55 protein-coding genes (1 of these 55 running past the window's edge) are annotated in these 57,671 nt (G+C 42.1%); 41 read left to right on the plus strand and 14 right to left on the minus strand.

All coding sequences use genetic code 11. From position 1 onward, the window contains the following. Nucleotides 1-88: 88 nt before the first annotated feature. The 4 genes from EKM80_RS00005 to EKM80_RS00020 form a co-directional block, all read right to left on the minus strand. A complete protein-coding gene (locus EKM80_RS00005) occupies nt 89-1,729 on the minus strand; it encodes a hypothetical protein (protein ID WP_125551042.1) in 1,641 nt (546 codons plus the stop codon). Nucleotides 1,730-1,919: 190 nt separating this feature from the next. Continuing rightward, nucleotides 1,920-2,603, minus strand: coding sequence for an NADPH-dependent F420 reductase (locus tag EKM80_RS00010; protein WP_125551043.1), 684 nt, complete (start codon nt 2,601-2,603; stop codon nt 1,920-1,922). Then, entirely contained in the window at nt 2,600-3,655 is a 1,056-nt protein-coding gene (locus EKM80_RS00015; RefSeq protein WP_125551044.1) for an LLM class flavin-dependent oxidoreductase, read from the minus strand. Before EKM80_RS00015 ends, EKM80_RS00010 begins: the two co-directional genes overlap by 4 nt. Before the next feature lie 173 nt (nt 3,656-3,828). Beyond that, entirely contained in the window at nt 3,829-4,854 is a 1,026-nt protein-coding gene (locus EKM80_RS00020; RefSeq protein ID WP_125551045.1) for an IS30 family transposase, read from the minus strand. A 614-nt stretch (nt 4,855-5,468) separates the two neighbouring features. On the opposite strand from EKM80_RS00020, the gene EKM80_RS00025 reads away from it, so the two are divergent. From EKM80_RS00025 to asd, 10 genes are all read left to right on the plus strand, one after another. Further along, a complete protein-coding gene (locus EKM80_RS00025; protein WP_125551046.1) occupies nt 5,469-6,647 on the plus strand; it encodes an NAD(P) transhydrogenase subunit alpha in 1,179 nt (392 codons plus the stop codon). Nucleotide 6,648: 1 nt separating this feature from the next. After that, nucleotides 6,649-6,969, plus strand: a complete 321-nt coding sequence (locus EKM80_RS00030; RefSeq protein WP_125551047.1) for an NAD(P) transhydrogenase subunit alpha — start codon at nt 6,649-6,651, stop codon at nt 6,967-6,969. Further along, on the plus strand, nt 6,969-8,384 hold the full coding sequence (locus tag EKM80_RS00035) for an NAD(P)(+) transhydrogenase (Re/Si-specific) subunit beta (RefSeq protein WP_125551186.1): 1,416 nt from the start codon (nt 6,969-6,971) through the stop codon (nt 8,382-8,384). The genes EKM80_RS00030 and EKM80_RS00035 overlap by 1 nt, the downstream gene beginning before the upstream one ends. A 218-nt stretch (nt 8,385-8,602) precedes the next feature. After that, a complete protein-coding gene (locus EKM80_RS00040; protein WP_125551048.1) occupies nt 8,603-9,598 on the plus strand; it encodes an aldo/keto reductase in 996 nt (331 codons plus the stop codon). A gap of 126 nt (nt 9,599-9,724) precedes the next feature. Beyond that, nucleotides 9,725-10,321, plus strand: a complete 597-nt coding sequence (locus tag EKM80_RS00045) for an NAD(P)H-binding protein (protein WP_318531425.1) — start codon at nt 9,725-9,727, stop codon at nt 10,319-10,321. A 271-nt stretch (nt 10,322-10,592) separates the two neighbouring features. Continuing rightward, entirely contained in the window at nt 10,593-11,069 is a 477-nt protein-coding gene (locus EKM80_RS00050; protein ID WP_125551049.1) for a flavodoxin, read from the plus strand. Nucleotides 11,070-11,087: 18 nt separating this feature from the next. After that, a complete protein-coding gene (spx, locus tag EKM80_RS00055; protein WP_125551050.1) occupies nt 11,088-11,489 on the plus strand; it encodes a transcriptional regulator Spx in 402 nt (133 codons plus the stop codon). Nucleotides 11,490-11,509: 20 nt separating this feature from the next. Next, on the plus strand, nt 11,510-12,553 hold the full coding sequence (locus EKM80_RS00060) for a zinc-dependent alcohol dehydrogenase family protein (RefSeq protein ID WP_125551051.1): 1,044 nt from the start codon (nt 11,510-11,512) through the stop codon (nt 12,551-12,553). Nucleotides 12,554-13,000: 447 nt separating this feature from the next. After that, entirely contained in the window at nt 13,001-13,852 is an 852-nt protein-coding gene (gene nudC, locus EKM80_RS00065; RefSeq protein WP_125551052.1) for an NAD(+) diphosphatase, read from the plus strand. Between the two features lie 218 nt (nt 13,853-14,070). Next, complete coding sequence (gene asd, locus EKM80_RS00070) at nt 14,071-15,162, plus strand: aspartate-semialdehyde dehydrogenase (protein ID WP_125551053.1); 1,092 nt, start codon at nt 14,071-14,073, stop codon at nt 15,160-15,162. A gap of 33 nt (nt 15,163-15,195) precedes the next feature. Here asd and EKM80_RS00075 read toward each other — a convergent pair whose 3' ends face one another. The 4 genes from EKM80_RS00075 to hcp form a co-directional block, all read right to left on the minus strand. Beyond that, the gene (locus EKM80_RS00075) at nt 15,196-15,801 is read right to left on the minus strand and encodes a GNAT family N-acetyltransferase (protein WP_125551054.1); all 606 of its coding nucleotides are present in this window, start codon (nt 15,799-15,801) and stop codon (nt 15,196-15,198) included. A 72-nt stretch (nt 15,802-15,873) separates the two neighbouring features. Next, entirely contained in the window at nt 15,874-16,566 is a 693-nt protein-coding gene (locus tag EKM80_RS00080) for an N-acetylmannosamine-6-phosphate 2-epimerase (RefSeq protein WP_125551055.1), read from the minus strand. 337 nt (nt 16,567-16,903) lie between these two features. Further along, nucleotides 16,904-17,959 carry a helix-turn-helix transcriptional regulator gene (locus EKM80_RS00085; protein ID WP_125551056.1) on the minus strand — a complete coding sequence of 352 codons (1,056 nt, stop codon included), beginning with the start codon at nt 17,957-17,959 and terminating at the stop codon, nt 16,904-16,906. Between the two features lie 266 nt (nt 17,960-18,225). Further along, nucleotides 18,226-19,794 (minus strand): hydroxylamine reductase, encoded by a 1,569-nt coding sequence (gene hcp / locus EKM80_RS00090; RefSeq protein ID WP_225418763.1) that lies wholly within the window; start codon nt 19,792-19,794, stop codon nt 18,226-18,228. A gap of 111 nt (nt 19,795-19,905) precedes the next feature. Here hcp and EKM80_RS00095 point away from each other — a divergent pair, with 111 nt between their 5' ends. Next, complete coding sequence (locus EKM80_RS00095) at nt 19,906-20,559, plus strand: Crp/Fnr family transcriptional regulator (protein WP_125551057.1); 654 nt, start codon at nt 19,906-19,908, stop codon at nt 20,557-20,559. Here EKM80_RS00095 and EKM80_RS00100 read toward each other — a convergent pair. Beyond that, entirely contained in the window at nt 20,556-20,966 is a 411-nt protein-coding gene (locus tag EKM80_RS00100) for a peptide deformylase (RefSeq protein ID WP_125551058.1), read from the minus strand. The two genes, EKM80_RS00095 and EKM80_RS00100, sit on opposite strands and share 4 nt — an antisense overlap. Nucleotides 20,967-21,086: 120 nt before the next feature. Here EKM80_RS00100 and EKM80_RS00105 point away from each other — a divergent pair, with 120 nt between their 5' ends. From EKM80_RS00105 to EKM80_RS00175, 15 genes are all read left to right on the plus strand, one after another. Then, nucleotides 21,087-21,494, plus strand: a complete 408-nt coding sequence (locus EKM80_RS00105) for a MarR family winged helix-turn-helix transcriptional regulator (RefSeq protein ID WP_125551059.1) — start codon at nt 21,087-21,089, stop codon at nt 21,492-21,494. A 15-nt stretch (nt 21,495-21,509) separates the two neighbouring features. After that, nucleotides 21,510-22,913 carry a DHA2 family efflux MFS transporter permease subunit gene (locus EKM80_RS00110; protein WP_125551060.1) on the plus strand — a complete coding sequence of 468 codons (1,404 nt, stop codon included), beginning with the start codon at nt 21,510-21,512 and terminating at the stop codon, nt 22,911-22,913. Nucleotides 22,914-23,220: 307 nt separating this feature from the next. Beyond that, on the plus strand, nt 23,221-24,336 hold the full coding sequence (locus EKM80_RS00115; RefSeq protein WP_125551061.1) for a 5-methyltetrahydropteroyltriglutamate--homocysteine S-methyltransferase: 1,116 nt from the start codon (nt 23,221-23,223) through the stop codon (nt 24,334-24,336). A gap of 194 nt (nt 24,337-24,530) precedes the next feature. After that, nucleotides 24,531-24,743, plus strand: a complete 213-nt coding sequence (locus tag EKM80_RS00120) for a hypothetical protein (protein WP_225418764.1) — start codon at nt 24,531-24,533, stop codon at nt 24,741-24,743. Between the two features lie 140 nt (nt 24,744-24,883). Further along, on the plus strand, nt 24,884-25,792 hold the full coding sequence (locus tag EKM80_RS00125) for an AraC family transcriptional regulator (RefSeq protein ID WP_125551063.1): 909 nt from the start codon (nt 24,884-24,886) through the stop codon (nt 25,790-25,792). Between the two features lie 258 nt (nt 25,793-26,050). Beyond that, a complete protein-coding gene (locus EKM80_RS00130) occupies nt 26,051-27,268 on the plus strand; it encodes an MFS transporter (protein ID WP_125551064.1) in 1,218 nt (405 codons plus the stop codon). 224 nt (nt 27,269-27,492) lie between these two features. Next, nucleotides 27,493-29,838, plus strand: coding sequence for an alpha-L-rhamnosidase (locus tag EKM80_RS00135; RefSeq protein ID WP_225418765.1), 2,346 nt, complete (start codon nt 27,493-27,495; stop codon nt 29,836-29,838). A 352-nt stretch (nt 29,839-30,190) separates the two neighbouring features. Continuing rightward, nucleotides 30,191-30,319, plus strand: coding sequence for a methanol dehydrogenase (locus tag EKM80_RS00140; protein ID WP_125551065.1), 129 nt, complete (start codon nt 30,191-30,193; stop codon nt 30,317-30,319). 88 nt (nt 30,320-30,407) lie between these two features. Beyond that, nucleotides 30,408-32,102: an oleate hydratase gene (locus EKM80_RS00145; protein ID WP_125551066.1), complete on the plus strand. Its 1,695-nt coding sequence runs from the start codon at nt 30,408-30,410 to the stop codon at nt 32,100-32,102. Nucleotides 32,103-32,481: 379 nt separating this feature from the next. Then, on the plus strand, nt 32,482-33,006 hold the full coding sequence (locus EKM80_RS00150) for a MarR family winged helix-turn-helix transcriptional regulator (protein ID WP_125551067.1): 525 nt from the start codon (nt 32,482-32,484) through the stop codon (nt 33,004-33,006). Between the two features lie 180 nt (nt 33,007-33,186). Beyond that, complete coding sequence (locus EKM80_RS00155; protein WP_125551068.1) at nt 33,187-33,504, plus strand: DMT family transporter; 318 nt, start codon at nt 33,187-33,189, stop codon at nt 33,502-33,504. A gap of 52 nt (nt 33,505-33,556) precedes the next feature. Continuing rightward, complete coding sequence (locus tag EKM80_RS00160; RefSeq protein ID WP_125551189.1) at nt 33,557-34,075, plus strand: GNAT family N-acetyltransferase; 519 nt, start codon at nt 33,557-33,559, stop codon at nt 34,073-34,075. 61 nt (nt 34,076-34,136) lie between these two features. Next, entirely contained in the window at nt 34,137-35,045 is a 909-nt protein-coding gene (locus tag EKM80_RS00165; protein WP_125551069.1) for a magnesium transporter CorA family protein, read from the plus strand. After that, nucleotides 35,045-35,887 (plus strand): alpha/beta fold hydrolase, encoded by an 843-nt coding sequence (locus EKM80_RS00170; RefSeq protein WP_125551190.1) that lies wholly within the window; start codon nt 35,045-35,047, stop codon nt 35,885-35,887. Before EKM80_RS00165 ends, EKM80_RS00170 begins: the two co-directional genes overlap by 1 nt. A gap of 163 nt (nt 35,888-36,050) precedes the next feature. Then, nucleotides 36,051-38,177, plus strand: coding sequence for a HelD family protein (locus tag EKM80_RS00175; RefSeq protein WP_125551070.1), 2,127 nt, complete (start codon nt 36,051-36,053; stop codon nt 38,175-38,177). A 55-nt stretch (nt 38,178-38,232) separates the two neighbouring features. Here EKM80_RS00175 and EKM80_RS00180 read toward each other — a convergent pair whose 3' ends face one another. Next, a complete protein-coding gene (locus EKM80_RS00180; protein WP_125551071.1) occupies nt 38,233-38,787 on the minus strand; it encodes a nitroreductase family protein in 555 nt (184 codons plus the stop codon). Between the two features lie 102 nt (nt 38,788-38,889). Between EKM80_RS00180 and EKM80_RS00185 the strand changes: the two genes are divergently transcribed. From EKM80_RS00185 to EKM80_RS00220, 8 genes are all read left to right on the plus strand, one after another. Further along, the gene (locus EKM80_RS00185) at nt 38,890-39,894 is read left to right on the plus strand and encodes an alcohol dehydrogenase catalytic domain-containing protein (protein WP_125551072.1); all 1,005 of its coding nucleotides are present in this window, start codon (nt 38,890-38,892) and stop codon (nt 39,892-39,894) included. A gap of 110 nt (nt 39,895-40,004) precedes the next feature. Next, on the plus strand, nt 40,005-41,150 hold the full coding sequence (locus tag EKM80_RS00190; RefSeq protein WP_125551073.1) for an AI-2E family transporter: 1,146 nt from the start codon (nt 40,005-40,007) through the stop codon (nt 41,148-41,150). Between the two features lie 214 nt (nt 41,151-41,364). Then, nucleotides 41,365-42,741, plus strand: a complete 1,377-nt coding sequence (locus tag EKM80_RS00195) for a glycoside hydrolase family 1 protein (RefSeq protein WP_191985914.1) — start codon at nt 41,365-41,367, stop codon at nt 42,739-42,741. Next, nucleotides 42,741-44,183, plus strand: a complete 1,443-nt coding sequence (locus EKM80_RS00200; RefSeq protein WP_125551074.1) for a PTS sugar transporter subunit IIC — start codon at nt 42,741-42,743, stop codon at nt 44,181-44,183. The genes EKM80_RS00195 and EKM80_RS00200 overlap by 1 nt, the downstream gene beginning before the upstream one ends. An 18-nt stretch (nt 44,184-44,201) precedes the next feature. Further along, nucleotides 44,202-44,519, plus strand: coding sequence for a PTS sugar transporter subunit IIB (locus EKM80_RS00205; RefSeq protein WP_125551075.1), 318 nt, complete (start codon nt 44,202-44,204; stop codon nt 44,517-44,519). 180 nt (nt 44,520-44,699) lie between these two features. Continuing rightward, nucleotides 44,700-45,005 carry a PTS lactose/cellobiose transporter subunit IIA gene (locus tag EKM80_RS00210; protein ID WP_225418773.1) on the plus strand — a complete coding sequence of 102 codons (306 nt, stop codon included), beginning with the start codon at nt 44,700-44,702 and terminating at the stop codon, nt 45,003-45,005. A gap of 179 nt (nt 45,006-45,184) precedes the next feature. After that, complete coding sequence (locus EKM80_RS00215; RefSeq protein ID WP_125551077.1) at nt 45,185-45,907, plus strand: GntR family transcriptional regulator; 723 nt, start codon at nt 45,185-45,187, stop codon at nt 45,905-45,907. Nucleotides 45,908-45,923: 16 nt separating this feature from the next. Further along, nucleotides 45,924-46,787 carry an ROK family protein gene (locus EKM80_RS00220; protein ID WP_125551192.1) on the plus strand — a complete coding sequence of 288 codons (864 nt, stop codon included), beginning with the start codon at nt 45,924-45,926 and terminating at the stop codon, nt 46,785-46,787. A gap of 152 nt (nt 46,788-46,939) precedes the next feature. On the opposite strand, the gene EKM80_RS00225 is transcribed toward EKM80_RS00220, so the two are convergent. Further along, entirely contained in the window at nt 46,940-48,286 is a 1,347-nt protein-coding gene (locus EKM80_RS00225) for a dihydrolipoyl dehydrogenase family protein (RefSeq protein WP_125551078.1), read from the minus strand. Between the two features lie 68 nt (nt 48,287-48,354). Then, on the minus strand, nt 48,355-48,792 hold the full coding sequence (locus EKM80_RS00230) for a MarR family winged helix-turn-helix transcriptional regulator (protein WP_125551193.1): 438 nt from the start codon (nt 48,790-48,792) through the stop codon (nt 48,355-48,357). Between the two features lie 139 nt (nt 48,793-48,931). Here EKM80_RS00230 and EKM80_RS00235 point away from each other — a divergent pair, with 139 nt between their 5' ends. The 3 genes from EKM80_RS00235 to efp all read left to right on the plus strand — a co-directional run bounded on the left by EKM80_RS00235 (nt 48,932) and on the right by efp (nt 51,744). Continuing rightward, nucleotides 48,932-49,852, plus strand: coding sequence for an L-lactate dehydrogenase (locus EKM80_RS00235; protein ID WP_125551079.1), 921 nt, complete (start codon nt 48,932-48,934; stop codon nt 49,850-49,852). Nucleotides 49,853-50,322: 470 nt separating this feature from the next. Beyond that, nucleotides 50,323-51,030, plus strand: coding sequence for an EAL domain-containing protein (locus EKM80_RS00240; RefSeq protein WP_125551080.1), 708 nt, complete (start codon nt 50,323-50,325; stop codon nt 51,028-51,030). 150 nt (nt 51,031-51,180) lie between these two features. Further along, nucleotides 51,181-51,744 (plus strand): elongation factor P, encoded by a 564-nt coding sequence (gene efp / locus EKM80_RS00245; protein ID WP_125551081.1) that lies wholly within the window; start codon nt 51,181-51,183, stop codon nt 51,742-51,744. Nucleotides 51,745-51,777: 33 nt separating this feature from the next. On the opposite strand, the gene EKM80_RS00250 is transcribed toward efp, so the two are convergent. Further along, complete coding sequence (locus EKM80_RS00250) at nt 51,778-52,293, minus strand: hypothetical protein (protein ID WP_125551082.1); 516 nt, start codon at nt 52,291-52,293, stop codon at nt 51,778-51,780. 103 nt (nt 52,294-52,396) lie between these two features. Here EKM80_RS00250 and EKM80_RS00255 point away from each other — a divergent pair, with 103 nt between their 5' ends. After that, entirely contained in the window at nt 52,397-53,194 is a 798-nt protein-coding gene (locus EKM80_RS00255; protein WP_225418767.1) for a hypothetical protein, read from the plus strand. Nucleotides 53,195-53,231: 37 nt separating this feature from the next. Here EKM80_RS00255 and EKM80_RS00260 read toward each other — a convergent pair whose 3' ends face one another. After that, nucleotides 53,232-54,905 carry a glycerol-3-phosphate dehydrogenase/oxidase gene (locus tag EKM80_RS00260; RefSeq protein ID WP_125551083.1) on the minus strand — a complete coding sequence of 558 codons (1,674 nt, stop codon included), beginning with the start codon at nt 54,903-54,905 and terminating at the stop codon, nt 53,232-53,234. 286 nt (nt 54,906-55,191) lie between these two features. Between EKM80_RS00260 and EKM80_RS00265 the strand changes: the two genes are divergently transcribed. From EKM80_RS00265 to EKM80_RS00275, 3 genes are all read left to right on the plus strand, one after another. Further along, a complete protein-coding gene (locus EKM80_RS00265; protein WP_125551084.1) occupies nt 55,192-55,914 on the plus strand; it encodes an SDR family oxidoreductase in 723 nt (240 codons plus the stop codon). Nucleotides 55,915-56,336: 422 nt separating this feature from the next. Then, nucleotides 56,337-56,846, plus strand: coding sequence for a tRNA (uridine(34)/cytosine(34)/5-carboxymethylaminomethyluridine(34)-2'-O)-methyltransferase TrmL (gene trmL / locus EKM80_RS00270; protein WP_125551085.1), 510 nt, complete (start codon nt 56,337-56,339; stop codon nt 56,844-56,846). A gap of 62 nt (nt 56,847-56,908) precedes the next feature. Continuing rightward, on the plus strand, nt 56,909-57,671 hold the 5' end (the start) of the coding sequence (locus EKM80_RS00275) for a DNA topoisomerase 3 (protein WP_125551086.1). 1,292 nt of this gene lie beyond the right edge of the window; the window shows 763 of its 2,055 coding nt (coding positions 1-763); it begins with the start codon at nt 56,909-56,911; its stop codon lies beyond the right edge, outside the window.

A 57,671-nucleotide genomic window follows, 5' to 3' on the forward strand; every position in this document is an offset into this window, starting at 1 on the left:
ATACCAATTTATAAGAATAGGTCGATACTGTTGCACTTGATTTGACAATTTGGGGTGTTCAATAACTAAATAATAAGGTGATATTTTATTATGAAATGAAAGTTTGCTCGTCGCCTTTTAGCTGCACGGTCACCAGTTCAGCTAGGTAGGGTGTTAGTTCAAGTTTAGTAACAACAGAACCATCGAGTTGGAGCACGGTCAATGCAGGTTGCTTGATCACGGCACGTAATTGGTCGATAGCAGCATCATGTAAGAACGGCCAAGCACTGGTTTGATTGGTGGTTGAAATGATGGTTAAGTTTGTTTTGAAGTTATCCGTTGACCCAAATTTTTCAACATAGTGAATAACTGCATCGTTGGTTTGCCAGCCAGCATATTTCACAGCATATTTAGGTGCGTTTTTTGAAAAATTACCAAAACTTGCAACAGCATCTGGAATATCTTGATAAGTATTATAAGCAACACAATCTGGCTGTTTATATTGGTCGCTATAATTTGGCCAGTCTAGATCAGTTTTGGCCAATAGTTGAGCGTATGATTGCTGTTGTGACGGTGTTAATAAGACTTGATCAACTGATGTAGCGCCAGCAGCTATCTGGGGCTGCATTTGTTTAGTTAGGGCGTAATAGTCGGTGGCGCGGCGATCATTATTTTGTGCTGAAGGATGGCCATCAACTTTGAAAACGCGAATCGCAGTGGGATCATTAGCGGCTAAACCAGCAGCAAAAAGGAATTTGTTAGCAAAATCTGTCGTTAATAGTTGGTCAACGAAGTGTTGTGGTGCTGCACTGATGGCTGACTTTTTATTATTAGTTTGCGTAAGCATAAACACGACATCCAACCGTGGCGTATCGTGATGCGGATTTTTGGCATTATAAAAAATCATGGCATTAGCGATGCGCCATAAGCGTGCAACCGCGGCGTCAACGCCAATGGCATTCAAGTTAACTTTGGGCGACTTTGTTTCGATCATTTGTGGTATCAGATCAGTTGCTAAAGCACCTTGTAAGTCAAGCTTTGGCCCTTGTTCTGGTTGGAAATGATATTCGGCGCACATCTGCCGTAGTCCACGATTAGTTGGATTTTTGGCCGCATGAAATTCGCGAAAATTCACATCTGGATTAAGTGTTTTCCCACCAGAAGGATTTAACAAAACGACTAAGGTGTTAAGCGCCAAATGGTCACTATCATAAGCAAGCCCAGCCGCGTAGCTGATAAAATCGCCTCTAGTACTTTGCATGGTTTGATTTTCTGCGAGTGTGCGTTTAGATTTTTGAAAAATTAACCAAGACATATCATTATTGTATTTTTCAAAGAAATAATTGTAGCCTGCTGGGGTCACATTACCTTTTTGTAAATCAGGTTTGATTGGTCGCGTAGGTGCCAGTTCAAATTGAGCTTTTAGTTGTGCTTTCAAGCTTTTTTTTAACTGATTTCGTTCTTGGGTCAATGCCTTGACCGCAGCTTTTGATAACGCTTGGGTTTCGTTAATTTCAATAAAGTTAGTAAAAGCCTTTTTCCATTCTTTAGCTAGATTAAGTGGTGTTTTAATATAATCGCTATCTGCGGGATCGAGGCAGATGGTTAATGCTTGTTGGGAATCCAGCGTTGTCGTAATTGTTGGTTGTGCTGTTTTTTTAGTATAACCTAAGACGAAACGAGCTGGTTCATTTGCAGTAGTTGTCTTCTGTACCATCAATACTTGTATAAATTTTGTTGGCTTTGTCATTATGCAGCCTCACTTTTGTTAAATGTACCTATTTATATAATAATAGGCTGGTATGACATATTATAGCAACTGGTAATTAAGGACAGCTTGCTTTGTTAGGCCGTTTAACTGGAAATAACCAATAAAAAAGGTGATAAACCCCCGTTAAGAACAGGGGTTATCACCTTTAAAAATACGCTAAGAAGTGGCGTTATATTTTTTTAGCGGTTGCGATTTTCTTGCCAAATTCAGTCTGGTCGAAATGGTCGATCACATCTTTTAAATCGGTATAGCTCAAACTAGCACCGAATAGTGGGCTACCTGGTTCAGTCATGATGCCATCAGCCAGTTGATAATGAACAACTTGATCAAAGCCTAAGGTGTCCACAAATTGGGCAACTTCATTAACAGCAGTATGCTCATCGCCGGTCACAAAAAGGGCTTTGCGTTTGGGGTCACCGGCAGCATGGGCTTCTTCTTGTAAGTTATGGTAACCCATGTGATTGAAAGTTTTGACCAGTGTGCTGGTGTTAAAGTAGGCCTGTACTTGTTCACTAGAAGTAGTATCTGGTGCCAAGACTTCTTCGCGAATACCGTCTGTTTCCCACCAATAATTCATGGCATCAATAACTAATTTACCCTTGAGTAGGGCGGCCGGAATATTTTGATAGCGGCTTAAGGGAATCGCCAAAATAATGATGTCGCTGTTGGCGATCACGTCAGTATTCTCTGTTGCAATCGCGCCAGGCACTAACATTTTTATCGTTAGCGCAATCTTTTTAACGTCACCTGATCCTGAAATTCGGACAGTATAACCCGCATCCAAGGCAAGACCAGCGAGAACGATGCCGACTTTACCGGCGCCTAAAATACCTACACGTTTAATCGTCATTATTTCGCCGCCTCCTTGGCTTGCAAAATTTCTTTAACGCGGGGAATGACCTTAGTGGCGTAAAGTTCGATCATCCGTTCACGTTGGGCTACAGTTTGGTTGCCAGCGCCGTAAACAAGATCAAAGCGACCGAGATCAAGTAAATCAACTGTACGCGCGATCCGTTGGGCTACAGTTTCTGGATTGCCAACGTAAAATGAGCCAACCTGAGTTTCGTTATCAAATTGTTCACGACTCATTGGTGCCCAGCCACGCGTCAAACCGATGCGGTCAAAGTTAGCTTTGATATTCTTGAAGGCAACTTCAATGGCCTTATCTTCATCGTCGGCAATGAAGCCATGTGAATGGACAGCAACTGGATATTCCGGCATATTTAAATCTTTTGCTGCCGCATGGTAGAGGTCGATGTAGGGTTTAAAGCGATCAGCTTGGCCACCAATGATTGCCAAAATAACTTTATAACCATAACGGGCGGTGCGGATAATTGATTCCGGTGAGCCACCAATACCGATATAAGTTTCTAATTCGCCGTTTTCAGTTTTAGGATAGACTTCTTGATTTTTTAAAGCTGGGCGGAATTTACCGGACCAGGTAACTGGCTTTTCTTTGCGCAGTTCATTGTACAAATCTAATTTTTCGTTAAATAGATCATCATAGTCAGTTAGATCATATCCAAATAAGGGGAATGATTCGGTAAATGAACCGCGGCCGAGCATAACTTGTGCGCGCCCGTTAGATAAACCATCCAGCGTAGCAAAGCGTTCATAGACACGAACTGGGTCGTCGGAGCTTAACACAGTGACTGCCGTCGCTAACTTAATATTTTTAGTTACCGCGGCAATTGCAGCCAAAACGGTTTCCGGACTAGAAACGCTGTAATCAGGGCGATGATGTTCACCGACGCCAATAACATCAATGCCGAATTGGTCAGCAATTTCACCTTCATGAATAATTTGGCGGATCGATTCAGCAGCTGTTTTTAAGCTGCCATCTTCATTAGCAACAATATCACCGAAAGTTTCAATACCGAATTCTAGTTCATTTACGTTTACCATGGCTGGTTGGCCTCCATTCGTTTTACTTACTTTTAGTAAGTTTTTGATATGATCATATTATAGTTAGCGCTAAAAAGCAACTATTTTTCGTTTAAAACTTAGAAATTTATTGTTATCCCGAATTGTCAAATCAAGTGCAACACTGGCCAGATTTCACTTATAAGTGGTCTAGGTCATGCAAGTAATTGTGCAGTCATAAATTCATTAGCCGATTTGTAGCCGAAGATTTTACGTGGCCGTTGGTTTAGAGCAGCGGTAGCCCGTTCGATATGTTCATCACTGAAGTCACCAATGGATCGCCCCTTAGGGATAAATTCTCTTAATAACCCATTGAGGTGTTCATTACTGCCCCGCTCTGACGGTGTATAAGGATGAGCAAAGTACAGGTGGGTGCCGGTGACTTCATTAAGTGAAGAAAACTCGGCGCCATTGTCGAAAGTGAGTGACTTAACCACTGAATCATCAAATTTATCCACAAACTGTTGAACGACTGCCTTACAAGTTGCGGCATGATAGTTCGGTATTCTGATAACTGCTTCATAGCGCGTCATCCGTTCGGTTAAGGTGAGTAGGGCTGGTTGATCACTCGTGCGTTTGCCCTTGACCAGATCGCCTTCCCAATGGCCAAATTCAGAGCGATCATTAGCAGCTGCCGGACGTTGCTCGATTGAATCACCTAAGACCTTCTTATTCTGCCGCACATGACCAGAGCCAGGTTTAGCGTGACGGCTGACCTTTTGCGGCAAGTCGATATTGGCGACCGTTAATAACCCGCGATCAATATAGCGATAAACGGTCGGTGTTGCGGGGCAATATTCAGCTGGATGATCTTGTTTGTAGGACCCAACAAAACTATCAACACTATGGACGCGGAACTTTGCTTTAAGCACAATTGCCAACTGTTCAAAAAATTCAGGATTGTGTTCCAGCATGCTTTTTCGATGACACTTTAGGCGACGCTGTTCATATTGGATTTGGCTGGTATCGGCGAAATAACATTCAGTAAAAACACCATAGCTAGACATTTGAGTAACGGTACCACGTTTGATTTCACGGCTGATCGTGCTCGGGTCACGGGCCAATCTTTTAGCGATCGCTCTGATCGAATAATGATCTGCATAAAGGCTCTGGATTTGGCCACGCTCCTCACTTGATAGTTGTTTATATGATCGTTTGATGATATCTTTAGATTGGGTCATGAAGTCCGTCCTAACTTATTGGTTTTGTCGCTTATAAGTTTAAGGCTTCATGGCCTTTTTGGTCTAGTTATTTAGGTGTTGCACTTAGATTGTAAATCCGGCAAATTTATTGTTATCAATTGATCGGTGGTGTTGGCGGAGTGATTCTGATTCGCAATTACGCTATTTTAAAGTCGGTAAGAACTTAATTAAGGACAAATTAAAATTGGCACAAGAAGCGTAGTTATAGCACTTTAGATTAATTAATGCGAGCAATGAATAGGGTCATTATATTGTAGAGGCAGTGCGTAATCAATGTATTAGCCTGCTGGAAGGATTTGTTTAATGACGTGCTTAAAACTCTTGTGACTGACTTCACCACCAGCCAGCAAAAAAACTAGGCTAATTTATCTGTGTAAATTCACTTGTAACTTAAAATGATAGCGCTTACACTTAAGCTGATTTCAAGTGCAGTAAAGTTAACCGGTTACGGCGCTTAATCCTCAGTTTTTTCGTTGCAATTAGCTTAACTAAAAATGTTAGTCAGTGCTGTCATGAAAATTTTGCTTATTCTAGATAAGATGAGATCGCACAGCAATACGGAAGCCATGTTGTGCTGAAGGAGTGAAGCAACCATGAGTATAGTGGTTTCAGTATTAAAAGAAAACCGCGGACATGAAAAACGAGTTGCACTGGATCCTGAAGTCACGAAGAAATTAGTGAAAAACGATTTTGAAGTTCTAATTGAAGCTGGTGCCGGGAAGTTAGCTTTGTTTGCTGACGCCGACTATGAAAAAGCTGGTGGTAAAATCGTTGACCGCCAGACCGCACTGACACAAGGAAATATTGTGGTTGTCGTCAATGAGCCCGGCGACGATACTTTGGCGGCGTTAAAGTCTGGTCAGATTATCATTGGCTTATTAAGCGCGTTGTTGGTGCCAGATAAAATTCAACGATTGGCTGATGCTAAGGTCACTGCGATTTCTTGTGAGCTGTTACCGCGGACGGTTAGTCGCTCGCAGGCCATGGATGTTTTGAGTTCACAGGCTAGTATTGCCGGTTACAAAGCAACTTTACTGGCCAGCAATCTGTACGCTAAATATTTTCCAATGATGATCACTGCTGCCGGCACGGTGAAACCAGCCAAAGTATTAGTGTTAGGAACTGGTGTTGCTGGCTTGCAAGCTATTGGCACGGCTAAACGACTAGGGACAGTCGTCTCCGGTTACGATGTACGAGCGGCTTCTAAAGGAGAGGTCGAGTCGTTAGGGGCAACTTTCTTAACCAGCACAGTGGCCAACGGTGCTGGGACTGGCGGCTATGCACGCGAGTTAACTACGGAAGAACACCAAGCCCAGCAGGCAGAACTAGCTGGTTTTATTGCGCAAAACGATATTATTATCACCACTGCACAGGTGCCAGGGCGAAAGCCGCCATTGCTAGTACCGCAAACAAGCGTTGATCAAGCTCAGGCAGGCACAATTTTCATTGATTTAGCGGCTAGTGATTTAGGTGGCAACGTTGCCTCAAGTCAACCATTTGCAACAGTGACCACAGCGCAGGGCGCATTGATCGTTGGTGCTAGCAACTTAGCCAGTGAATTATCTAACTCTGCGTCACAACTTTTTGCAAAAAATGTGCAATCGATCATTAATGCCTTCATGGTGGATGGCGCAATCCAAATCGATCCAACTGATGAGGTGTTTAAAGGCTTACTAGCGACCATAGATGGCGAAATTATCAATGCACGTTTGCGTAAAATTATGAATTTACCGGACTTAGCTGAACCCAAAGTAGCGGAAGGAGTCCATTGATATGAGCCAGCAATTATTTACCAACTTCGCCATTTTTGTATTGAGTTTTCTCGTTGGTTTTGAAGTGATCAGTAAAATCCCAGCCACGTTACACACACCAATGATGTCTGGAGCAAATGCTATTCATGGGGTGGTGGTGGTCGGTAGTATTTTGATTGCCCTAGAGGCCCAGTCGGCATTGTTCTACGTCATTGCCTTTATTGCCGTATTTTTAGGTGCCATTAATGTGGCTGGTGGTTACGTTGTTACCGATCGTATGCTGACCATGTTTTCCAAGCCTAAGCCGACAAAAAATTCTGCTAAGGACGGTGATGACAAATGATGTCGCCATTAATGGCTGTTGTTTCTTTGTCATACTTGATTAGTGCTGGTTGTTACGTTATCGGGTTACACATGATGCGCACGCCTAAGTCAGCCCGCAATGGCAATCGACTTTCGGCAGTAGGGATGGTTTTAGCCGTTGTCATGACCTTTGTAATTGCGCTTCAAAAAAATGAGGCAACGCTGATCAGTTGGCTTTTATTGGCGGTGGCGCTAATTCTTGGAATCACGTACGGCGCCGTTAAAGCACGCACGGTTAAAATGACCGATATGCCACAACTCGTTAGTTTATTCAATGCTGTTGGTGGTGGTGCGGCCGCAGCAATTGGTGCCTTTGATTATTTAAGTCAACCGAATGGCGAGCATTTGGCATTGGCCTTTTCAATTCCGGTGATCCTCGATATGATCATTGGTGGCATAACCTTCTCGGGCTCGTTGATTGCCACTGGAAAATTGGCCGGAAAAGTGTCGGGTAAACCAATTACGTTCCCTGGGGCTAAGCTATTAAACGGAGTGGTAGTCCTGATTATTTTAGTGGCAATTGCGATGACGGTTGGGTTTGCTAGTAGCCCATGGATCTTGACCATAGCGATCGTTGCTAGTCTCGTTTTCGGTATTTTAATGACGATTCCCATTGGTGGGGCCGATATGCCTGTTGTTGTGTCACTATTGAATGCTTTTACTGGTTTAGCCGTTGCCATGGCTGGTTTTGTTATTAATAATCAAATCCTGATTATTGCCGGTGCGTTAGTTGGTGCGGCAGGGACCATTTTAACCTTACAAATGGCTGCTGCGATGAATCGCTCAGTGGTAAAAATTATTGCTGGTGGTTTTGGCACTGATGACGGTGGGGGTGCTGCAACAACTGATATTCCAGTTGATGTGAAAACGACCACCGCCGACGATATTGGGGTGCAACTCGCCTATGCTAAAAACGTGATGATTATTCCAGGCTACGGTTTAGCGGCAGCACAGGCACAGCGTGAAGTGTCTGATCTGGCTAATTTGTTACTCGCACATGGTATCAATGTGAACTACGCTATTCACCCAGTTGCTGGCCGAATGCCAGGGCACATGAACGTTTTGCTGGCTGAGGTTAATGTACCGTATGAACAAATGAAACAGATGGAAGAAGCTAATGCTATGTTTGAAAACACCGATGTATCATTGGTTATTGGTGCTAATGACGTTACTAATCCACAAGCTCGGGAACCGCACACTGTTATTACTGGGATGCCGATTTTAGATGTGGATAAATCCAAGTCGATCGTTGTCATCAAACGGTCGATGAGTACTGGATATGCGGGTATTCAAAATCCATTGTTCGCCAACGAGAAAACGGGTATGTTCTTTGCTGACGCGAAAAAAGGATTGGTCGAAGTTATTGCGGCGACTAAGGAATACTTGGAGGAATAAGGGATTAGACTAGCTGGCGTTTTGTAGACAACATATTAATTAGCTCTGAAATAGGTACCTAAGGTCAGAAAAATAAAACTGGCGCTGGGTATCTTTTTTAAGCTAAGAATCTGTTACTGATGTCGTTTTTTGAAAGCGCTATTGAGACTGAAATGGTGCGGGTGTAGACTGAATCTATGAACTGATAATACTGTAATATAGAAGGGAAGCAATTTTTAATGTATAAAGCAGCAGATCAACGTTATGATCAATTAAAGGTACGTCACGCTGGACAAACTGGGTTAATGCTACCACCAATTTCGTTAGGTTTATGGCGGCATTATGGGAGTAATGACCCACTGAAGGCGCGGCAAGAAGTGATCTTACACGCTTTTGATCAAGGGGTTTTCCATTTTGATGTGGCCAATAACTATGGCAACAATGGGACTGACTTTGGCAGCACCGAAACCCTGCTGGGCCAAGTGTTAAGCACTGACCTCAAAGCTTATCGTGACGAGTTAGTGATTTCCACTAAGGCGGGTTATCTGATCCACGAGGGGCCATTTGGCTTTGGCACTTCACGTAAATCGATGTTGCAGGGTATTGATGATTCACTACGGCGCCTGCAATTAGATTATGTCGATATTTTCTATGCCCATCGTTTTGATGATACGACACCAATTGCCGAGACCGTTCGCGCTTTAGATGATATTGTTCGGCAAGGTAAGGCGTTATACGTGGGTATTTCCAATTATGAAACGCCGCAAGCACAGCAAGCCATCGCTTTATTCAAGCAGTTAGGGACACCATTTGTTCTCGATCAAATGAGCTATAATATGCTGAACCCGCATGTTGTCACCAGCGGTTTAACGCAAGCTTTGGCTGATGCTGGTGCAGGCTTGATTGCTTATGGGCCACTATGTGAAGGCTTGTTATCTGAGCGCTATCTAAAAGGTATTCCTGAGGACTTTCCAATTCATCACACGAACAGTGCGTTGTTTGCTCAAGGCAAGCCAGCGGTTGTGGCGAAATTAAATCAGTTGAATCAGTTAGCACAAGGCCGTGGACAGACCTTAAGTCAAATGGCGTTGGCTTGGTTGTTGCGTGATCAAGTCGTCGCCAGTGTTATTATCGGAACGACTAGTGTGGCGCATTTAGATGATAATCTACAGGCACTGAACAATTCAACCTTTACAGCTGACGAGTTAGACCAGATCGACACAATTTTGAAATGACACCTAGTTGGGTAGCAAATAATTAATTTAATATTTTTAAGTTGGTACCGCTAGCTACGAAATCAGCAACTTACGCTAAGGTTGAGCAAGAACACCATAGGCTTCAACTTGATAGGAGGATTCAACATGAATTTGTTGGTTTTAGCTGCAAACGGACAAATCGCGCAACTTGTGGTACAACGAATTTTAACTGAAGCGCCATTTAAGCATCTCCAGCTAACCTTAGTTTTACGTGATCATCAGCGTCTAAGTGAGTTAGCTGATAATCCCCAAGTCACCATTGTTGAAGGTGATATTACTGATATTGCGGTGTTAAAGCGCGTTATGCCAGGTCAAGCGATGGTTTATATTGCTGTGGCTGATCAAGAACACGATAACAGCATCACTAAAAACGTGATCAGTGCCATGCAGGCTAATGGCGTCCAACGTGTGGTGGCAACTAACATTCTCGGTATTTATAATGAAGTGACTGGTGAATTTGGTCGTTGGCACTTACGCGTTGCTCGGAATACGCTAAAGCCGGCGATTGAAGCAGATAAATTGTTAGCGGCGTCTGGCTTAACGTATACGACATTGCGTTTACCATGGCTAAACGATCGGGCTGAAGTGGCCTACAGTGTTACTAGAAGGGCTGAACCATTCGGCGGCGTTTCTGTGTCTCGGCAAAGTGTTTCTGATTTAATTTTAAAAATTATTGGCGGATCCTACGTATGGCGCCGATGACAGTCTGAGTCTGGCGGATCCAACCACTAGAGAGAACAAGCGCCCCGTATATTAGACGCAGTATTAACAGCAGTGTAGCAGCTGCTGTTTTTTTGACTAAAAATTTAAAAATAAGTCTTGCTATGGAGTGCAGACGAGGGTTTAGACTAAGCTAGTCGAGTTGAACAAGTCTATACTTAACAAGCATAGTTCGTATAAATATAGGCATTAGACGTATAGCTAAAAGATCACTAAAATAAAGGTATCAGCATTTAATTAGGGGGAGCAGCAAATGAAAAAAGTTTTAATTGCCTATTATTCTTGGTCAGGGACCACAGCTAAACTGGCCCACTTGTTACAGCAGGTGACTGGCGGAGATTTATATGAAATGAAAGTCGCTGCCGACGTTTTTTCTAGCGACATGTACGCCACATCTGATATTGCGACTAAACAGCGGGCGACCAACGCGCTACCACAATTAGTTGGTAGCTTGCCTGATTTAAACCAGTACGACGTCGTTTTGATAGGCGGTCCTGTATGGTCAGGCGCACTAGCAACACCAGTGTTGACGTTCTTACAGCAAGGTCAAAACACGAAGGCGGTACTAGCGCCATTTTATACTGACGCTGGCACAAAAGGGGACTACGAAAAAGACTTTACCCAAGCTGCTGGACAACCGGTTAAACCAGGTATTGGCATGGATAGCATGACGTTAAATCAAGCTACTGCAATCGCTAAAGTAAAGGCATGGTGGCAGCAGAATTTTTAATTTATGAGGAGAAATTTAATGACCGTTAAACTTTATATCGCATCAAGTAATGGTTCCAGCCGCAACGCGCGAGCTTGGTTTCAAAATCACCATATTCCATTTACCGAGCGTAACATTATGGCGCAGCCACTCAGTCCCAAGGAAGTTAAGCAGTTATTGCGCATGACTGAAAATGGGACAGCGGATCTCATTTCTACGCGAGCACGCATTTACAATAAATTACAGCTGGACTGGGATCAGTTGACTACGAGTGAAGTGGTTGACCTAATTGCGCAGCATCCCGATTTGTTAAAGCGCCCAATCATGTTTGATGAAAAACGCTTGCAAATTGGCTATAATGAGGAAGATATCCGCCGCTTTTTGCCACGGCAAACACGCAAGTTAGAACTAGCAAAACTACAGGCCAAGTTGGCCATTTAATTATTAGGAGATGTTTTTAAATGAAAGCAACAGCATTTATTGAACCGGGTAAAGTTGCCGTCCAAGAGGTAGCTAAGCCTAAAATTGAAAAACCCACTGATGCAGTGATCAAAATTGTCCGTGCCTGTGTTTGCGGTTCTGATCTTTGGTGGTATCGTGGTATTGCTAAGCGGGAACCTAATTCATTAGTTGGCCATGAAGCGATTGGCGTTGTCGAAGCCGTTGGTGCTGAAGTTACTGATGTTCAAGCTGGTGACTTTGTGGTCGTTCCATTCACACACGGTTGTGGCCATTGTGCTGCTTGTTTAGCTGGTTTTGATGGCAACTGTCAGAATCAAGAGGCTGGCGGTAATGGCGGCTATCAAGGGGAATATTTACGTTTTACCAATGCAAATTGGGCATTGATTAAGATTCCTGGTCAGCCACAAGATTATTCCGATGAACAATTGAATTCACTTTTGACGTTAGCTGATGTTATGGCAACCGGCTACCACGCCGCGGCCAGCGCTGAAGTTAAAGCTGGCGATACAGTTGTTGTTATGGGTGATGGCGCCGTCGGCTTGTGTGGCGTGATTGCAGCTAAGTTACGTGGGGCTAAACGTATTATCGCTATGAGTCGCCATGAAGATCGACAAAAGTTAGCGCGTGAATTTGGTGCCACTGATATTGTCGCTGAACGTGGGGACGACGCCGTTAAACGCGTGCTGGCATTAACTGATAATAATGGCGCTGACGCCGTACTTGAATGTGTCGGCACAGAACAATCTGTTGCCACGGCTGTTCAAGTTGGCCGTCCAGGGGCTATCGTGGGCCGTGTCGGTGTACCGCAAAAAGCAGAAATGAACACGAATCAATTATTCTGGCGTAATGTCGGCTTACGTGGCGGCATTGCTTCAGTCACCACTTATGACAAAGAGGTACTGTTAGATGCCGTTTTAAGCGGTAAAATCAATCCAGGCAAAGTATTTACACAGCGCTTTGACCTCGACCATATTCAAAACGCATATGCAGCTATGGACCAACGGACAGCAATCAAGTCATTGGTTATTGTTAGTGAAGGTTAATTTTTAAATAAAGCGAGAGTGTGACATAAGACGGTTAGCTCCTGAGTATTAGCATACTACTCCACAATAGTGGGTGATTTTCGTGCCGAAAATCTTTGGCGTTACGGACGTTGACCATTTAACTATGGCGAAGACCGCTAAGTTAAAACATGGCAAGCGGAAGGAGCTGCGACTTGGACTTGCCGCACTTCGGCAATAGTCCAATCGACAACGGGAAGCACGTTCTGTTTAGCGAAATAAGTGTTAATTTTGATACTTGGCAATCAGTGTTATTAAGAACGAGCGACAGTGTCTTATGTCACACGTTTAACCTATAAGGCAATAATAAAACGGCGTCGCCAGTAAAGTGGTGACGCCGTTTTATTATGCATATAATCGACAAACCTTTTTGCTTTTTGCGACAATTGGTATAATATGAAGCATATCAGCTGAGAAGAGGTCAAAGTAATGTTTCAAAATATTCAACCGCACATTTTAAATACCCAATACACACCAGAAGTGCCACTTAAATCGACCGATTATATTGTGATCATCCAGCAAGGTAAGTTATTACTGAAGCAGCACGCTGATAGCCAACAAATGCCAACTTTTGCTGACTTGCGCGCCGCTTATTCAACAGAATTTACGCAACCTAATTATCTATTATCAATTGAGCAGCACAGCTTTTTCACCTACGATTTGACGTTGAAGGAGACCACGGCGTTTAAATACGCTAGCTTAAATGCCTTACGGACGTTGCAGCCAGAGTGGCTAGCTTTTGCTGCTGCTACCGCTGCCCATTTAGCTAATTGGTATCTCCAAAACCGCTATTGTGGCCATTGTGGGCAGGCCTTGGTTAAGGGGACTGAAGAGCGTAACTTAATTTGCACAAATTGTGGCGCACAGATTTTCCCGAAAATCTCACCGGCAATTATTGTTGGGGTTAAACGCAATAATCAACTCTTATTGACCAAATATGCTGTTGGGTATGACCGCTATGCCTTGATCGCAGGTTTTGTCGAAATTGGTGAAACCTTAGAAGATACCGTTCGCCGTGAAGTTTTTGAAGAAACTGGGTTACAGGTCAACCATATTCACTACTATAAGAGTCAGCCCTGGGCATTTTCACAATCAATTTTAATGGGCTTTTTCGCTGATATTGCTACACCAGATGCTTATACTACTGAAGAATATCGTTCTGATGAGGCCGAATTATCCGTTGCTAAATGGTTTGACCGTGACAAAATTCCACTTGATGACACAACATTGAGTTTGACCTGGGAAATGATCGGCGCCTTTCGTAGCGGTAAAATCAAATAATTTTGTGTCATTAAATGAAAATATGCTGTTGTTGGCACTGATTTTGGCGGGACAATTTTAAAAAATTCTAATTTTTTGTTGGTGCTTAAAGCCCGCTATAGCAGTAAATAAGCGGCTTTATTAATAACTTACAATGAATTATTAGAATTTTATCATTGATTTTTCATGTGGTTTAACGCTATTATAGCGAGTGAAACGTAAAAAGCGAGGTTATTAAGATGAGTGATAAATTAAAAGTTGGTGTGATTGGCGCCACCGGGATGGTCGGCCAACGCTATGTAACATTACTAGCGGATCACCCATGGTTTGAAGTTGTGGTTGTTGCGGCTAGTGCGCACAGTGCTGGCAAAACTTATGCCGAATCTGTTAATGGCCGCTGGAAGATGCAAGAGCCAATTCCTGATGACGTGAAGGATTTAGTATTGCTAGATGCAGCGGATGTTGCGGCGGTTGCGTCACAGGTCGATTTTGTATTCTCAGCTGTTAGCATGTCTAAGGATGAAATTCGTAAAATTGAAGAGGACTACGCTAAGACTGAAACGCCAGTTGTTTCGAATAACAGTGCGCACAGATGGACACCAGATGTCCCAATGATCGTTCCTGAAATCAACCCTGACCACACCGATATTATCAAATATCAACGTGAACGTTTAGGTACAAAGCGCGGTTTCATCGCTGTTAAGCCAAATTGTTCAATTCAAAGCTATACGCCAGCGTTGGCGGCATGGCAGAAATTTGAACCAACGCAAGTCGTTGCCACTACGTACCAAGCTATTTCTGGCGCTGGTAAAACTTTGGAAGATGCCCCTGAGATTGTGGGTAATGTGATTCCATATATTCCCGGCGAAGAAGCTAAGTCTGAAGATGAACCATTGAAGATTTTTGGCCATGTCGATGCAGATAAACACGAAATCGTCAACGCTGAATCACCAGTGATCACTAGCCAATGTTTGCGGGTACCAGTTTTATATGGACATACTGCGGCGGCTTTTGTGAACTTCAAACAAAATCCGACTAAGGAAGAATTGATTGCTGCCTTGGAAAGTTACAGCGGTGAACCACAAAAGCTAAACTTACCAACGGCACCAAAACAATTCATTCAATATATGACTGATGATTTCCGGCCACAAGTGCGCTACGATGTGAATTTTGAACATGGCATGGGGATCTCAATTGGCCGCTTACGTCCGGATAAGATTTTTGACTGGAAGTTTGTCGGTTTGTCACATAATACTGCTCGCGGCGCTGCCGGTGGGGCCATTTTATGTGCAGAATTGTTGAAAGCACAAGGCTATATTACTAAGAAATAATAAGACTCAATTTAAAAATGCGTGCTATTCGAGTTAACGAGTAGCATGCATTTTTTTAGTGTATTTCATATATAAATAATTGTTAAAGCCACTTTGTTTAGGGTGCGTTTCAGCCACTTTTTTAAAGACTTGGTAGCCTAACTTTTCATATAAGCTGATTGCTTTTGTATTAGTGTCTGCAACTTCTAGCACATAAGTTTGATAAGGGGTATGCGCATGTAAATATTGGATAATTTGCGTTGCAACACCACGACCACGGTGCTGACTATCGGTTGCTACAAACTCAATGGCGCCCATCGTTGGTTGCATTTTAAATGGGTAAGGCTTGTCTTCAAATTCTTTTTTCAGAATTTTGTAGGCAATTGTGCCGCGGAACCAACCCAAATGATGGCGTAATTTTGATTGTTGTAACCTAATTGAAGGCACACGGTCATCAGTACAGGCCGCAAAGCCTAAAACAGCGCCGTCCGCAATCGCTACATAAAAAACGGCCGGATTGAAAATATGCGTAAAAGCACGCGTTAATTTAGCTTGATCTTTAGAGAAAAACTTTAACCAGTCATAGAAACTAGCCACAAATATTCGGCTTACTTCTGGGCGTCGGTCACGGGTGGCGTCACTTAGCTTAATGATTTCCATAGTTATTATCCTTTATGAGTAAGTATCGTGGTTGAAGTTTTAAGATAACAGATTTAATGATCGCCAGCTAGTTTATTGCGTTAAAGCAGCAACAAAGCGACTGGTGATTTCTGAAGGGCGAGTGATGGCACCACCGACAACGACACTGATGGCACCGCAGGTCAGTGCTTTTTTAGCCATTTCTGGTGTATGAATTCTGCCTTCAGCAATCGTAGGAATATTTTGGTGTGCCAAATCATGGATCAGCCTGTAATCAGGGCCGGTGAGTTGCTTACTTTCAGGTGTATAACCGCTTAAGGTAGTGCCAACAAAATCAATGCCGGCTGCGTGAGCCACTTCACCTTCCGCCAAGGTGGAAATATCAGCCATGAATAATTGCTCAGGGTATTTAGCCTTGATCTGCTGAATAAATTCAGTAATGCTTAAACCATCATGGCGGGGCCGATTAGTGCAATCTAAGGCGATAACAGCCACACCAGTTGCCACCAATTCAGCAACTTCTTTTTGTGTTGCCGTGATAAATGGGCTTTGCGGTAAGTACTGCCGCTTAATGATACCGATGATTGGCAAAGTGGTCACTGCTTGAATTTCTTTAATATCGCGTACCGAATTTGCGCGAATTCCGCTTGCTCCTGCGGTGACGGCAGCTTTAGCCATTAACGGCATTACGCCACCAGCTTCTGTGTATAATGGTTCACCAGGTAAAGCCTGGCAAGAAACAACCAACTTGTTTTTAACCAGCGCAATAAATTCGCTTGCTCGCATTTTTATATCCTCCAATTAAAATAATTAATGGCGTTATACGCCACAGCTGCATCGTAACAGTTTGTGATTATTTTGTAAACGAATCCAAAAACTGAACAGCGGGTCATTAGCTGGTAAGATTGCGCAACTATTTATTTGCGATTCGTGGCTTAGATATACCATACTCCATAATCTTGACTCACTAAAAATACATGAACAAGTGATACGATTCGTTATTGGTAAGACGTCTTGTATTGCAGAGCAACAAGGTAAATGCGACTAAGAACGACAGTAAAGGACGCAAAAAAGCCTAGATGAGCGCCATCTAGGCCAGCGATAATTAGTCCTGAATCTGAGTTCACTTATAGCGATTTAGCATTTTTTGTGTTTCCATTTTTATCTCTTGGACAAAAGTGCTTGGCCCCAGCACTTTCACGTTAGCGCCCTGACTGAGCAACCACATTGAAATACCTGTGCCATAGACTTCAGCCTCAATAATAACACTGCCATTATCGGGGCTATTTTTGCGGCCATGAAGGGCGTCTTGTTGGGCGTTTAGTTGTTTGATCTCTTCTAGGGAGATACCGTAGGAGTTGTGTTTAAGCACAACGTCATGTTCGTCTACTTTATCAGTGATACGAGCGGTAGGGAGGCGATCAAGGGCGGCTTCAGCGATGCCCCAGAATTGAAAGCGAATGGTCATTAATTTACCAGCGTACATGAACTGAACGCGCTGACGAAAGTCACTGGTATTAAAACGATTGGCGTTGGTACGCATCGTTTTAGTGGCAGGACTAAATTTCAACACTCGATCGATGCGGTAGATCAAATTGCTTTGATATTGATCGTTATAGGAAATTAGATAGAAATAATATTGATCAAAGGTCAGCGCCAACGGGAGAATCGTCCGCTCAACTTCTTGACCACGATTACGACGATATGTGATCGTAATTTGTTGTTGCTTGGTGATGTATTGACTGAGTTGCCAAATTTTATTTAATAGTGGTTCCTGATGAGCCAAGGGGGTATAAAAAGTGAGCTCGTTTTGGACTAATGGTTTAACGGATTGGCGCTCACTGGATTTGATCAAGTTTAATAAGCCATTAATGGTACTTTGGGTTTCATGATTGTTTAACGCGCGGCTGGCTAGTAGAATTTTGACTAGAAGTAAAACTTCTTTGCTAGTGAGTTCGTGTTGGTCGCTATTGAGCACATAGCCTTTTTGACTACGTGAATAAGTGATTTGATAGTAGCTTTCTTCATTGGTTAAGTAAGCATTTAAATCGCTGATATCACGTTGAATCGCTCGTGGATCAACGGTAAACTTATCTGCCAATTGCTGTTTATTTAAAATATTGCCATCAAGTAACTGCTGAAAAATGTAAACTTGCCGGTACGCCTGTCCATATTCCATGTTAATGCTCCTTTTGCTGCAGCGTGGCTGTGGCTTTTTATTGCCTATTTTGGTTGGTGCTAAGGATACTGATTGTGACAACTATATTTTAGCTGGACAGATACTGTCTAGTCAAGTGTATGCTGATTGTTTCAATTGATAAGCTGCTCCAATTAGGCGGAGATTGTATTTGAGTCAACGCTTCAGTATGAGCATTAAGTGGTTAGACAGTGAAATAACCCGCAATTGGCAATTAAGTCAGTTGCGGGTTATTTTATTAGTATGAGTTACATTTGTGGTGTTAAAATTCGGGCTAAATCAGCTTTAGCAGTCGTGATTGGCGTTAACGCAAAATTTTCCACCAAGTAATCTAGCACATGTGGTGAAACGAAAGCTGGTAAGGTAGGCCCAAGATGAATATTTTTGATGCCTAGAGCAAGCAAGGTCAGTAATACACTAACGGCTTTTTGCTCGTACCAAGATAGTACTAAGGTGAGAGGCAAATCGTTAACTTCACAATCAAAAGCATCGGCCAGTGCCAGCGCAACCTTGATAGCAGAGTAGGAGTCATTACATTGGCCCATGTCCATCATTCGCGGTAAGCCGGCAACTGTACCGAGATTCATATCGTTGAACCGGAATTTACCGCAAGCACAGGTTAAAATTAACGTGTTTTCCGGTGCTGCTTCGACAAATTGGGTATAATAATTACGACCAACACGGGCGCCATCGCAACCACCGACAAGAATGATGTGCTGCAGTTCACCATCTTTAACTGCCTTAATTACGGTATCAGCCTTTGAGAGCACAAAATCATGGCCAAAACCAGTGGTGACAGTGTGGCCGCCGTTGATACCAGTCAGTTCCTGTGGTTCAGTGTAGCCGCCGAGGGCTAATGCCTGATCAATCAATGGTGTGAAATCTTTGTCGGCGCCAATGTGCACCATATCAGGATAGCCAACGACAGAAGTAGTGTAGACACGGTCGCGATAGCTTTTCCCAACAGGCATGATACAATTAGTGGTAAATAAAATCGGTGCCGGCAGTTTTTTGAATTCCTTCTGTTGATTTTGCCACGCGGTACCGAAGTTGCCCTTTAATTGCGGATAAGCTTTCAGGGCCGGATAGCCGTGAGCGGGTAACATTTCACCGTGAGTATAGACGTTGATGCCTTTGCCGGCAGTTTGGTCTAGCAACTGCTTCAAATCGTATAAATCATGGCCAGAAATGACGATAAACGGACCCGGTTCAATCGTTAGTGGAACCTCAGTTGGTCGTGGATTGCCGTACACTTCGGTGTTGGCCTGATCAAGCAATTTCATTGCAGCAAAGTTGACGTGCCCGGTTTCCATGGTTAATGCGAGTAAATCTTCTTGGGTCGCTTCATCGTCGCCAATCATGCGCAGTGCTTTAAGGAAAAATTGATTAACCGTATCATCAGTATAAGCCAACACAGCCGCTTGATGAGCGTAAGCGGCCATTCCTTTTAACCCAAGCAATACCAATGTTTTCAATGAACGAATATCATCGTCGGCGTTATGCCACAACTGCTGCATATCGTAAACTTCAACATCAGCTGCGGCCGCCTCAATTTTATCTAAAATCACTTGAATTGCCGGATCATCGAAATTAACGTTAGTCAAGGTGGTAAATAAGCCATCCAAAACTAACCTTGCTAACGGCGTTGTTGTATTTTCTGGTGGCACAACCTTGGCTAAACCAATTAATGCGCCAATGACATCGTCCTGCAGATTGGCAGTTTCGACTGTTTTGCCGCAGACGCCGCCGTGTTCACAGGCAATACCTTGCATAGTTTGTTCACATTGGAAACAGAACATTGATTCTTTGACTACCATATTGATCACCCTTATTTCATAAGTATTATCTAAAATGATAGCGCTTTTATTGTTGAAAAGCGGTTGGATTTCCAACGGAATAGGTGAGTGAAGTAACTTGGAGGGAAATTTATGCAACAATTTACGTCGATTTTATTAACTTCAGTTTTGTTTAACGGTGTCACTAAGGCCCAATTAGCGCCGTTATTAACAGCAGCTACACCGACACAAAAAGTATTTGCAGCTGGTAAAAGGATTTGGCAAGCTGGTGAAAAGGTGACGACATTCGGCTTAGTTTGCGCTGGACAAGTGCAGATCGTTAAGGAAAATGTTCAAGGCAATCGGATGATCGTCGCGACAATTAAGCCTGGTGATATTTTTGGTGAGGCCTATATTTACGCAGCTACTGGTGGATTACCGGTTTCGGTTGATGCTAGTCAGGCGGCGATAATTTTATTTTTTACGCCACAACGTTTATTGCTGCTGACCCAATTACCTAGTGGTCAGCAAGTCGTCAGTAATTTATTGCAAATTTTAGCGCAAAAAAGCCTACTGCTCAATCAGAAAGTGGAAATTCTGGGGCAGCGGCGCATTGCGGATAAGGTGCTGACTTATTTGCGTTGGGAGCAACGTCGCCAACAAACTAATCCTATTTTATTACCCTATAACCGACAGGAAATGGCTGATTTCTTAGGTGTTGAGCGCTCAGCCTTATCAGCGACGCTTAGTGAAATGAAACAAGCCACAGTCATCGATTATCATAAAAATCAATTCACGCTACTTTAGATCAAAATACCAGCACAGTGATCGACTTCATGCTGAATAATTTGGGCCACCCAGCCAGAGAATTCTTGAGTGTGTGTCTGAAAATTTTGATCAGCATAGTTGACGGTGATTGTTTTGTAGCGTTTAGTGCTGCGCTGACCAGTTAATGACAAGCAACCTTCCTCCGCGGTGAACAGACCACTTTTTTTGGTGATTACTGGATTGACCATTGGTACAGCCAGTGGTCCCATTTGGCAAACAATGATTCGCTTATTGACGCCGATCATATTAGCCGCCATGCCAACGCAGCGGTCAGCGTTAGCTTTTAAGGTGTCCAATAAATCAGTAATGACTGCCGCATCTGACTTGGTAGCTGGTACTGCTGGTTGGGCGAGAAAAGTAGGATCGTGCATAATTGGTTTGTTCATGAGGGGCTCCTTTAGTTAATTTGTTTCTATTATACCAGTTGCAATCAATAAAAATTGATGTTATTCTAATACATTGTTAGCCAGCTAACGATTAAAAAATAAACAAAAGGGAGCGAAAAAATGTCAGAAAATATTGGCCGTTTACTTAAACAAGCGGCTAATCAGATGAGTCGGCAATTTGACGAATTTGCTCAACAATATGATTTAACTGGTGTGCAGCTATCGATCATTGATTATCTCAGTCGCCATCGGGCTGATCTAGTGTTACAACGCGATATCGAAGTGGAATTTGCGATTCAACGTTCAACGACTACACTGATTTTACAGCGAATGGAGAAGAAGCAGTTGATTACCCGCCAAGTGGCAGCGGCTGATGCGCGGCAAAAAACGATCAGTTTAACCAATAAGGCATTGGGCTTAGAGTCGGTTGTGCGCACGTACATTGATCAACAGGAACAAAAGTTGCGCGATCAATTTAGCGTGACCGAATTAACAATATTTAAAAAGATATTACATTATTATGCGTAAGAAAGCAGGTTTAAAATGACGGAAAAAATTTCACCGCGGGTACTAGGTGCGGTGTTAGCAACTGGGTTGATGTCGTTTTGCGGTGTGATCGTTGAAACGGCAATGAACATTACCTTTCCCACACTGATGCGTGAATTTCACGTTAGTACAGCATTGGTACAATGGATGACAACGATTTATCTATTAACGGTGGCCATTATGGTGCCTTTGTCAGCACTTTTGAAAAAGAGATTCCGAACTAAAACACTATTTTTAGTGGCTAATCTACTATTTATTGCCGGATTAGCTTTGGATGCATTTGCCACGGAATTTCCAGTTTTACTGTTGGGTCGTGTGGTGCAAGGCTTAGGAACTGGTATTGCGCTGCCGCTGATGTTCAACATTATTTTGGAACAAGTACCTCTAGCTAAAATTGGCTTTATGATGGGGATTGGAACGTTGATTACAGCGATTGCACCCGCAATTGGACCGACATTTGGTGGAATCGTGGTTTCAACATTAGGTTGGCGCTATATTTTTGCCTTTTTATTACCGATCTTGCTCATTTCATTAATTATCGGGCTAAAATGTATTCAGCAAAAAAGTGACATACAGCGAGTTTCTTTTGATGTTTGGAGTGTTTTGTTAGTAGCTGTCACCTTTGCCGGTTTGATCATTGGCTTTAGCAACATGGGCAGCCAGCCGTTGTTTAGCTGGATCGTTGGCGATGCTTTTATCATTGGCTTACTTAGTTTGATTGGTTTAGTTTGGCGCTCATTACACTTAACGACACCAATTATTAATTTACGTGTACTAGGAAATGGCGATTTTGCTGGCCACGCATTGAGTTTCTTTTTAATTCAAATCACAGCGTTAGGCTTATCATTTATTTTGCCGAATTACATTCAGTTAGTTAACCAAAGCTCGGCTACTGCTGCGGGCTTGGTTGTGCTACCTGGCGCATTACTAGGTGCAATTTTTGCGCCATTTAGTGGGCGGATCTTGGATCGTTTGGGGGCTAAAAAACCATTGCTAGTTGGTTCAACGTTGGCGTTGGTGGCAATGTTGTTACTCAGCATTTTCAGCCGCCATTTAAGTGACGGTTTGATCATTGCTTTTTATTTAATTTTCATGGCCGGCGTTGGATTGGCATATGGTAATATCATGACCAATGGGTTAAAGTTGTTACCTGCAGCACAACATGCTGATGGCAATGCGATTTTTAACACGATTCAGCAGTTTGCTGGTGCTGTAGGCACTGCCGTTGTTGCTGCAATTATTGGTCAAAGTCAAAATAATACTGCAATCAAAACGACTGTAGCCACTGCAATTGGCTCACAGCATGCCTTTTATTTTCTTTTAACGTTACTGGTTATCGAACTATTGGTATTAGGTAAAGTTATTTTATGGCCGCTTGACAAGTCAGCAACAGAACATTAGAATATAATTAAAATTAAATGAAAACAGAGCAATGAAGAGATGAGTAGGTACTAATTGGTTAACAGTGAGGTCGCGGCAGTGCAAGCGGCTACCAATAGTGCTGAAGATGGTCTTGGAGTGAAAGACGGCTAAGTCATTGATGAAGCTGGATTGGTTGCGTCCATTAAAGCGCTGAGTACATGGTACTCATTGAGTTGTTTAGTGTGAGCTAAGCAAAAATAAAGGTGGTAACGCGAATTAATCGTCCTTGGAAATTATTTTCCGAGGATTTTTTTGTTTTCAAATAGAATACAAGGAGCGAGTTAAAATGACAGTTGCAACTAAGAATAAATTTCCTTATCGCTATGATGAGGTCGGCAGTTTACTGCGACCAGAAGCCCTAAAACAGGCACGAACCGACTTTAATCATGATAAAATCAGTGCCGCTGCTTTTCATCAGGTCGAAGATGAACAGGTACAACGGATCATTAATAAGCAAGTTGAATTAGGCTTCAAGGCAGTTACTGATGGTGAGTTTCGCCGTAGTTGGTGGCATTTAGACTTTTTTGCTGGCTTAAATGGTGCTCATTTCTTTGAACCTGATAAAGGATTTGTGTTCCATGGCCTGGAAACGCGCAAAGGCGGCATTAAAATTACGGATAAACTAACTTATAATCCGGATCATCCTTTCTTTACTGATTTCAAAAAGTTTAAGGCTGCGGTACCCGCTAGTGTAGTAGCTAAACAAACAATTCCAAGTCCATCGGTTTTCTTCCCTAATGAAGCTGCCGAAATCTACGATCAGCATTATCACGATTTTGACGCTTTTCTTGCTGATTTAATTACTGCCTATCAAAAGAGTATTCAACATTTTTATGATCTTGGCTGTCGTTATTTACAAATTGATGACACCTCATGGGGGATGTGGGCTAGCTTCTCAAAAGGGACGATCAATCCTGATTTAAAGCCGTTGTGCGAAGCAGCAGTAAAAGCCATTAATGCGATTGCGGACACTAAACCAGCTGATCTGACCTTAACGATGCATGTTTGCCGCGGCAATTATGCGTCAACTTGGGCCGGTGCTGGCGCTTATGATCCAGTGGCTGACTATTTAGCAGCCTTGCACATTGATGGGTTCTTCTTGGAGTATGATGACGAACGCTCTGGCGGGTTCGAACCATTGGCGAAAATTGCTGCTAATGGTCGCCATCAGCGAATCGTACTTGGTTTGGTAACTTCCAAAAAGCCAGAATTAGAGGAGCAAGCTTTACTAGAAAAACGGCTTAAGGATGCTAGCCAGTATGTACCGTTAGCTGATTTATGCTTATCGCCACAATGCGGTTTTGCCTCGACTGAAGAAGGTAATCATTTAACTGAAGATGAGCAGTGGGCAAAGTTAGAATTAGTACGTGATACCGCCAAAAAAGTTTGGCCAGAAGCTTAATTATTTCAAAAAGCAATCCAGAGATGGGTTGCTTTTTATTATTGAAAACAACCTTTGAAAATGAAAACGAGCTGAAATCATTGACATAATAGGATGAAAGATTAATAATAGACAGGTTGATTTTTATTTTTTCTGAAAACGGAGGCTGATCATTTATCGATTTTCAAATTCATAATTTAGCACAAGCAACAGTAATGGACTATTGGGTACGGTATCAAAATCCTGATGCGCCGCGGCAAATCATGGGAAAAGTAGCAAAGGCTGCGCATCAGTATCGATTGAAATTGCCATTAGCAAATAATGCCTTATATCGTGCCGCAGTTAGCTATACAGGCCTGTCAATATGGGAACGTTGGCGTTTGCGCCGTGCATACATTGCACAGTTAACGACGATGGTAGCAGAGTAAATTTAAAAGTGAGTAATGGAGAATTAACGTCGGGTTGGCGGTAGTTCTTTTTTTGTTAATTTTTTTAGGCTGCTTGATCTGTGCTATATTACAGGAGTAAGGTAATATTTTTTGGGGTGTAAAGTGGAGGGTGATAAGAAATGGCGATTGAAGACTATCTCATTACTAAAGATAAAGATTTCCCAGCATTGTGGAAAACCGGCGAAGTTTCGGCAGATATGCAGATTGCTAAACTCTTTCATAATCCACAACCAATTTTTACAGTCAGTCACCAAATGGCTGGGGGTACGCCGAAGCACACACATGATTTTTACGAATTTTTGTATATTTTTCGTGGCCAAGTCATCAATGCGACTACTTCTAAAGCCATTTACATGTCGGCTGGTGATTTTTGCATTATGAATTTGCAAAGTCGGCATTCATTACAGGAAGTTGATCCAGATGCAATTGTAGTAAATATTTGCGTTCGGCCAACTTGTTTTACAATTGGGGCATTACATTCAATCTATGTCGCAAACAATGTTGTTAGTCAGTTCTTGCGTGGCGTCGGCGCCGAAGATTACTTATATTTTCCGCACCCATTTGCCAATGATAACATTCAATTAGTGATGGCAATTTTACAAGCAACACAAAACAATGATTTTATTGCCCAAACGCGTGCTACCGCTGATGTTATGTTATTACTCGCCGAATTGATCAGTCGTCAAGCCTACAGTTTTCACGGAATCGATGAACAGACACAACAAATTTTACGCTATATTCAAGGGCACGCTGCGACAACCTCATTAACGGATGTTGCGCGGATGTTCAATTATAATCCAACATACTTGTCACGTACGCTAAAACAAAATATTGGCAAGTCATTACCAACGTTATTAACCGAAACACGAATGACACTGGCACAAACATTGCTGCTATCAACTGATGAAAGTGTACAGTCGATTGCACAAGAAGTTGGTTATGCCAGTTATAGCCATTTTCATCGGCGTTTCAAGGCTATTTTTAAACAGACACCAGGAGAATATCGCCAACAACATCAAAGTAGTTAGCAGAGCAACATTTTCTGTTAACTGCTTTTTTTTATCGGGTATTTTTTTATTCAGATTAACCTAAATACCGATATAGAAGTGTTTATAGATATAAATAAATAAAATTTCATAAAATTATAGGTAAATAAATCACATAAAAGCATCAATTAGGGGCATTGTAAGCGTTTGCTTAAATGGACATAATAAAAGTGGTTGCAGCCCATTGAATTCCACATACTTAATCTAAAGTTTTTCTCGACTACGAAAGGTGGACTTGTTTTGAAAGATTTAAAAACTAGAGTAGGTGTTCTTAGTCTATGTATTTTGGCGATGAGTGCCTTAGTCATTACAAATGCGTTTAGTGCTATTATTGCAGCATTTCCCAATGAATCAGTAGCCAAGATCCAAATGTTAGGGACGATTCCATCATTGGGGACTCTTCTAACAACAGTTGTCGTCGGTATCCTAGCCGTTCATATACCTAAGAAAATTTTGGCGTTGATTGGTGTCGTGTTAGTCGGTGTTGGTGGTTTATTACCACTGATTTTTCATACAAACCTTGATTTATTGCTGGTTTGTGCTTTGATTTTAGGCATTGGACTGGGCTTTACGGTACCAGTAACCACAATGTTGATCTCAATTCTATTTTCACAAGAAGAACGTGCAGATGTTATGGGTCAAAGCACGGCAATCAATAGTCTTGGTTCGGTGATCATGATGTTTGGTGGTGGCTTATTAGGCGGCCATTATTGGCAGAACACCTATTATATTTTCTTAATTACAATCGCTATTTTCTTGTTAGTGCTGTTCCTAATTCCAATGGATAAAGTTGCCCATACAACAACTGAGCAAGGGCAAACAGAGAAGGTTAGCGCGTGGCTGTTACTACGGCATTTAAGTAAATACGTCTTTATCGTATCGTTTATTGGTTTGTTCATGTCAATGATCTATACGATTTACCCGACCAACTTGTCAATCATTGTAGCGACCAAACATCTTGGTGGTACCAGCATCACTGGTATTGTTAATGCAATTGGCACAATTGGCGGTCTAGTTGCTGGCTTTAGTTTACGGTATTTCAATAAGTTATTTAAGGATAAAATCTTGGTGGCCGGGTTCATAACGTTAGGGATTACTTTCTTACTGATTCGTATCGCTAATAATCTAGCTGTTGTCATTATTGGCGCTTTGTTGTCGGGCTTTGCGATGGCAATGGTTATGGCAACGATTCCTTTCTATGTTTCAGTAGTTTCTGCACCAGTTGAGATTGCTATTTCGATGTCCTTATGTCAGTTCTTAAATTCGTTGGGTGGGACGTTTACACCAATTATTTTAAGTGCTTTGCACATTCAAGCAGGAAATGCAGCATTTACTACAGGTATTATTGCAAGCGCTGTTATGGCGGTGATTTGTTTAGTCTTCAGTATCGGTAAACGTGTAATGACAAATGGACAGGCGACAAAATCAGCAAATAAAGCTGTAGCAGCTAACGTATAATGAAGATAATAGCGGTATTTTGTTTTTGATGAGTGAAGATAGCGGCCATCAAAATGGCCATCGACCGAAACATCAAAGATTTTTGAAAAAATCATCTATTATTGTGAAGTAGAGCCATGTTTTTGATGAGCGAGATAGCGGCCATCAAAATGGCCATCGATCGAAACATCAAAGATTTTTGAAACAAAAATCATCCACTATCGTGAAGTAGAGGAGTATTGATCATGCAAAAATTAGTTAGTCATGTTATCCGCAATAGTGCCGATAAATGGTACGGACAATGGATAACTGCAGATATAGCAAAAGTTAAGGCTGAGCCAGAATTTTCCTTAGCACAAATGTTTAGTGGCCAATTACCGGCACAGGAACCAGTTGAATCAAGATTACGTCCACCAGTTATTTTTTATAAAGAATTTAACGTGCCCGATAAGGCACTACGAGACGCGACACTAACAATTACAGCACAAGGTATTTATCAAGCAACAATCAATGGTGTAGCAGTTACTGATGCTATTTTTACACCGGATTATACAGCGTATACGAAGTTTTTACAGTATCAAACTTATCCAGTTACGGAATTATTAAAGGTTGGTAAAAACAGATTACAGATCGTTGTTGCGGATGGCTGGTTTGCCGGCCGAGTCAGTGTCTCTGGTGGTAGCGGCCAATTTGGCGATCAATTAGCGGCACTGGCAGATTTGGATATTGAATTTGCCGATAATACTGAATTACAGTTGGGCACAGATGAAACTTTTAATGTCACAACTGGTAAATGGCGTTATGCCGATATTGATATTGGCGAAAAACAAGATTTATCATTTAGTGCGGAGCCAACGACAGAACAAGCACCGGCTGCACTGGCCGTTTTTGACTATTCGCGTCTAGTGCCTCAAGAAGGACCGCAAGTACGTCGACAGAAAGTGTTACCAGCAAGAAAAATATGGAACGAAGGCGCAGCGTTGATTGTTGACTTTGGTCAGGTAATTGCGGGCCGAGTCCGTTTAACCACAACCTTAGCACTGAAACAAACAATTAAGTTAGAACACGCTGAGGCATTGAATCAACAGGGGAAATTTTTCAAAAATATTGTTGGCCGAAATAAAGATCAAACTGATATTTTTGTTGGTAATGGGCAAAAAGCGACACTAGAACCAGACTTTACGTTTCACGGTTTTCGTTATGTCAGAATCACAGGGTTAACTAAGTTGGATTTGGCCGACATTCAGGCAGTTACGCTTTATAGTGATTTTGCACCGACTGGGTCGCTTTCGACTAGTAATACAAGCGTTAATCAATTATTGCAAAATATTAAATGGAGCCAGCGCGGGAATATGATTTCGATTCCAACTGATTGTCCTCAGCGTGAACGCATAGGTTGGACTGGTGACATGCAGGTCTTTGCTCCGGCAGCAACTTTTTACTATGATACCGATCAGTTTATTCAACGCTGGTTAAGAAGCGTTCGTGCTGACCAGCAAGATAATGGCGAAATTGTTGACTATTCACCAGCACCTAAAGATTTCTTCAACTCGACTGATTTTACTGGTTCCGTTTCTTCTGCTGGCTGGGGTGATGCAATTATCATGGTACCATGGACGTTGTATCAGCGCTTTGGCGATCAACAAGTACTAAAGGATAATTACAACGCGATGCAACGGTGGTTCAATTTTGCCCAAACGAGTGCCGCTGGGGACAAAACTGGTTCTGACCGTTATATTTGGGATACTAAATTTCATTATGGGGACTGGATGTTTCCTAGCGTCATGATGAAGTCAGGTAATCCAATGGAAACCGCACAATTAACAAAAGATTTAGTTGCGACGGCATTTCTAGCGCATAGTGCTGATTTATTAGGTGAAATTAGTGCGGTATTAGGTGATGATAGCCGTATTTATCGAGATTACGCTAGTAAGGTCAAGCAAAGTTTTGCCAAGCACTTTATCACGGCAACACACCAATTAACTAGTGACTTTCAAGGTTGCTACGTCTTAGCATTAGCCTTTGATCTGGTGCCAGCTAAGCTGAAAACTGGATTAGTTCAGCGCTTGGTTGAAAAAATTCATACCAATAATGATTTACTTGATACTGGCTTTTTGTCGGTGCCATACTTGCTGGATGTTTTAGTTGATAACGGTCAAGTTGAACTGGCCAAGAAAGTATTTTTACAGGAGCATTGTCCATCGTGGTTGTACGAAGTTAAACAAGGTGCAACAACAATTTGGGAATCTTGGAATGGCATCCAGCCTGATGGAACAGTGGGCACATTGTCCTTTAATCATTACGCTATGGGTTGTGTTTTGGATTGGTTTGTAAGGGATGTTGTTGGTTTGACGAGTACAACGCCGGGTTATCAAACGGTGACGATTGCGCCACAGGTTGCTGTAGTTAATGAGTTTGACCTGACCTATCAAGCAGTTAGCGGTGAATTTAAAATTAAACAAATAAAGCAAACTGATGGTCAGCATCTGACCGTGACGATTCCAACAGGTGTCGTAGCTAAAGTGCAGGTACCAAACGCTAAGGGGGCTGTTCAAACAGTGGGGGCAGGCACCTATGAATTTACGTATTAGCATTAAAGCTATAGTAAACAAATATTGATCAAAACTAGCAACAATTTTCTGAGTGGTGAGAACCCAGTATTTATTGGGTCTTATCGCTCAGTTTTTTAGTCTCGTGTTTTTTGTAGGATAAATTTTAGCAAAGAATGATTAGCATCTATAATAGAAAGTGTTTTCACACATTTGGACAGTATTGGATAAGTGTCCAATTCCTAATCGTTGCTTTTTTATTTAGAGCATCTATAATAGAGTTATGATGTAGCTAAAGGTACGTGAAAACCTATTTCCCAACAATGATTTAGATGCCTCTAGCAATATTTAAACTTTGTATTTTGGCAGTTTTTTTTTGGAAGGAGACCTCAGCATGAATAAAAAGTCAGTGTATCTAGGCGTTACAGTCGGGTTATTTGCGGCTGGTATTTTGTATCTTGCTAAAAGGACTGGATTCTTCGAAGATGATCGACATTTGTACGATGAGTTTGAATCACACTAGGTTAATGCAAGTTTTAGCTTTAGATAATTAATTTTGGTATCGACGTGCCGACTAGATAAATTTTGGTCGACAATTGGAGGAATGATTTATGCGTAAAAACAAAGCTGTCTTGATTGGTGCCGGCCTAGCAAATATGGCCGCTGCTGTTTATTTGATTCAAGAAGGTCACTGGAATGGTAATCAGATTACTTTTTATTCGCTGGACGATCATGGCTCAAATGATGGTGCGCAAACGGATACGGTGACTGACGAATACTGGAATAAGAATCATCCGATGGAGAATCGTAAAGGCTACGTCGCACGTGGTGGCCGGATGCTTAATTATCGGACTTACGTTGATTTAATGGATTTATTAAGTCGAATTCCTTCAGTAACTGAACAAAATATGTCAGCTGCCGAGGATACCTATGATTTTGACGCTAAACACCGTACTTTTGATAAAGCACGCTTACTAGAAGGCGGCAAAGGTATTATCAATGGTAGTCATTTAGGCTTGAATATGCAGGATCGACTTCCTTTAACTAAGTTGATCGCCATGCCGGATTCTGAAGAAGAAAAATTGGACAATGTGACGATTGCGCAATACTTCAGTGATGATCCTCATTTCTTCGGTACGAACTTCTGGTTCATGTGGGAGACCACTTTTGCCTTCAGAACAAAGAGCTCAGCACAGGAATTACGTCGCTACATGCATCAAATGATTTATGAATTCACGCAAATTGAGCACTTAGTTGGTGTTAATCGGACAAGGTATAATCAATACGAAAGTATTATGTTACCACTGGTTAATTATTTAAAGGATCAAGGCTGTAATATTGTGCTTAATCGTTTAGTGACTGACTGGCAATTTAAAGCGACCACGATGCAAGATGAGATCACTGTCACTGGTTTGACGATGAAAAATACGCTGACTGATGAAACTGAACAAGTGGCGATCGACGATGACACAGCGGTGATCTTCACAAATGGATCGATCACTGATTCAGCAACGATGGGTGATTTTGATACACCAGCACCAGAGAATATGGATTATGGTGCCGCGGCAAGTTTATGGAAGAAAGCTAGCCAACAGTTCTATAACTTAGGTAATCCAGATAAATTCTTTGCCGATCGTGATGCTAGTGAGTGGGTCAGTTTCACGTTGACTACTAAAGATCATTTGTTACTTAATGAAATTACGCGGATCACGACTCAGGTACCAGGTAATGCGCTGAACTCATTTATTTCTACCAGTCCAATTACGGCGCTAAGCCATAAAGATATCAATATGTCGATCGTGGTTCATCATCAGCCACATTTCACGACGCAAAAGCCTAATGAGACGGTTATTTGGGGCTACTTCTTGTATCCACGGCGGCGTGGCGAGTTTGTCGACAAACCGTACATCGAAATGACAGGTAAAGAAATGACTCAAGAACTAATTGGGCAACTGTCTAAGGTTGATCCTGGTCCTGGCAATATTCGCGATAAGGAAGCACAGATTATGGATAGTGTGATCAATAATATTCCAGTTTACATGCCATATGCGTCTGCTTTATTCAATAATCGCGCTAAAACGGATCGGCCAAAAGTAATTCCACAACATTCAACGAACCTAGCATTCACCGGTGAATTTGTTGAACAGCCTTATCAGATGATTTTCACTGAACAAAGTGCCGTTCGGTCTGGTGAAATTGCGGCGTATCATTTTGCTGGAATTCCAATGGCTAATTTGGTTAAAACACCACGATATGATAAGGATTTAAAGACTTTAGCTAAAGCCGCTAAAAAAATGTTTGATTAGTTTTTAAGTGAGGCTGTGACGTAAGCAAAATTAGTTCTTTCTAAGCCTTGGCTGTCGTGCTAATTAGTCAGCAGGTTTAGCTTGGTTATATGCACATAAAATACCGATAAAACAGGTAGAAGACTGTTTTATCGGTATTTTATGTTCTAACTGCCACTAACGCTGCCCAAGCCAAACTTTAGAAAAAGCGGTGCAGTCTCTTTTTTCGGCGGACATTGTGGGTTAAACAGCGGCGATAAGCTGCTGTTGGGCGTTCTTGTACCAGACACTTTTTTTGCTGAGCAAATTGATCGACAAATAAGACGTTAGGGTATATTCTAACTATGTTAGTTTTAAGTTAGAAAAACTAACTATATATAAACTAAATGGAGGTATTATTATGTCTGAACAAACACAAAAGTTAATGCATGAATTACGAACAGTTACGCATCAGCCAGCAATGCTGATGGCACGCCATCATCCTGGTCAGTTTGGTCATCCCGGCCACCGTGGCCCTGGGCGCTTAGTGCAACTGATCAGCAAGCACGACGGTATGACTAATGCAGAGATTGCTGAAGCACTGGATATTCGGCCAAGCTCCGTTAGTGCTAGCCTTAAACATTTGGAAGAGGCAGGTATGATTGAACGCCAACCAACAGAAGTTGATAAGCGGGTAGCAACAGTGCATTTAACGGTTAGTGGCCAGGCAATGGTTACTAATATGACTGCTATGCGTGATAAAATGTCGGAAAAAGTTTTTAGTCATTTAACTGTAGCTGAACAAACCGAATTACAAGATTTACTGGAAAAAGTCCAGCAAGGTTTCGCAGATTTAGATCCTGATGATCCTGAATTTAGACAACTACGTTCACAAATGCATCCCTTCGGTCACGGTCCACATCGTCATCAGCACCCACAACATTGAACAAGCTAGACTATTTTGTTAATGTACCTGATGTGCTATACTGGCGTTACAGCAAAAAATTAGATAAATCACCTGCCGCCGGGCGGGTTGCAAGCATGGTTATCATTCCGTTAGGTCGTTGTCGGAATGGTGGCGATGCTTTATTTTTTTGCTAAATTTTGGCAACAGGGAGGAATTATTTTGGCTTGGCTCTATTTAGTCGTCGCCGGTTTATTTGAAACCGTTTGGGCGACCACATTAAAATTAAGTCATGGGTTTCAAAAATTAGATTATTCGTTGTATACGTTGATCGGTATGGGGTTCAGTTTTTGGTTGTTAGCAAAAGCAATCAAAACGTTACCGCTATCGTTGGCTTATCCAATTTGGACGGGCATTGGTGCGCTAGGGACGATTATTATCGGTGTCATTTTATTTGGCGATCGTCTGTCACTAGTGACGTGGCTTTTTGTTGGGCTCTTGCTGATCAGTATTGTTGGGATTAAAATAACGGTACACTAGTACGATTACAGAATATTAAGAAGAACAGATTTATGATACAAGGAGATAAATGATGACCACCATTCAATTAGAAAAAGTAACTTTAGCTGATCTACCGACTTTACGTAAAATTAGTATTGCAACTTTCACTGATACATTTGGCGCGCAAAATACACCAGAAAATTTAGCCGCTTATTTGACTGCTGCCTATGCACCGGCTAAATTACAACAAGAGCTAACTGAGCCAGCATCACAATTTTATTTTGTCTATGTTGATCAGCAACTGGCTGGCTATTTAAAAATTAATCATGATGCCGCACAAACCGAAGCCAAGGGTGGCGCGACCTTAGAGGTAGAACGTATTTATATTTTGCCGGCGTTTAAGCGTCATGGCTTGGGCCGCTACTTGATTAAGCAAGCAGAAACTAGTGCACAGCAGTTAGGTAAAACCGCTATTTGGTTAGGTGTGTGGGAAAACAATTTTGCGGCACAACAATTTTATGCCAAGCTAGGTTTTGTTCGTACCGGCCAGCATTCCTTTGTGATGGGGACTGATCCGCAGACTGATTTTATTTTGACCAAGCAATTATAATTTGGTGTTTTGGCGGTTAACTTATATAATGGGCAAGAGAACTGATAAAGGAAGTTAACTGATGATTCATTCAAAAGTAACCAATGCCAATTATAGCTGGATCGCCACCGGTAAATTAACGCCAGATGAGCGTATTCAGTTGCAGCAAGACTACCATCTAACTGCAGAAATGATCACTTATGTAACTGATAAAGATGAGAGTCCTAACTACGTCTATGATTCGGACACTGCTGATGAGCTATTCATTGTGCATGTGCCCTATATTATTAATGAGGCGCAATTACGCTATATTACGCAGCCCATCAGCTTTATTATTCATGATCACACGCTGTTTACCTTTAATGAAAGTGGCTTGACTTGGGTCGATGAAATTTTCAGTAAAGTTCATCAGAATCCGACGATTGAAGCCGCTGACCATTTTATTTTGCAGACCCTTTTTGCCTTGATGGATAGTTATATTACTATCGTTAAAGCTATCACCAAGCGGCGTAATCACCTGGATAAGGTGCTGAATAAGGAAGCTAAAAATGCTGATTTGATTGCCTTATCGTATTTACGGCAAACGCTGACCTTCTTTTTAAGTGCGGTCCAGTTTAATTTGAATTTACTGCGTCATTTGTCGCGTACTCATTTTGGGATGGCGATTGGGCCTGCTAAACAGGAAGTGTTAGAGGACGTTACTATTGAAGCGGAACAGGTCCAGTGGATGATCGACATCGAAACACAGGTAGTTGATCGGATTGGCGATACGTTCGACAGTATCGTTAACAATAATTTGAATGATACGATGAAAATCTTGACGATTTGGTCGCTAACGATGGCGGTACCAACGATCATTACTGGTTTTTACGGGATGAATGTCCACTTACCACTGGCTAAATTAGGTGGAGCGTGGCTGCTGACAATTGGGGTATCAATTGTTTTGATTGTTTGGTTATTGTTGGCATTGAAGCTAAGGCATAAATTTTGATGCAGCCAACGAAAATAATTAAGGTCAACCAGCTGAATTTTAACGTCTTTGACGAAGGTAGCGGGGCACCAATTGTATTGTTACACGGCTTTCCAGATTCACTGCAGGTCTGGCGCAAATTAATACCGCGGTTGTTGGCAGCCGGTTACCGCGTGATTGCCTATGATCAGCGCGGTTTTGGCAAAACTGATGCACCGCGTGCGGTGACGGCTTATCGTAGTCGTGAAATGGTGGCTGATCTAGTTGGCATTTTGCAGGCCTTGCAAGTCACAACTAAAGTGCGACTGATCGGTCATGATTGGGGCGCTAACATTGGCTGGGCGGCCGCGATTGCACATCCTGACTTATTTGTATCTTATGTAACGTTAGGCGTGGGTCATCCCAACGCTTACGCTAAAGCCGGCGGTTGGGAACAACTACGTAAAAGTTGGTATGCCGTTAGTTTTTTAGTGCCTGGGCTGGCGGAAAAATTGTATTCACAACATGATTGGGCGCTCTTTCAGAAATTTACTCGGTATCAGCCTGAAGCAAAACAACATTGGTTGCCGGATTTGAAACGGCCTGGTCGACTAACTGCTGCACTTAATTGGTACCGTGCTAACTTGAATCCCTATTATTGGGAAAAAAGGAGCGCGCCAACGAGCCGTATAGTGCAATTACCGGTACTAGGTTTATTTGGCGAGCAAGATCCATATTTGAGTTATGCACAAATGCGCCATTCAAGGCGTTATGCACCGCAATTGACTGTGACTGCGTTGATTGGTGCTGGCCACTGGCTACAATTAGACAACACAGAATTTATTTTCCAGCGGATAATGACTTTCTACAAAAACAACGGTTGAATAGCAAAATTTTGCTGTTCAACCGTTGTTTTTTGTGTGCCGTATTAACTTCCTTAAGTTAATTATCGCGCAAAATCATCTGATATACAAGACTGTTTCTGCACTAGAAAAGCTGGTATGCTTAGCAATCGAAACGAGATGGTCAAAATGGGGAGGCTATTATTTGAATAAAATTGCCGTGCAGGAACAATGTCGACTTAACCAGGTTTTTCAACAACTAACGTTAGAACAACAACATTTTCTGACGTTACAACGGCAGAATCAACAGCATGCCCGACAAGCAAAAACGAGCTTGGCACAGGACGCTAGTTTGAATATGGATAATATCAGTGATAATTTGGATACTTTTGCTGCCTTGGAGGCGATGAACCGAGCGATTGATCAGTTTAATTTTTCAGCTAGTGTTTTGGAAAATAAACTCCGCCAGTTGAAATTGTTACTGCCAGCCGCTTATTTTAGTAAGATCAATGTCCGTTTTGCTGACGAACCCACGGTGGTTGACTCATTTTACATTGGTATTACTGGTTATCAGACGCAGGTAGGAGAAGACTTGGTGTATGATTGGCGCTCACCGATTGCGAGCCTTTACTATGATCAAATATTAGGTGCTAGTTCCTATGTAGCTAATGGTCAAAAAATTGCGGCAACAATCGATTTGCGCCGCCAATTTAAAATTGACCATGATCAGTTATTAGGTTATTTTGATAGTCAATTGGCGGTGGAGGATCCCTTACTGATCGAAGTTTTGGCACAAACGCATCAGCAATATTTGACTGACATTACGGCAACCATTCAAAAAGAACAGAATGCTATTATTCGCGATGAACAGACGGATGCTTTGATTATTCGCGGGGTTGCTGGTAGCGGTAAGACGTCGGTGGTGATTCAGCGGATCGCTTATTTGTTGTACCGCAATCGACAAAACGTTAAAGCCAGCGATGTTTTGTTGTTGACACCTAATGAATTATTCAGTGATTACGTCTCGCAGGTTCTACCAACACTAGGTGAGGCTAATCCATGGCAAGCAACTTTTCAACAGTTATTGGCGCAGACGGAGCAACGGATTCTTGGACCGACCAATGAATTTATTGGGTGGTCACGTCAAACTAGTCATTTGTCAGAATTAACGACAGCATTGGCTAATTTAACGCCTAACAAAACTTTGTTCAAGCCATTATCTGAGTTTATTGATGCGGCGCAGCTTTTGGCATTATTCAAACAAACACCGGTAACCGCTAAACTAGCAGATCGGCTCCGCTCGTTACAATTAAAGTTACGCCAATTGTTGGACCAAAAAATCAATGCTGCGGCCACAAATGAACAAGTATTGACAGCGCTAGATAATCTAACGCCAGCGCAACAGCAACAGATTTTTGGTCAGCGATTGCGCGTGAATAACGACCGCCAGTTAGTTCAGTATGCGCGTAAATTACGTCGTTATCAGTTAACAGATTTAGCGGTTAAAATTGACCAATTTGCATGGCTGGATTGGGCAGAGTGGTTGCAGCAGTTGTTACCGCAAGTGTCAGCTAGCTTAACTGATTTAGTTTTTATTTTGGTACGATTAACTAAATTCAACTATCCGCAGATCAAATTTTTAATGATCGATGAGTTGCAGGATTACCAATTAGCTGAGTTACAGTTGATCACTGAATTATTTCCACACGCTAAAATGACACTTTTAGGTGATGAAAATCAGGCACTTACCATTACAACGCCAGGTTTTGATCAAGTAGCCGCATTATTGCAGCAGCAGAAAAAGCCAACTAAGTTATTGGAATTAACTAAAAGTTATCGTTCAACGCAAGAAGTAACGACCCTTTTTCGTGAGTTTGCGGTGAATCAAAATTTAGAAGTTGTTTCGGTTCAACGCCATGGTCAACAACCAGAATTACATGCGGCAACTGATTTTAACGCAATGCTAACTGAACTTACCCAAACGTTACAGCAGCAACAAACAGGTTCGACGGCAATTGTGACGTTGTTAGCGGCAGATGTGGCACCGATTTACACCGGCTTAAAAGCATTAGCACCAGCGTTAGATTTGGTCAAAAATAGTGGTATGACGGCGAAAGAAACAGTTATTTTACCATTGACATTGGCTAAGGGCTTGGAATTTGATCATGTATTGTTACTAGATGTGAGTCAGCAGCATTTGGCTAAGATAACGGCCAAACAATTGAATAAATTATTGTACACCGGTATTTCTCGAGCAACTAAAACAGTACAGTTATTTGCTTCTGGGCCAGTACATCCCATGGTGAATGCTGCTTTTAGTGCCATTGAATAATCAAAATAAGCGTTCCTACATTGTTAGTAGGAACGCTTATTAACTGTGAAACGCATTAATGATGTAATAGAATCTTGTCTAATGATTTATGTTCACTAGGCTGACCGTGATCGCTACTTTTGCCAATTGCAATTAATAATAGTGGTACGTAGCGTTGCTCATCATAGCCAAAGGCGGATAAAATTTTGGCGTGATCAAAACCTGTCATCGGATTGGTCACGTAGCCGCGGTTTTGGGCAATTAACATAAGCTGCATGCCAGCTAAGCCAGCGTTGATACCGTTTGTTGTTAGTGTATTGGTATCTGGCGCTGCTGTATGATTGCCCGGTGTGAAGGCAGCGCTATCGTCGTTGACTAGATCGGCAACGATCAATACCAGACTGCTGGCAGTTTTAATTTGATTTTGATTAAACGTCACTTGTTGTAATAATTCAGTTCGTGCTGCTGGTGAATCTAAGACGAGATAGCGCAGTGGCTGGCGGTTCATTGCGGTTGGAGCTAACGCCGCAGTAGCAATCATGTCATCGAGCTCAGTAGTGGGAATTGGTTGCTCAGGTTCATATTGACGCACACTGTGGCGGGCGTGGATAATTTGTTCTAAATCAGCCATCAAAAGACTTCCTTTACGATTAACTTACTTACTATATTATAGCATTAAGCGCTATCAGTGCAGTATAATATGATTAATAGTTGAATACGAGGAGGTTTTTTTGTGCAAGCAGTATTTATTCAACAAACCGGCGGGCCAACAGAAATTCAGTTAGGTGAATTAGCGATGCCATATGTGGCCTCACACGATGTTTTGATCAAAGTCAAAGCCGTAGCGGTTAATCATGTTGATACATTTATTCGTGGAGGTAGCTTTAAAACACAATTAACTTTTCCATTTATTATTGGCCGTGATGCGGTGGGAACGGTAATCGAAACTGGCAGTGCCGTTGATCAATTTAAAAAAGGTGACTTAGTGTGGACCAATAGCATGGGCTACGCCGGTCGGCAAGGTGTGACCAGTGAGTATGCAGCGGTGCCAGTAGCGCGTGTTTACAAGGTGCCAACAGCAGTCGATCCGCTAAAATTAGTTGCGGCAGTTCATTCGGCAGCGACGGCAACCATTTTATTAGCTGATGTATTACAGGCACGAACTGGTGCGACTATTCTTGTTGAAGGTGCTGCCGGACATGTTGGGCGTAAGTTGGTGCAGTTAGCGCATGATATGGGGTTAACTGTAATTACCACTTCTAGTCAATGTGATTTTGCCAGCTTAACCGAGCTTGGTAGTGCGGCACCATATGACTATCACGAAGATTTTGCGGCTGAATTGGCGGCTAAGTATCCCCAAGGTATCGATCATATTATCGACACTTCTGGACAAGTTGCGTTGCAAACCAACCTAGATTTGTTAGCGCAGCATGGAACCGTCGCAGTGATCACAGCGCCAGCCACTGATCAATTCAGTTTTCAGGTACGTGATTTTTACACGACTGATAAGAATATTCGCGGTTTTGTTATCAGCCATGCAACCCTGAGTCAGTTGCAACATGCGGCGCAAACACTGAATCATGAGTTTAGTCAAGGTCGTTTGTTGGAAGATAAATTAGCGGTCAACGCTTTTGCCTATGCGGCTACGGCTCATCAATTGTTGGCGACCACTAGTATGAAAGAGAAAATTGTTTTAGTCCCCACGGCCGATGAAATTGACCCTGACTTTATGGTATAAATGCTAATGTGTGGCTAACGGCAGCTATTCTTGTTGTCAGCGTTACTGAGCAGGTTTACTCATGGCAGCAAATTAATGTCAAATTAACTTTTTATTTAAGGATGGTGCTAATGCAACTCAACAAAAAACGATTACTTCAAGTCGCAATACTACTTGGTTTGTTTCTAATTGTCTTAATTTATCCCAAGCAAATTTATGCTGCATTTACCAATGTTGTTGGCGTCGTATTACCACTAATTCTAGGTGGTGTGCTCGCTTATGTTTTAAATTTGCTGTGCGTTCCATTGGAAAAGTGGTATTTTCCGCATACGCAAAAGCGTTGGCTACAAAAAAGTCGCCGGCCAGTCGTAATTGTGGTGTCGTTAATGATCATCATTGCGGTGATTTTCGGTGTATTCCAGTTAGTGATTCCGAAATTTGCTACTGCTTTGACTGATTTTTTTGGTTCATTGCCAGCGTTGGCCACCACAACAGTCAACTGGCTCAAAGACACCGATCAAATGCCAATGATCACGAAACAATTGGAATCGTTGAACATTGATTGGGCGTCGATTCAGTCAAAAGCAATGCAATACTTTACCAGCGGTGTTAGTGGTGTATTCGATTCCGCTTTTAAAATTTTTGGTAATATCACCAAAGGCGTAGTTAATTTCTTCTTGGCCTTAACTTTCGCAATCTATATTTTAGGAAGCAAAGAACGCTTGGGTAAAAATGTACGGCGGGTCAGTCGCGCGTTTATTCCTCGCCGAGTACTAAGCAAAATCCGCTATGTGCTCCATGTGGCTAACCAAATGTTCAGTAGTTTTATCGTTGGCCAGGTCACTGAAGCGTTCGTTTTAGGGACGTTATGTGTTTTAGGCATGTGGTTGTTTAGATTTCCGTATGCGTTGCCGATTGGTGCGTTCATCGGCATTATGGCGTTGATTCCAATTTTTGGTGCTTGGATTGGGGCGGCAGTCGGCTTTTTGCTGATCGTAGTTGATTCACCGCTGAAAGCTTTCTTGTTCATTGTTTTCATTTTAGTCCTCCAACAATTGGAAAATAACTTAATCTATCCGCGGGTCGTCGGCACTTCGATTGGCTTACCAGGTATCTGGGTGTTAGCGGCAATTACGATAGGTAGCGGTGTAGCCGGTATTTTAGGAATGCTACTAGGTGTGCCATTAGCAGCAACGCTGTACCAGTTATTGCGCAATGCGACAAATAAGCGCTTGCCGGTAGCGCAACCAAAAAAACAAGAAAAAGCAGAATCGTAGTGATGCGGTTCTATTTTTTTTGCGCTTTTTCGTGTAGTTGTAAAAGAATGTACCACTTGATAAGGATGCTGAAACACTGGTAAACAAGGATTAAGGATTTTAAATGCTATTTATTCTAGTAAAAGTATTTATGTTTATAAATAAAAGTATATACTTATTTTTGTTAAAGGTTGCGCTTTCTTTATAACTAATTGTGGAGGAGTTGATGATAAAAATGAATCGAAAAATGCCGGCAGATTTTTTCTGGGGTAACTCCGTTTCAAGTATGCAAACGGAAGGAGCGTGGGACGTTGAAGGTAAAGGATTATCTGTTTATGATGTTCGGCCAGCCACGGAAATAACGATGGATTGGCATGATGCCATTGATGAATACCATCCCTATGATGAAGATTTGGATTTAATGCAAGCGCTACACATGAATATGTATCGTATTCAGATTTCGTGGTCGCGAGTTAATCCAGAAGGTGATGGTGAGTTCAATAAAGCAGGAATTGCTTTTTATGATCGATTAGTTGATGCTATGCTGGCACGCGGAATCACACCGATGATCTGTTTGTACCATTTTGATATGCCATTGGCACTAGCCAAACGTGAGAATGGGTTTATGTCACGGCACACGGTTGCAGCTTTTGTCCGTTTTGGTCAGAAAATAATTGATCATTTTGCTGATCGCGTCAAATACTGGATCACATTTAATGAACATAATTTGTATTTCAACGATGAGGTTTTTCAAATTTCTGGCTACACACAAGGTGAGCGTAGTTTGGATGATATGTACACAATTTTTCACCACACGATGTTAGCCCATGCACAAATTGATGCATATATTCATGAGCATTACGCTGATGTTAAGATTGGCGGGATGCTGGCTTATGCGGCAACTTATCCAGCTACTGCTAAGCCTAACGACGTTTTCTACACACGCAAATTAGATGAATTTTTGAACAATAATTTAAATGATGCTTACACTAACGGCCATTATTCACATGAAGTCTTGACTTATATTGAACAACAAGGCATTAATGCAGACATGCAGGACGCTGATACTGCGATACTAGCTAAAATGCACGCCGACTTTTTAGCCTTTAGTTACTACCGTACGGATACACTAAACGCGGATAAAATTCCGGCGGGTACACCGCCAAATCGTTACTTAAATTTTGCTAATGAAAAAAATCGTTTCTTAGACAGTAATGAATGGGATTGGACAATTGATCCGCTAGGTTTCCGCAACGTAATTGCTTCGATTTATGCACGTTACCAAATACCGGTATTTCCAATTGAAAATGGTATTGGTTTACGTGAGAACTGGGATGGGCAACATATGATTATGGATGATCAACGCATTGATTATCACGAAGCGCACATCAAGGCGATGAAGGATGCTATGTTTATTGATGGTGCGCAGGTACTTGGGTATCTTGGCTGGGGACTGATTGACATTCCAAGTTCCCATGCAGATATGGAGAAGCGGTACGGGATGGTTTACGTCAATCGCAGTAATCACGATTTGAAGGATCTGAAACGAGTGCCCAAAAAGTCATTTTACTGGTTCCAGAAAGTTTTAGAAAAAAATGGAGATGAGTTGTAATGGAAAAAGGTGCCATTGGCAATTTTGTTAACCAAAAAGTATTACCGCCGATTATGAAGTTTGTCAACACTAAGGCCGTCACTGCCTTAAAAGATGGTATGGTGTACTCCTTGCCGTTTATTATTATCGGATCTGTATTTTTGATTCTATCTAATGTTCCGATCCCCGCTGTTGCAGATGCGATTAAAGCGTCGGGTTGGTCGGCAGTTTTCACCCAAGCTTATACAGCAACTTTCGGATTAATTGCCGTTTGGGCTGCTGTTGGGATCGGCTATGTTTACGTTAGAAATGAGGGGTATGAGCCGTTACCAGCAGGTTTGACCTCGCTATCAGTTTTCTTGCTCTTACAATTTTTACAAATTGGGAATCCTTTAATCGGTGCAATGGGCAAAGCTGGTACTGGTATCACTAACAGTGCAGGCGCCGTCACTATGAGTGGGAGCCAGGTAGCTGCTAATATCGACAAATTACCGCAAACGTTACAGAATTTTTTAAGTGCACCAGTTAGTGGTGTGATCAACATTACTTGGCTTGGTGGTCAAGGAATGATTGCTGCGATTATCATCGGTATCTTAGTTGGCTGGGCTTACACTTCAATGATGAAAGCTGGTTGGAAAATTACGTTACCAGAACAGGTTCCAGCTAACGTAGCAAATCAGTTTACTGCAATGATCCCAGCAGGTGTAATTTTGGCTGGATCAATGTTGATTTACGCTGGTTTGAAGTTCACCCTGAATACTGATATGTTGCAGTTGATTTACAAATTACTTCAAACACCATTGCAAGGTTTATCCGATTCCTTAGGTGGCGCCTTGATTATCGCCTTTATGGTGGCATTCTTCTGGTTCTTCGGTGTCCATGGTGGTTTGATCATGGGCGCAATCACCAGTGGGTTACTGATTCCAAATACTGCCGATAACGCCGCACTTTATCACGCGGGGAACTTATCTTTGGCTAATGGTGCGCACATTGTTACTAACGAGTTTTATAACAACTTTATTAACTTAACTGGTTCTGGGATTACAATTGGGTTGGTTGTTTTCACCTTGATTGCTGCTAAATCAGTGCAGTTTAAGTCGATTGGTAAAATCGAATTAGTTCCTGCAATTTTCAATATCAACGAACCATTCTTGTTTGGTTTACCATTAGTTATGAATCCATTTCTAGCAATTCCCTTCTTCTTAACACCAGTTATTGTCGCATTATCAACTTATGCTGTAATCTATTTCGGCATCGTACCGCCATTAAATGGGGTGGCCGCGCCGTGGACGACACCGGCAATTATTTCCGGATTCTTCATTGGTGGTTGGAAGATGGCTGTTTGGCAAGCCATTACGCTACTGATTTCAACAGGAATCTACTTCCCGTTTGCAAAGAAATATGATCAAGTCTTATATGATCAAGAACAAGCTAAAACTGCGGAAAAAACGGCTGAAGCTTAATTAAAGGAGAAGATAAAGATGGCAGATAAAACAATTATGTTAGCGTGCTCGGCAGGAATGTCGACTTCATTATTGGTTTCTAAAATGCAAGATGCTGCTAAGGCGGCTGGTAAAGACTATGAAATCTTTGCTACATCTAGTTCGGATATTGACAATAAATTAGGTTCAGAACATCCAGATGTGCTCCTGTTAGGACCACAAATCAGTTATATGCAAGCTGATGTACAAAAAAAAGCTGACAATGCTGGCGTTCCAATGGCTATCATTAATATGCAGGATTATGGCATGATGAATGGCACTAATGTATTAAAAGCTGCGGAAGAATTGATGGTTTAAGTCGTTATCGCGACTGCGGAGCACAACATATTAAGAACAAGCAGGTATAGGTGGCATATTTCAATTTAATGGCTTTTAGTTGGTAGTCTGACCAAAAAACAAATGTATATTGGTAAATTTGATCAACAAGCTAACTTTGATTGTGGCGCAAAGGAGAGAAAGCAATTGACTGATGAAAACATGCAAGTCGTAATGCAGATCATCTTGGCTGGTGGTAATGCGAAAAATTTTGCGATGCAAGCAATAACAGCTGCTAAAAATGGTGATTTCACATTGGCACAACAGCAAATGGATAATGCGGATAAATCCTTAGTTGAAGCGCACAATGTACAAACAAATATGCTCACTAAAGAAGCACAAGGTCAACACACACCAGTTGATTTATACATGGTGCACGCACAGGATCACCTTATGACGGCAATCACTTTTAAGGATTTAGCTAATGAAGTAGTTGCTGTATATCAACGATTAGCAACAGAAAGTTAAAGAAAACACTGAAGAAATCAGAATCGAATACTGATTCTGATTTTTTTGATGAAACTGATGTGATTATGATTTTCAACAGTGTCGGCAGTCATTATGAAGTATAATCATGATAGTCCAACTTTCCATCAATGAAAGTTATCGAAATTATTTAAATTTAAAATTAGGATGAGATGATTATAATGGCTAAAGCAAAATATCAGGCCGTCGCTGATGAAATTAGAAAACGTATTTTAAGCAAAATTTATCCCACCAAAACGCTGATTCCTGATCAAAATACACTGGCTAAAGAATTTGGAGTTAGTCGGATGACTGTAAAAAAAGCACTAGATGGTATTGCCCGCGAAGGTTTGATTTATAAGCAATCTGGCCTAGGCACTTATGTGTTAGGCGATATTTCAATTAAGACTGCTAATGATTCGCCTGCGGATGCCTTTAATGGTTTGACTGAGCAACAAGGTGCTGAGCGAGTGACTAGTGACGTGATCGATTTTAGTGTTGCTTTTGCCACGAAAGATTTACAGGCTAAGTTAGATATCGGTGCTAATGATCCGGTATATAACATTTTGCGCTTGCGCCGTCTGGAGGGTGAACCTTTTATTTTAGAGCATACTTTTATGCCAGTTAAGTTAGTACCAGATCTGACGCTATCAATTCTGAAAAGTTCGATTTATGACTACATTCATCACGAATTAAAATTGAAATTCGGTGGTGCCTACCGAAAAATTCATGCGTCACTACCAACCGAGTTAGATATTGCGCATCTAAATGCGACAGCAACTGAACCGATTTTGGAGGTCGAACAGATTGTTTGGTTGACTACTGGCCAAAATATTGAATACTCGACGAGTCGAAATTTATTCAATAAGCGGTCGTATACGGTGCTTGATATCAATAATATCTGATGTCAGGAGAGTTACGATTATGTTAGGAGCAATTGAGGCTGGCGGCACTAAATTTGTGTGTGCAGTCAGTGATAATGATTTAAAAATTATTGATACGGTAAAGTTTCCCACTACTACACCTGCTGAAACGCTTATAAAAATTGTAGCATTTTTCAAGCCATACACATTGAGTGCAGTTGGTGTAGGTTCGTTTGGACCCATTGGGATCAATCCGGATACTAATGATTATGGACATATTTTGAATACGCCCAAGCTAGCGTGGCGTCAATTTGATTTGCGTGGTGCGCTAAAAACGGCGCTTAATGTACCAATTTATTGGACTACTGACGTTAATATTGCAGCTTATGGAGAAATGATGGCTGGCGCTGGCCAAGGATACAGCAACATTGTCTACTTAACTGTTGGAACGGGTATCGGTGCTGGTGTGATTACTGCTGGGGAATTTTACTATGGTATTGCACACACAGAAATTGGTCATACTTTATTGCAAAAGCAGGCGGCGGACTCTTTTGCTGGCAGTTGCCCATACCATCAAGATCAATGCGCTGAAGGATTAGCTGCCGGTCCAGCAATTGAACAACGTTGTCGGCAAAAAGCGGAAAAAATTGGGGCAACTGATCCTGTTTGGGCAATTGAGGCTGATTATTTAGCGCAGTTATGCCATAATATTACGCTGACCTTTGCGCCAGAAGTAATTATTTTTGGCGGTGGTGTAATGCACCAACAACAATTAATACCGCTGATACGTGAAAAATTAGCAACTAAAATTAATGGTTACGTTGAGCTGCCATCATTGACTGATTATGTAGTTCCAGTCGGACTAGGTGATCAAGCTGGGCTTACTGGTGGCTTATACTTGGCGCAGAAATTAATTGATTGAACGAAAAACCTCATTCTGAAATTTTCAGGATGAGGTTTTTACAGTACTATTGATTGCTGAAGTCAGTGACTAACTGGTTGAACTTCGCCGGATGTTCAAAAAATAACATATGCCCAGCATCGGTGAATTTAACGAAACGTGAATTAGGGATGCTAATCACGGTGTAAAACAGTACTGATCAGGCTAATAACGCCAATTGATGCACTAGGAAAGGCAAAAATCATTTGATCTAGTGCCGTGGCTGACAAGTGGCCGTCGATGATCAATGTTAGTAAGTTAACTAAATCTGGTGCGTCGTTACCGTACAAACTTGCACCGACTAAATAATTATCTTGATCCAACACTAAGGTCAGCTCGGCAGCAACTTCATTTTTATATTGGAACATTAATTGCTGACCATAAGGGATTACTTGTGTATGGTAGGCAGTGGATTTTTCCGCAGCTGCTGTTGTCACACCAATTTGAGCCAAGCGTGGCAAAGTGAAAACGACTGATGGAATTACGGGATAACTGATAGCGGCAGTATTGCCAAGAATTTGTTGCGCAATATAGTTAGATTCAAAGGTAGCCGTCGGTGTTAGTTGTGGAATTTGTTTGTCGATCACATCGCCACTAGCGTAAATGTTTGGCACCGCTGTGCGCAAATGGTCATCGACCACAATACCGCCACGAGTGGTCGCAATACCGACTTCTGCTAGTCCAAGATTTTCCACATTGGCCACGCGTCCAGTGGCGTCTAATACATAATCACTAGGCAATTCAAGGCCATTTTGGGTGGTAACCAAATAATGATCGGCTACTGTAGTGACAGCATTAACGGCTTCATTAAAATGGAATTTAACGCCAGCAGCTTGCAAGTTAGTGATTAACTTAGCCACATGACGCTGATCAAAGGCATTCAGGGCGTGATCAGCGAACTCAACGACATCGACTTGACTACCGAGTTCAATTGCCATGGTGGCAAATTCTAGTGAAATGATACCTGCACCAATAAAGGTCAGTCGCTGGGGCATTGCTGATAGGTCAAGAAAATCCCGGCTATCATGGAGGTATTCACGGCCAGGGATGTTTAACTTAGCAGCGCGTTGACCAGTACCGATCACGATATTGCTGGCCGTGTATTGCTGATCAGCAACGGCAACAGTATGAGCATCAACAAACTTGCCAGCACCCATGATCAAATCGATTCCCATTTGTTGAAATAAGGCAGTCATTTGTAAGGGGAGTGGGTCAATAATTTTATGTTTGTAGGCCATTAATTCTGACCAATCAATGGTGCTGCCATTGTGTACGCCAATCCCATTGTATTGTTTCAGTTGGGCCATTAATTCAAATGGGCCATCCAATAAGATTTTTGGATCACAACCATAATTAGTGCAGGTACCGGCAACTTGATCCTTTTCAATAATGGCCACCGATCTACCAGCTTGTTTTAGGGCGACAGCGGCGTGCCAATTAGCGTGACCACTACCGATAAAAATAACATCATATTGTTGCATGAAAATTCCTCCATTTCGTAATTCAGTATTAATCGTGCACGACTGATTTAAACTAAGAAAAAGGCTAACTATGCGATAGTTGCCTCTAATGCTGTCACCAATTCATTATTGATGGCTAATGCTTGCTCGTATTTAGCGATATCCAATTGCTCATGACTGACGCAGGCACTAATAGCCGCGTAAATTTCACTTTGTTTTTGGTGTGCCATCTGAGTCAATTGAACATGGAGTTGGCGTCGATCGTTGGCGGGGCGGACACGGTTGATCCAGCCAGCTTTTTCCAGTCGCTTGAGCAGTGGGGTCAGCGTGTTGCTGCTTAATTTCAATTCAGTACCAAGCTCATGAAGCGGCTGATCATCACGCTGCCATAGCGCTAATAACACCAAGTATTGAGGATAAGTCAGTTCAAAAGGTGTCAACGCTTGTTGATAAAATTTACTAAATAGGCGGCTGGCGTTGTAAACGGAAAAACAAAGTTGATTAGCCAGCTGCATTTCATCGGTCATCAAACTATATCAGTCCTTTCAGTCGTACGCGATTGATTATCATCATAGTCTTGCTGTTTAAAAATTGCAAGTACAAAGATTGCTAATCGTGCTATGATTGAAACGTAGATAGAACAAAATTAGAAAGAGGTTATAAATTATGACACGTAAATTAGCAGTTATTGGGATGGGTAATGTTGGGGCCGCGGCCGCACACTATATTGTTGCTGGTGGGTTTGCTGATGACTTAGTTTTGATCGACAAACGTGAAGAAAAGGTAGCTGCTGATGCTTTGGATCTGCAGGATGCCATGCCAAATTTACCTTTTCACACAAATATTTTCGTCAATGACTATTCTGCTTTAAAGGATGCCGACGTAATTATTTCTGCTGTTGGTAGTATCAAATTACAGGACAATGCCAACGATGATCGCTTCGCTGAATTACCATTTACCCGTGTTGCCGTCCGTGAAGTTGCCGCTAAAATTAAAGCTAGTGGCTTCCATGGTTTGATTGTTGCAATCACTAATCCAGTTGACGTGATCACATCAATTTATCAAGAAGTCACTGGCTTACCGAAGAAGCATGTTATTGGGACTGGTACACTTCTGGATTCAGCACGAATGAAACGCTCAGTTGCTGAACGCCTGCACATTGATCCCCGTTCGGTAGTTGGTTATAACTTAGGCGAGCATGGTAATTCACAGTTCACTGCTTGGTCAACAGTTCGTGTATTAGGTAAGCCAATTACCGAAATTGCTAAAGAAAAGAACCTTGATTTAGATGCGCTTGACAAAGAAGCTCGTGCTGGCGGTTTTAAAGTCTTTCATGGTAAGAAATACACGAACTATGGTGTCTCAACAGCCGCCGTATACTTAGCCAACACGATCATGAATAACGCCTTGACCGAATTACCAGTTTCTAACTACCGCGAAGAATACGGCACTTACTTATCCTATCCAGCCATTGTCGGCCGTGATGGAATCGTTGAACAGTTGCAGTTGGATCTTACTAAGGAAGAATTAGTGAAGCTCCAAACCTCAGCTGACTTCATCAAAACAAAATACGCAGAAAGCCGGTAAGCTCAAACATACATTCCAACCTAATGACTATTTCTAGGCGCTTCGTTAAGTATGGTTATTAGCTAACTAAAGCAGAATTTGAAGTTGAAAGACTTCTAATTCTGCTTTTTTGTATGGCTTTTACTTGTACCATTAATTAAATGTTGAAAATGAAATTTAGGTGTTATTAATGAAAAACTGGGGCCATATAGTTATTGTGAGAATCAGTTTTGTTAATAAAAAGAATACTAATATAGATAATTATGATCAATGTAAATTTAATAATAGAAAGTTTTTATATCATATAGTGAAAAATATTTGCATTTTTAAAGCGATGGTAATATAATAGATAATATATTATACTAATTGACTTATAAAAAGACGCAATTAAATATTTTAGTTTTATTAATATTGAAATTATTTATAGATAAAAACTATTTAACATTAATAACAATAGTTAATTAAAGGTCAAATTGAGGGTAGGGTGATTGATGATGCGGCGCGATCAAGAAAATCCTGTAGTTGATGCAGGCGAACGACAGTTGAAACGGTATCGTTTATTTCGGCAAGGATGCTATGATCGACGGCGTAATGTAATCGATGCTTATGAACTACTTTTACGTGAACAGGTCGCACAAAAGTGGCAATTATCCTTAGATTTTAGTGTGCTGACGCCAGAAGTGTTTGCGCAAACAGTTGCTGAAGCGATAGCTCATTTACCTGGCAAAACGAAAGCAATGATCAACTTGGACCATGATCAGTTCGTTAACCGGCAAATGTTACAAGCTTTAGTCGCAGTGCAACAAGGGGCGCCGCAACATCAATTGATCATTGAGTTAACTGAACGTGACGCTGGATTGTCGATTCTTGATACTACCTTGATCGATGCAGCTGAATTTGTGACTGGGCAAGGGTTGAAACTAAGTTTAGACGATGTTGGCAGTGGTGAGAATCAATTTGAGTTTTTACAGCCATTATTACCATTTGCAGTAGAATTGAAGTTTGCCTTGCAGAATTTTAACGCCACGGCTCAAGATAGCTATCAGCAGCTCGTTTTTTGGCATCAATTGGCTTTGAGTGAAGCGAAGGATTTTGTTTTGGAAGGCATAGAAAGTGCGGCGGATCTTGCACTAGCGGATCGTTTAGCGGTTAATTTGTTGCAAGGCTACTATTACGAGCGACCACAGAAGTTTTATTGATTGATAATCATGAATAAGCTTAAGACCATGACATAGAATGAGTGATGTCATGGTCTTTTTTTACTTAGTTAGTGAAAAATGATTTTGTAATAATGGTAGACGTGTTAAAATGAATAACGAATATAGTTTTTTATAAGGAGATTACGTACAATGATTGAAGCAATCAATTTAAAAGCCGGTATGACTTTTGAGCAAAATGGTAAGTTGATCAAGGTTTTATCAGCTGACCACCATAAGCCCGGCAAAGGTAACACCGTTATGCGCATGAAGTTATACGACATTCGTTCGGGTTCGACTGTTGAAACAACGATGCGGCCAGAAGAAAAGGTCGAAAAGGCTGTTTTGGAAACTAAGGATGCGCAATATCTTTATACACAGGATGATACAGCGTTTTTCATGGATCTAGCAACCTATGAACAATACGAATTACCAACTGAATCAATTGAACCAGAAATGAAATTCTTGTTGGAAAACATGCAAGTGAAAATCGAATTCTTCCAAACAGAAGTTATTGGGTTGACCTTGCCAACGACCGTTGTTTTAACTGTGGCTGAAACACAACCTTCCATTAAGGGTGCTACAGCTGCTAGCGGCGGCAAACCAGCTACAATGGAAACTGGTTTAGTTGTTACCGTGCCTGATTTTATCAGCGCCGGTGAAAAGTTAGAAATCAACACGCAAAAAGGAACTTACTTGAAACGTGCTGGTAAATAAGTTAGTTTAAGTCAGTCAAGCGACTGGCTTTTTTTAATACAACCAGAACCGGCTGAGGTTGTAGATGGCAAAACTCAACAAAATAATGCCATTACCGACGCCAACTAGCGCACTTTTGGCGGCCATTCGCCGGCATAAGGTGTAGATGCTGATACCAATCATTAATGCCGCTAAAATATAGAAACTGGGATCACGGAAAACAAATTGGAGCGCAATAAAATGGCTACCAACAACTAAACTGATCCAAGGCGCAATATTTGCCGATTGTTGTTTTTTAGATAAAAGAAAGGCACCACCGCCGGCTAAAATCAGTTCTACCACAACGAAAATAAGGTACCCGTAATAGTTGAGCTGGTTAGTGAGCGCAGATGCCTGGTGCCAATGGTGGTAGCTAAGATAGCCGCTATAACAGGCGATTAAAAAAGCAATCCCACTAGCTATGGCAACTGGCCAGCGCCATTTTTGGGCGAGAGTTTCTTGTGCCCAGCCAAACCAAACAAAGCTAAACAAGCTAAAAATCGCAGCAGACATTAAATAATCACGAAGCATCAGACCGCACCTCCCTAGGCTCAGCATAGCAATTTTGCTTAATCCTGACGAATAATATGCAAGCGTTATCCTAAAAATGTTAAAATAAAGATGAGATTGCAAGATGGGGTGGTTAATTTTGAAGCAGTGGATAAGTTGTGGTGTGGTTTTTTTGGCGGTAGTCGGGTTAGCTGGGTGCGGTCAGTCTAGTACTGATAACAGCAATCAGCAGACTAGCACGAAAAATTCCAGTTTGGCCGCAGAAAATGCGTCCATGAAAAGTGAACAGGCGGCGAGTTTGCAGGCAGAAAATTCTTCATTGAAGCAGGCACAACAAGCAACCAAAGAAGCTAGCAGTAGTACCACTACGGCTGATAGCGAGTCAAATAAAGCATCAATTCGGTTGACTGACGGGCAGAAAAGTAAAATTAGTGCCGCTTTTTTGGCCTGGGCGAGTCGCCAAGCAGAGATCGGTAAAATGGCGGTCAGCGATTGGTATTTTGATCATGGTAGCGCAGGGCACGGTGATTGGTATGCGCAAACGCCAGATGGTAAAGTGCAAGTACAGGATTTTGGCGTCCCTGGCGAAGCTGCATTTCCTATTCACGCAATCGGCGGCTGCGTTTTCTATAAAGCCAATGATGGCACGACCGGTTATGATAAATTATATACGGACTCCTTTGCCGCTAATTACACAACAAACATGGATTTCAGTCAGCCAGTCAGCAAATATTTGCTAGGCGATAATGGCGTGGTTTATGAGTTGAAAACTGGTAATGGTACTGCAGTTAGCACCAACACTGGTTTCGGTGAATATTCCGATGATGGGCAAGATGCTGGTGAAGTGGATCAAGACTTCAGCATTTCTCAAGATAAAGCTGCTCAGGTTGAGCTACGTGAATTATTAGCAATCTATCGGTAAATAAAAATCCGCCTATAATGGCGGATTTTTTAAGTCCTTAGACTAATTGTGGTTGTTTAAAATGAGTCCGGATACTGATTTGATCCTCAACCTCAGTTTGCATAGCTTGCGTTGTTGCGGCATCCCATTGATAAAAATCTGCCATTTCTGCGATCACGGCGTCTTTAACCGCTAGCATATGATCAAAATCAAATAACATTTGGCTACTACGACGGAGCAAGTAATCAATGGGGTGCAGTACCATTTCAGCTTGCAAACCATAAGTCAGCATGGCCATATCAACAGGTGCTAAGCCGTGGTGACTTGGTTGCTGCAAATTAGCGTAAATTTGCGCGACGTTAGTCCCATAACGATGAACTAATTTAGCCGCGGCAACTTCATTCAAACCGTAATCAGTGATACCTTGTTGAGTGGCACTGGTGATGAAACTATCGAAGCCGGCGCTACCGCCCATATCACCACCGCTTAATGGTAGTTTAACTGTTTTAGTAGCTTGGTAGTGATGGTCGGTTTCAGCAGCTAATTCGCGTGCCACGCGGTCAACAATTTTTTCAGCCATTTTACGGTAGCCAGTTAACTTGCCACCAGCAATTGAAAACAGACCGCTGGCGGAATGGAAAATTTCGTCTTTACGTGAAATTTCAGAAGGATCTTTGCCTTCTTCTTGGATCAATGGTCGTACGCCAGACCAAGCCGATTCAACGTCAGTGAGGTTTAATTCAGCTGGTAAGTCGAACATTTGATTGGCGGCATCGAGAATGTAGGTCACGTCTTCAGTCGTGATATCTGGTTCCTTGGGATTCTTAACCCAGGTCGTATCAGTTGTGCCGACGTACGTTTTACCTTCTCTTGGCACAACGAACATCATGCGGCCATCGTTAAATGGGGTATCGAAGAAAACGGCATTGGTAACCGGAAACTTAGCGTGATCGATGACGAGGTGTACACCTTTGGTTAAATGCAAATGTTTGCCTTGATTAGAACCGTCTAATTCACGTAACGTATCAACCCATGGTCCAGCGGCATTAACCACCTTACGGGCATGGATCTCGCCAGTCGCACCAGTGATAGTGTCAGTGAAAGCAACGCCGTTAATACGCTGTTGGTCATCGTAAAGTAGACTAGTGACTTTAGTGTAGTTGGCGATCAAAGCGCCTTTTTCGTGCGCTTTTTTAACCACTTCCAAAGTTAAGCGCGCGTCATCGGTGCGATATTCAACGTAAACACCAGTGCCTTTGAGGCCAGCACTTTTCAGATAAGGCTCGCGTTGCAAAGATTTAGCAGGAGGCAACATGAATTTACGCTCACTTTTTTTGACCTTGGCTAGGCGGTCGTAGACATCCAGGCCAATGCCGGTGGTTAAGCTACCAAAAGTACCACCTTTATAGAAAGGTAACATCATCCAAACAGGCGTCGTCACTTGTGGTGCATTTTCATACACGATTGCGCGCTCTTGACCAACTTCGGCCACTTCCTTGATGGCAAATTGCTTAAGATAGCGCAAACCACCGTGAACTAATTTGGTTGAACGGCTAGAAGTGCCGGACGCAAAATCCCGCATTTCCAGTAAGCCGGTTTGTAAACCACGCGTTTGGGCATCAAGGGTGATACCGGAGCCCGTGATACCACCGCCGATAACTAAAATATCTAAAAGCTCAGTTTGCATTTTTGTTAAATTTGCTTGGCGTGTTTGGTTAGAAAAAGTCATCATCGATTCCTCCTAAATTTAGAAAGCGCTTTCCTTTTTAATGAAATTAACATGGTTAGCCCCAGCTGTCAATAGGTAAGAAATCCGTTATGCTAAGTGTTTAGCGGACTTTTTTCACAAGCGCTGATTGGGCGGTGAACAAAATCGGTTATAACACAAAAGCCAATTTCACAAATTATCACAAAATATATATAAAAAAATATATAAAATTTATGCATCTAATTTCAGCATCATGGTATTCTAAAGGCGTACTAACTTTTAGGTAACTTAGAATGAAGGATGATGTCGAATGCAGACTTTACAAAATAAACGTGTTTTAGTGCTTGGTGGGACTTCTGGTTTTGGTGAGGAAGTCGCTCGGCAAGCGCTGCAGCAAGATGCCCAAGTGATGATCGTTGGCCGTGATCCAGAGCGCTTCCAACAGGCGCTAGGGCGCTTAATGGCAATCGGGCGCGTGGCAGGGCAAACATTTGATGTGCGGGATGAGGCGGCGTTAGCGACTTACTTGTCGCAAGTTGGCCCCGTGGATCATATTGTATCGATGGTTGGTGGTGCACTGAGTGGCGGCTTCTTAGATACGCCATTAGCAGAAATTCGCGCTGCAGTAGAAGCTAAGTTTTTTACTAACGTGCTGATTGCTCAGCAAGCGGCTAAACATCTGGCACCAAATGGTAGCTTAATTTTTACAGCTGGTGCAGGTGGGCACCCGCATGATGCGTCAGGCGCAATCGTCGGTAATCAGGCAATTCAAACGTTGGTACAAGGTTTAGCGGTTGAGCTGGCGCCGCGCCAACGCGCCAACGCAGTAGCACCAACCTGGACACCAACTGGCTTGTGGCGTGGCCTAACACCGGAACAGTTACAACAAAATCAAGCGGCAACAGAAGCACAAATTCCGCTTCGGCGTGTTGCCACAGTTACAGAAGTAGCCAGTGCCTATCTTTATTTAATGCAGAATACTTACGTCACTGGGCAAGTTCTAGCAGTGGACGGTGGCTTTTCTTTAGTTTAAGGTGTGGTTTGAAATGCACTAGGAAGTTACGTGCTTGAATGCAGTGTTAGTGCGGCATTAATTGACTAATGTGTTTAAAAAAAGGGAGGATAATGATGGCAAGTAAGCATGAATTATGGTTGAAGCGATTGGCCTTGGGTTTGAGTTTAGTTAATGTTAATGTGGCGCTATTCAGTTATTTGTTGACCAAACGGCGGGTGCGTAAAACTAAGTGAGTTGTCATTTGATTCGCCCGCTAAAAGTTTGGATAGCTATAACTTTAACAATTAATTTTGTAACACGTTACAATTGTGGTGATTTACCGCAACTATAGCGTGTTTTTTGTAATCTCTGCCTTATTCACAAGCTTTAGTTTGAAATCTACCCCTTGCTATCGTTATAATAGGGTCTATGCAATTTACGAAGAAAAGGAAGTAACAAAATTGACTAACCACATTGCTTTATATGAACCATTGATGCCAGCCAACACTGGCAATATTGCGCGGACTTGTGCGGCCACTGACACGCATTTACATTTGATTGAACCTTTAGGCTTTTCTACTGATGATAAGCACATGAAGCGGGCTGGCTTGGACTACTGGGAAAAAGTCGATATTACTTATCATGAAAGCTTAGACGCATTTATGGCTTCATTGCCAGCTGATGCGCGCCTCTATTTGATCAGTAAGTTCTCATCAAAAGCTTATACTGACATTGATTATACTGACACCAACTTAGATCATTACTTCTTGTTTGGTAAGGAAACCACTGGCCTACCGGAACCGTTTATGCGTGAAAATCCTGAAAAAGCGCTGCGGATCCCGATGACTGAAAATGTCCGTGCTTTGAATTTGTCTAATTCAGCGGCAATCATTATTTATGAAGCTTTGCGCCAACAAGCCTTTACGGGCTTAGAACGCGCACATCGTTATGAACATGATAAATTAAAGTAGTATTACTTCATTTTTAAACAGAAACTGCCACAACGTGTTTCAATTAGCAGATGGGAGTATTAATGAAAACATTAGTTATTGCCGAAAAACCGAGCGTCGCAGAATCATTGGCGCGTGTGTTAAAGGCGACACAAAAAAATCGTCATTACTATAGTGGTGATGATTATATTGTAACTTGGTCGTTGGGCCATTTATTGACACTTAAAATGCCGGAAGATTATAAACACGAATGGCAGGAGTGGTCAATGGACACTTTGCCGCTGATTCCGGAGAAAATGCAGATCAAGCCGTTGCCAAAAACACGACCACAGTTAAAAGCAATCGGTGAATTGGCTAAGCGCAAAGATATTGGCTCAGCCGTGATTGCCACCGATGCTGGGCGTGAAGGTGAATTAGTTGCGCGCTGGATCTTAGACTATTTAAAATTCAAGAAGCCGGTGCAACGCCTATGGATCTCGTCACAAACTGACAAAGCAGTCCGTGATGGTTTCGCGCATTTACGGCCAGGTAAGGATTACGATAATCTTTATGCAGCAGCACAAGCACGCGCAGCTGCCGACTGGTTGGTTGGGCTAAACGTCACCCGCGCTTTAACTGTGAAATATAATGATAGTTTAGCGGCTGGGCGCGTACAGACGCCAACACTAGGCTTAGTCGCAGCCCAAGCGGATAAAATCAGTCATTTCAAGCCAGAAACGTACTACACATTGAGTTTGCAGACTAAACACGGTGAGGCACAACTTAGCGGTAATCCGCATTTGGCACTGGCAGCGGCACAAAAGCAGCAAAAACAGTTGCAAGCGGCTAGTTACAAAATTACTGCTG

Source organism: Loigolactobacillus jiayinensis (genome assembly GCF_003946445.1).
Classification (GTDB): Bacteria; Bacillota; Bacilli; order Lactobacillales; family Lactobacillaceae; genus Loigolactobacillus; species Loigolactobacillus jiayinensis.

Coding starts and splice junctions, on each gene's coding strand:
- EKM80_RS00150 (WP_125551067.1), top strand. CDS start 32,482: ATGTCTGAACAAACACAAAAGTTAATGCATGAATTACGAACAGTTACG.
- EKM80_RS00210 (WP_225418773.1), top strand. CDS start 44,700: ATGCAAGTCGTAATGCAGATCATCTTGGCTGGTGGTAATGCGAAAAAT.
- EKM80_RS00075 (WP_125551054.1), bottom strand. CDS start 15,801: ATGGAAATCATTAAGCTAAGTGACGCCACCCGTGACCGACGCCCAGAA.
- EKM80_RS00125 (WP_125551063.1), top strand. CDS start 24,884: ATGGCGATTGAAGACTATCTCATTACTAAAGATAAAGATTTCCCAGCA.
- EKM80_RS00040 (WP_125551048.1), top strand. CDS start 8,603: ATGTATAAAGCAGCAGATCAACGTTATGATCAATTAAAGGTACGTCAC.
- hcp (WP_225418763.1), bottom strand. CDS start 19,794: ATGGTAGTCAAAGAATCAATGTTCTGTTTCCAATGTGAACAAACTATG.
- asd (WP_125551053.1), top strand. CDS start 14,071: ATGAGTGATAAATTAAAAGTTGGTGTGATTGGCGCCACCGGGATGGTC.
- EKM80_RS00080 (WP_125551055.1), bottom strand. CDS start 16,566: ATGCGAGCAAGCGAATTTATTGCGCTGGTTAAAAACAAGTTGGTTGTT.
- EKM80_RS00120 (WP_225418764.1), top strand. CDS start 24,531: ATGGACTATTGGGTACGGTATCAAAATCCTGATGCGCCGCGGCAAATC.
- EKM80_RS00235 (WP_125551079.1), top strand. CDS start 48,932: ATGACACGTAAATTAGCAGTTATTGGGATGGGTAATGTTGGGGCCGCG.
- EKM80_RS00020 (WP_125551045.1), bottom strand. CDS start 4,854: ATGACCCAATCTAAAGATATCATCAAACGATCATATAAACAACTATCA.
- EKM80_RS00045 (WP_318531425.1), top strand. CDS start 9,725: ATGAATTTGTTGGTTTTAGCTGCAAACGGACAAATCGCGCAACTTGTG.
- EKM80_RS00050 (WP_125551049.1), top strand. CDS start 10,593: ATGAAAAAAGTTTTAATTGCCTATTATTCTTGGTCAGGGACCACAGCT.
- efp (WP_125551081.1), top strand. CDS start 51,181: ATGATTGAAGCAATCAATTTAAAAGCCGGTATGACTTTTGAGCAAAAT.
- EKM80_RS00095 (WP_125551057.1), top strand. CDS start 19,906: ATGCAACAATTTACGTCGATTTTATTAACTTCAGTTTTGTTTAACGGT.
- EKM80_RS00205 (WP_125551075.1), top strand. CDS start 44,202: ATGGCAGATAAAACAATTATGTTAGCGTGCTCGGCAGGAATGTCGACT.
- EKM80_RS00105 (WP_125551059.1), top strand. CDS start 21,087: ATGTCAGAAAATATTGGCCGTTTACTTAAACAAGCGGCTAATCAGATG.
- EKM80_RS00165 (WP_125551069.1), top strand. CDS start 34,137: ATGATTCATTCAAAAGTAACCAATGCCAATTATAGCTGGATCGCCACC.
- EKM80_RS00260 (WP_125551083.1), bottom strand. CDS start 54,905: ATGATGACTTTTTCTAACCAAACACGCCAAGCAAATTTAACAAAAATG.
- EKM80_RS00015 (WP_125551044.1), bottom strand. CDS start 3,655: ATGGTAAACGTAAATGAACTAGAATTCGGTATTGAAACTTTCGGTGAT.
- EKM80_RS00060 (WP_125551051.1), top strand. CDS start 11,510: ATGAAAGCAACAGCATTTATTGAACCGGGTAAAGTTGCCGTCCAAGAG.
- EKM80_RS00230 (WP_125551193.1), bottom strand. CDS start 48,792: ATGACCGATGAAATGCAGCTGGCTAATCAACTTTGTTTTTCCGTTTAC.
- EKM80_RS00215 (WP_125551077.1), top strand. CDS start 45,185: ATGGCTAAAGCAAAATATCAGGCCGTCGCTGATGAAATTAGAAAACGT.
- EKM80_RS00225 (WP_125551078.1), bottom strand. CDS start 48,286: ATGCAACAATATGATGTTATTTTTATCGGTAGTGGTCACGCTAATTGG.
- EKM80_RS00160 (WP_125551189.1), top strand. CDS start 33,557: ATGACCACCATTCAATTAGAAAAAGTAACTTTAGCTGATCTACCGACT.
- EKM80_RS00180 (WP_125551071.1), bottom strand. CDS start 38,787: ATGGCTGATTTAGAACAAATTATCCACGCCCGCCACAGTGTGCGTCAA.
- EKM80_RS00115 (WP_125551061.1), top strand. CDS start 23,221: ATGACAGTTGCAACTAAGAATAAATTTCCTTATCGCTATGATGAGGTC.
- EKM80_RS00190 (WP_125551073.1), top strand. CDS start 40,005: ATGCAACTCAACAAAAAACGATTACTTCAAGTCGCAATACTACTTGGT.
- EKM80_RS00195 (WP_191985914.1), top strand. CDS start 41,365: ATGAATCGAAAAATGCCGGCAGATTTTTTCTGGGGTAACTCCGTTTCA.
- EKM80_RS00110 (WP_125551060.1), top strand. CDS start 21,510: ATGACGGAAAAAATTTCACCGCGGGTACTAGGTGCGGTGTTAGCAACT.
- EKM80_RS00135 (WP_225418765.1), top strand. CDS start 27,493: ATGCAAAAATTAGTTAGTCATGTTATCCGCAATAGTGCCGATAAATGG.
- EKM80_RS00240 (WP_125551080.1), top strand. CDS start 50,323: ATGATGCGGCGCGATCAAGAAAATCCTGTAGTTGATGCAGGCGAACGA.
- EKM80_RS00100 (WP_125551058.1), bottom strand. CDS start 20,966: ATGAACAAACCAATTATGCACGATCCTACTTTTCTCGCCCAACCAGCA.
- EKM80_RS00145 (WP_125551066.1), top strand. CDS start 30,408: ATGCGTAAAAACAAAGCTGTCTTGATTGGTGCCGGCCTAGCAAATATG.
- EKM80_RS00035 (WP_125551186.1), top strand. CDS start 6,969: ATGTCGCCATTAATGGCTGTTGTTTCTTTGTCATACTTGATTAGTGCT.
- EKM80_RS00025 (WP_125551046.1), top strand. CDS start 5,469: ATGAGTATAGTGGTTTCAGTATTAAAAGAAAACCGCGGACATGAAAAA.
- EKM80_RS00005 (WP_125551042.1), bottom strand. CDS start 1,729: ATGACAAAGCCAACAAAATTTATACAAGTATTGATGGTACAGAAGACA.
- EKM80_RS00140 (WP_125551065.1), top strand. CDS start 30,191: ATGAATAAAAAGTCAGTGTATCTAGGCGTTACAGTCGGGTTATTTGCG.
- EKM80_RS00265 (WP_125551084.1), top strand. CDS start 55,192: ATGCAGACTTTACAAAATAAACGTGTTTTAGTGCTTGGTGGGACTTCT.
- EKM80_RS00030 (WP_125551047.1), top strand. CDS start 6,649: ATGAGCCAGCAATTATTTACCAACTTCGCCATTTTTGTATTGAGTTTT.
- EKM80_RS00250 (WP_125551082.1), bottom strand. CDS start 52,293: ATGCTTCGTGATTATTTAATGTCTGCTGCGATTTTTAGCTTGTTTAGC.
- EKM80_RS00170 (WP_125551190.1), top strand. CDS start 35,045: ATGCAGCCAACGAAAATAATTAAGGTCAACCAGCTGAATTTTAACGTC.
- spx (WP_125551050.1), top strand. CDS start 11,088: ATGACCGTTAAACTTTATATCGCATCAAGTAATGGTTCCAGCCGCAAC.
- EKM80_RS00200 (WP_125551074.1), top strand. CDS start 42,741: ATGGAAAAAGGTGCCATTGGCAATTTTGTTAACCAAAAAGTATTACCG.
- nudC (WP_125551052.1), top strand. CDS start 13,001: ATGTTTCAAAATATTCAACCGCACATTTTAAATACCCAATACACACCA.
- EKM80_RS00085 (WP_125551056.1), bottom strand. CDS start 17,959: ATGGAATATGGACAGGCGTACCGGCAAGTTTACATTTTTCAGCAGTTA.
- EKM80_RS00255 (WP_225418767.1), top strand. CDS start 52,397: ATGGGGTGGTTAATTTTGAAGCAGTGGATAAGTTGTGGTGTGGTTTTT.